The sequence below is a fragment of the Arthrobacter sp. efr-133-R2A-63 genome, assembly GCF_030209795.1.
GTDB classification, from domain to species: Bacteria; Actinomycetota; Actinomycetes; order Actinomycetales; family Micrococcaceae; genus Arthrobacter; species Arthrobacter bambusae_A.
On the sequence record NZ_JARVRG010000027.1, the window covers coordinates 1 to 55,887 of the forward strand.

62 protein-coding genes are annotated in these 55,887 nt (G+C 61.6%); 18 read left to right on the top strand and 44 right to left on the bottom strand.

Annotated features, from left to right (window positions below):
- The 4 genes from QRN45_RS15180 to glmS form a co-directional block, all read right to left on the bottom strand.
- Positions 1 to 946, bottom strand: a 946-nt coding sequence (locus tag QRN45_RS15180; protein ID WP_284763866.1) for an alpha-amylase family glycosyl hydrolase, incomplete at its 3' end; no start/stop codon positions are given.
- A gap of 74 nt (positions 947 to 1,020) precedes the next feature.
- Complete coding sequence (locus tag QRN45_RS15185) at positions 1,021 to 2,565, bottom strand: NAD(P)H-hydrate epimerase (protein ID WP_284763867.1); 1,545 nt, start codon at positions 2,563 to 2,565, stop codon at positions 1,021 to 1,023.
- A gap of 14 nt (positions 2,566 to 2,579) precedes the next feature.
- On the bottom strand, positions 2,580 to 2,927 hold the full coding sequence (locus QRN45_RS15190; RefSeq protein WP_078108118.1) for a holo-ACP synthase: 348 nt from the start codon (positions 2,925 to 2,927) through the stop codon (positions 2,580 to 2,582).
- Between the two features lie 4 nt (positions 2,928 to 2,931).
- Entirely contained in the window at positions 2,932 to 4,824 is a 1,893-nt protein-coding gene (gene glmS / locus QRN45_RS15195) for a glutamine--fructose-6-phosphate transaminase (isomerizing) (protein WP_284763868.1), read from the bottom strand.
- Positions 4,825 to 4,957: 133 nt separating this feature from the next.
- Between glmS and coaA the strand changes: the two genes are divergently transcribed.
- A complete protein-coding gene (coaA, locus tag QRN45_RS15200) occupies positions 4,958 to 5,968 on the top strand; it encodes a type I pantothenate kinase (protein ID WP_241707142.1) in 1,011 nt (336 codons plus the stop codon).
- 5 nt (positions 5,969 to 5,973) lie between these two features.
- A complete protein-coding gene (locus QRN45_RS15205) occupies positions 5,974 to 6,825 on the top strand; it encodes a M15 family metallopeptidase (RefSeq protein WP_284763869.1) in 852 nt (283 codons plus the stop codon).
- A gap of 88 nt (positions 6,826 to 6,913) precedes the next feature.
- Here the strand turns inward: QRN45_RS15205 and glmM are convergent, their stop codons facing one another.
- Positions 6,914 to 8,278, bottom strand: a complete 1,365-nt coding sequence (gene glmM, locus QRN45_RS15210; protein WP_284763870.1) for a phosphoglucosamine mutase — start codon at positions 8,276 to 8,278, stop codon at positions 6,914 to 6,916.
- A 158-nt stretch (positions 8,279 to 8,436) separates the two neighbouring features.
- Between glmM and QRN45_RS15215 the strand changes: the two genes are divergently transcribed.
- Both QRN45_RS15215 and QRN45_RS15220 read left to right on the top strand, forming a co-directional pair.
- Positions 8,437 to 9,666: a glycosyltransferase gene (locus tag QRN45_RS15215; RefSeq protein WP_284763871.1), complete on the top strand. Its 1,230-nt coding sequence runs from the start codon at positions 8,437 to 8,439 to the stop codon at positions 9,664 to 9,666.
- On the top strand, positions 9,663 to 11,591 hold the full coding sequence (locus QRN45_RS15220; RefSeq protein ID WP_284763872.1) for a glycosyltransferase family 39 protein: 1,929 nt from the start codon (positions 9,663 to 9,665) through the stop codon (positions 11,589 to 11,591). The genes QRN45_RS15215 and QRN45_RS15220 overlap by 4 nt, the downstream gene beginning before the upstream one ends.
- A gap of 149 nt (positions 11,592 to 11,740) precedes the next feature.
- On the opposite strand, the gene rpsI is transcribed toward QRN45_RS15220, so the two are convergent.
- Positions 11,741 to 12,250, bottom strand: a complete 510-nt coding sequence (gene rpsI, locus QRN45_RS15225) for a 30S ribosomal protein S9 (RefSeq protein ID WP_078108113.1) — start codon at positions 12,248 to 12,250, stop codon at positions 11,741 to 11,743.
- A 36-nt stretch (positions 12,251 to 12,286) separates the two neighbouring features.
- Positions 12,287 to 12,730, bottom strand: a complete 444-nt coding sequence (gene rplM / locus QRN45_RS15230) for a 50S ribosomal protein L13 (protein ID WP_024817563.1) — start codon at positions 12,728 to 12,730, stop codon at positions 12,287 to 12,289.
- A 296-nt stretch (positions 12,731 to 13,026) separates the two neighbouring features.
- Between rplM and QRN45_RS15235 the strand changes: the two genes are divergently transcribed.
- The 10 genes from QRN45_RS15235 (at position 13,027) to QRN45_RS15280 (ending at position 22,520) form a co-directional block, all read left to right on the top strand.
- Positions 13,027 to 13,680, top strand: a complete 654-nt coding sequence (locus QRN45_RS15235; RefSeq protein WP_241707137.1) for a prepilin peptidase — start codon at positions 13,027 to 13,029, stop codon at positions 13,678 to 13,680.
- Positions 13,681 to 13,938: 258 nt separating this feature from the next.
- Positions 13,939 to 14,130, top strand: a complete 192-nt coding sequence (locus tag QRN45_RS15240) for a Flp family type IVb pilin (protein ID WP_241707136.1) — start codon at positions 13,939 to 13,941, stop codon at positions 14,128 to 14,130.
- A 1,296-nt stretch (positions 14,131 to 15,426) separates the two neighbouring features.
- A complete protein-coding gene (locus QRN45_RS15245) occupies positions 15,427 to 15,618 on the top strand; it encodes a Flp family type IVb pilin (protein WP_241707135.1) in 192 nt (63 codons plus the stop codon).
- A gap of 120 nt (positions 15,619 to 15,738) precedes the next feature.
- Entirely contained in the window at positions 15,739 to 16,152 is a 414-nt protein-coding gene (locus QRN45_RS15250; protein ID WP_264636737.1) for a TadE/TadG family type IV pilus assembly protein, read from the top strand.
- Positions 16,140 to 17,189: a pilus assembly protein TadG-related protein gene (locus tag QRN45_RS15255; protein WP_284763922.1), complete on the top strand. Its 1,050-nt coding sequence runs from the start codon at positions 16,140 to 16,142 to the stop codon at positions 17,187 to 17,189. The genes QRN45_RS15250 and QRN45_RS15255 overlap by 13 nt, the downstream gene beginning before the upstream one ends.
- A 58-nt stretch (positions 17,190 to 17,247) precedes the next feature.
- A complete protein-coding gene (gene cpaB / locus QRN45_RS15260) occupies positions 17,248 to 18,009 on the top strand; it encodes a Flp pilus assembly protein CpaB (protein ID WP_264636739.1) in 762 nt (253 codons plus the stop codon).
- Positions 18,009 to 19,208 carry a CpaE/TadZ family protein gene (locus QRN45_RS15265; protein WP_241707131.1) on the top strand — a complete coding sequence of 400 codons (1,200 nt, stop codon included), beginning with the start codon at positions 18,009 to 18,011 and terminating at the stop codon, positions 19,206 to 19,208. Before cpaB ends, QRN45_RS15265 begins: the two co-directional genes overlap by 1 nt.
- The gene (locus tag QRN45_RS15270) at positions 19,205 to 20,686 is read left to right on the top strand and encodes a TadA family conjugal transfer-associated ATPase (protein WP_241707130.1); all 1,482 of its coding nucleotides are present in this window, start codon (positions 19,205 to 19,207) and stop codon (positions 20,684 to 20,686) included. The genes QRN45_RS15265 and QRN45_RS15270 overlap by 4 nt, the downstream gene beginning before the upstream one ends.
- Positions 20,687 to 20,688: 2 nt before the next feature.
- Complete coding sequence (locus QRN45_RS15275) at positions 20,689 to 21,630, top strand: type II secretion system F family protein (protein ID WP_264636740.1); 942 nt, start codon at positions 20,689 to 20,691, stop codon at positions 21,628 to 21,630.
- A gap of 11 nt (positions 21,631 to 21,641) precedes the next feature.
- Positions 21,642 to 22,520, top strand: a complete 879-nt coding sequence (locus QRN45_RS15280) for a type II secretion system F family protein (protein ID WP_241707128.1) — start codon at positions 21,642 to 21,644, stop codon at positions 22,518 to 22,520.
- A 212-nt stretch (positions 22,521 to 22,732) separates the two neighbouring features.
- Here the strand turns inward: QRN45_RS15280 and QRN45_RS15285 are convergent, their stop codons facing one another.
- The 8 genes from QRN45_RS15285 to QRN45_RS15320 form a co-directional block, all read right to left on the bottom strand.
- Positions 22,733 to 23,623, bottom strand: coding sequence for a tRNA pseudouridine synthase A (locus QRN45_RS15285; protein ID WP_284763874.1), 891 nt, complete (start codon positions 23,621 to 23,623; stop codon positions 22,733 to 22,735).
- A gap of 32 nt (positions 23,624 to 23,655) precedes the next feature.
- On the bottom strand, positions 23,656 to 24,216 hold the full coding sequence (gene rplQ, locus QRN45_RS15290; protein ID WP_241707126.1) for a 50S ribosomal protein L17: 561 nt from the start codon (positions 24,214 to 24,216) through the stop codon (positions 23,656 to 23,658).
- A gap of 66 nt (positions 24,217 to 24,282) precedes the next feature.
- A complete protein-coding gene (locus QRN45_RS15295) occupies positions 24,283 to 25,293 on the bottom strand; it encodes a DNA-directed RNA polymerase subunit alpha (RefSeq protein WP_011692778.1) in 1,011 nt (336 codons plus the stop codon).
- Positions 25,294 to 25,434: 141 nt separating this feature from the next.
- Positions 25,435 to 25,836, bottom strand: a complete 402-nt coding sequence (gene rpsK / locus QRN45_RS15300) for a 30S ribosomal protein S11 (protein ID WP_028265083.1) — start codon at positions 25,834 to 25,836, stop codon at positions 25,435 to 25,437.
- A 102-nt stretch (positions 25,837 to 25,938) separates the two neighbouring features.
- Complete coding sequence (gene rpsM / locus QRN45_RS15305) at positions 25,939 to 26,316, bottom strand: 30S ribosomal protein S13 (protein ID WP_011775569.1); 378 nt, start codon at positions 26,314 to 26,316, stop codon at positions 25,939 to 25,941.
- 193 nt (positions 26,317 to 26,509) lie between these two features.
- The gene (gene rpmJ, locus QRN45_RS15310) at positions 26,510 to 26,623 is read right to left on the bottom strand and encodes a 50S ribosomal protein L36 (RefSeq protein WP_011775570.1); all 114 of its coding nucleotides are present in this window, start codon (positions 26,621 to 26,623) and stop codon (positions 26,510 to 26,512) included.
- Between the two features lie 75 nt (positions 26,624 to 26,698).
- On the bottom strand, positions 26,699 to 26,920 hold the full coding sequence (infA, locus tag QRN45_RS15315; RefSeq protein WP_009358723.1) for a translation initiation factor IF-1: 222 nt from the start codon (positions 26,918 to 26,920) through the stop codon (positions 26,699 to 26,701).
- A 256-nt stretch (positions 26,921 to 27,176) separates the two neighbouring features.
- Entirely contained in the window at positions 27,177 to 28,127 is a 951-nt protein-coding gene (locus tag QRN45_RS15320) for a P1 family peptidase (RefSeq protein WP_284763875.1), read from the bottom strand.
- 303 nt (positions 28,128 to 28,430) lie between these two features.
- Here QRN45_RS15320 and QRN45_RS15325 point away from each other — a divergent pair, with 303 nt between their 5' ends.
- From QRN45_RS15325 to QRN45_RS15335, 3 genes are all read left to right on the top strand, one after another.
- Complete coding sequence (locus QRN45_RS15325; protein WP_284763876.1) at positions 28,431 to 29,381, top strand: carbohydrate ABC transporter permease; 951 nt, start codon at positions 28,431 to 28,433, stop codon at positions 29,379 to 29,381.
- The gene (locus QRN45_RS15330) at positions 29,378 to 30,316 is read left to right on the top strand and encodes a carbohydrate ABC transporter permease (protein ID WP_284763877.1); all 939 of its coding nucleotides are present in this window, start codon (positions 29,378 to 29,380) and stop codon (positions 30,314 to 30,316) included. Before QRN45_RS15325 ends, QRN45_RS15330 begins: the two co-directional genes overlap by 4 nt.
- A gap of 93 nt (positions 30,317 to 30,409) precedes the next feature.
- The gene (locus tag QRN45_RS15335) at positions 30,410 to 31,756 is read left to right on the top strand and encodes an ABC transporter substrate-binding protein (protein WP_284763879.1); all 1,347 of its coding nucleotides are present in this window, start codon (positions 30,410 to 30,412) and stop codon (positions 31,754 to 31,756) included.
- Positions 31,757 to 31,842: 86 nt separating this feature from the next.
- Here the strand turns inward: QRN45_RS15335 and map are convergent, their stop codons facing one another.
- From map to rpsJ, 23 genes are all read right to left on the bottom strand, one after another.
- Positions 31,843 to 32,670 carry a type I methionyl aminopeptidase gene (map, locus tag QRN45_RS15340; protein ID WP_264636746.1) on the bottom strand — a complete coding sequence of 276 codons (828 nt, stop codon included), beginning with the start codon at positions 32,668 to 32,670 and terminating at the stop codon, positions 31,843 to 31,845.
- 222 nt (positions 32,671 to 32,892) lie between these two features.
- A complete protein-coding gene (locus QRN45_RS15345) occupies positions 32,893 to 33,462 on the bottom strand; it encodes an adenylate kinase (protein ID WP_264637975.1) in 570 nt (189 codons plus the stop codon).
- Positions 33,463 to 33,467: 5 nt separating this feature from the next.
- Positions 33,468 to 34,778 (bottom strand): preprotein translocase subunit SecY, encoded by a 1,311-nt coding sequence (gene secY, locus QRN45_RS15350; protein ID WP_241707095.1) that lies wholly within the window; start codon positions 34,776 to 34,778, stop codon positions 33,468 to 33,470.
- 187 nt (positions 34,779 to 34,965) lie between these two features.
- Positions 34,966 to 35,448 carry a 50S ribosomal protein L15 gene (gene rplO, locus QRN45_RS15355; RefSeq protein WP_078108096.1) on the bottom strand — a complete coding sequence of 161 codons (483 nt, stop codon included), beginning with the start codon at positions 35,446 to 35,448 and terminating at the stop codon, positions 34,966 to 34,968.
- Entirely contained in the window at positions 35,448 to 35,654 is a 207-nt protein-coding gene (gene rpmD, locus QRN45_RS15360) for a 50S ribosomal protein L30 (protein ID WP_078108095.1), read from the bottom strand. Before rpmD ends, rplO begins: the two co-directional genes overlap by 1 nt.
- 2 nt (positions 35,655 to 35,656) lie before the next feature.
- Positions 35,657 to 36,328, bottom strand: a complete 672-nt coding sequence (rpsE, locus tag QRN45_RS15365; protein WP_171983517.1) for a 30S ribosomal protein S5 — start codon at positions 36,326 to 36,328, stop codon at positions 35,657 to 35,659.
- A 29-nt stretch (positions 36,329 to 36,357) separates the two neighbouring features.
- On the bottom strand, positions 36,358 to 36,741 hold the full coding sequence (gene rplR / locus QRN45_RS15370) for a 50S ribosomal protein L18 (RefSeq protein ID WP_059387369.1): 384 nt from the start codon (positions 36,739 to 36,741) through the stop codon (positions 36,358 to 36,360).
- A 3-nt stretch (positions 36,742 to 36,744) separates the two neighbouring features.
- Positions 36,745 to 37,281, bottom strand: a complete 537-nt coding sequence (gene rplF, locus QRN45_RS15375) for a 50S ribosomal protein L6 (protein ID WP_059387368.1) — start codon at positions 37,279 to 37,281, stop codon at positions 36,745 to 36,747.
- Positions 37,282 to 37,299: 18 nt separating this feature from the next.
- Positions 37,300 to 37,698: a 30S ribosomal protein S8 gene (gene rpsH, locus QRN45_RS15380; RefSeq protein WP_028265096.1), complete on the bottom strand. Its 399-nt coding sequence runs from the start codon at positions 37,696 to 37,698 to the stop codon at positions 37,300 to 37,302.
- Between the two features lie 77 nt (positions 37,699 to 37,775).
- Positions 37,776 to 38,354, bottom strand: a complete 579-nt coding sequence (rplE, locus tag QRN45_RS15385; RefSeq protein ID WP_059387367.1) for a 50S ribosomal protein L5 — start codon at positions 38,352 to 38,354, stop codon at positions 37,776 to 37,778.
- A complete protein-coding gene (gene rplX, locus QRN45_RS15390) occupies positions 38,354 to 38,713 on the bottom strand; it encodes a 50S ribosomal protein L24 (protein ID WP_078108092.1) in 360 nt (119 codons plus the stop codon). The genes rplE and rplX overlap by 1 nt, the downstream gene beginning before the upstream one ends.
- 3 nt (positions 38,714 to 38,716) lie before the next feature.
- On the bottom strand, positions 38,717 to 39,085 hold the full coding sequence (gene rplN / locus QRN45_RS15395) for a 50S ribosomal protein L14 (protein ID WP_003803789.1): 369 nt from the start codon (positions 39,083 to 39,085) through the stop codon (positions 38,717 to 38,719).
- A gap of 347 nt (positions 39,086 to 39,432) precedes the next feature.
- Positions 39,433 to 39,732: a 30S ribosomal protein S17 gene (gene rpsQ / locus QRN45_RS15400; RefSeq protein ID WP_059387365.1), complete on the bottom strand. Its 300-nt coding sequence runs from the start codon at positions 39,730 to 39,732 to the stop codon at positions 39,433 to 39,435.
- Complete coding sequence (gene rpmC, locus QRN45_RS15405) at positions 39,729 to 40,052, bottom strand: 50S ribosomal protein L29 (protein ID WP_059387364.1); 324 nt, start codon at positions 40,050 to 40,052, stop codon at positions 39,729 to 39,731. The genes rpsQ and rpmC overlap by 4 nt, the downstream gene beginning before the upstream one ends.
- A 2-nt stretch (positions 40,053 to 40,054) precedes the next feature.
- Complete coding sequence (rplP, locus tag QRN45_RS15410) at positions 40,055 to 40,471, bottom strand: 50S ribosomal protein L16 (RefSeq protein WP_028265101.1); 417 nt, start codon at positions 40,469 to 40,471, stop codon at positions 40,055 to 40,057.
- Entirely contained in the window at positions 40,472 to 41,308 is an 837-nt protein-coding gene (rpsC, locus tag QRN45_RS15415) for a 30S ribosomal protein S3 (RefSeq protein ID WP_028265102.1), read from the bottom strand.
- The gene (gene rplV, locus QRN45_RS15420; protein WP_028265103.1) at positions 41,309 to 41,674 is read right to left on the bottom strand and encodes a 50S ribosomal protein L22; all 366 of its coding nucleotides are present in this window, start codon (positions 41,672 to 41,674) and stop codon (positions 41,309 to 41,311) included.
- Positions 41,675 to 41,711: 37 nt separating this feature from the next.
- The gene (gene rpsS, locus QRN45_RS15425) at positions 41,712 to 41,993 is read right to left on the bottom strand and encodes a 30S ribosomal protein S19 (RefSeq protein WP_018773666.1); all 282 of its coding nucleotides are present in this window, start codon (positions 41,991 to 41,993) and stop codon (positions 41,712 to 41,714) included.
- A gap of 12 nt (positions 41,994 to 42,005) precedes the next feature.
- Positions 42,006 to 42,845 (bottom strand): 50S ribosomal protein L2, encoded by an 840-nt coding sequence (rplB, locus tag QRN45_RS15430; protein WP_264636747.1) that lies wholly within the window; start codon positions 42,843 to 42,845, stop codon positions 42,006 to 42,008.
- Positions 42,846 to 42,874: 29 nt separating this feature from the next.
- Positions 42,875 to 43,180, bottom strand: a complete 306-nt coding sequence (gene rplW / locus QRN45_RS15435; protein ID WP_059387362.1) for a 50S ribosomal protein L23 — start codon at positions 43,178 to 43,180, stop codon at positions 42,875 to 42,877.
- Positions 43,177 to 43,794: a 50S ribosomal protein L4 gene (gene rplD / locus QRN45_RS15440; protein ID WP_059387361.1), complete on the bottom strand. Its 618-nt coding sequence runs from the start codon at positions 43,792 to 43,794 to the stop codon at positions 43,177 to 43,179. Before rplD ends, rplW begins: the two co-directional genes overlap by 4 nt.
- A gap of 4 nt (positions 43,795 to 43,798) precedes the next feature.
- Positions 43,799 to 44,449: a 50S ribosomal protein L3 gene (rplC, locus tag QRN45_RS15445; protein WP_078108091.1), complete on the bottom strand. Its 651-nt coding sequence runs from the start codon at positions 44,447 to 44,449 to the stop codon at positions 43,799 to 43,801.
- Between the two features lie 18 nt (positions 44,450 to 44,467).
- Positions 44,468 to 44,776 carry a 30S ribosomal protein S10 gene (rpsJ, locus tag QRN45_RS15450; RefSeq protein WP_003803825.1) on the bottom strand — a complete coding sequence of 103 codons (309 nt, stop codon included), beginning with the start codon at positions 44,774 to 44,776 and terminating at the stop codon, positions 44,468 to 44,470.
- 389 nt (positions 44,777 to 45,165) lie between these two features.
- Here rpsJ and QRN45_RS15455 point away from each other — a divergent pair, with 389 nt between their 5' ends.
- Complete coding sequence (locus QRN45_RS15455; RefSeq protein ID WP_241707092.1) at positions 45,166 to 46,593, top strand: GH1 family beta-glucosidase; 1,428 nt, start codon at positions 45,166 to 45,168, stop codon at positions 46,591 to 46,593.
- 33 nt (positions 46,594 to 46,626) lie between these two features.
- Here QRN45_RS15455 and QRN45_RS15460 read toward each other — a convergent pair whose 3' ends face one another.
- From QRN45_RS15460 to rpsL, 6 genes are all read right to left on the bottom strand, one after another.
- Positions 46,627 to 46,752 (bottom strand): hypothetical protein, encoded by a 126-nt coding sequence (locus QRN45_RS15460; protein WP_264636749.1) that lies wholly within the window; start codon positions 46,750 to 46,752, stop codon positions 46,627 to 46,629.
- A 28-nt stretch (positions 46,753 to 46,780) separates the two neighbouring features.
- A complete protein-coding gene (locus tag QRN45_RS15465) occupies positions 46,781 to 50,899 on the bottom strand; it encodes a hypothetical protein (protein WP_284763883.1) in 4,119 nt (1,372 codons plus the stop codon).
- Positions 50,900 to 51,095: 196 nt separating this feature from the next.
- Entirely contained in the window at positions 51,096 to 52,286 is a 1,191-nt protein-coding gene (gene tuf / locus QRN45_RS15470; RefSeq protein ID WP_028265109.1) for an elongation factor Tu, read from the bottom strand.
- Positions 52,287 to 52,522: 236 nt separating this feature from the next.
- The gene (gene fusA, locus QRN45_RS15475) at positions 52,523 to 54,637 is read right to left on the bottom strand and encodes an elongation factor G (protein WP_078108088.1); all 2,115 of its coding nucleotides are present in this window, start codon (positions 54,635 to 54,637) and stop codon (positions 52,523 to 52,525) included.
- Positions 54,638 to 54,705: 68 nt separating this feature from the next.
- Positions 54,706 to 55,176, bottom strand: a complete 471-nt coding sequence (gene rpsG, locus QRN45_RS15480) for a 30S ribosomal protein S7 (protein WP_059387355.1) — start codon at positions 55,174 to 55,176, stop codon at positions 54,706 to 54,708.
- A 1-nt stretch (position 55,177) separates the two neighbouring features.
- Complete coding sequence (rpsL, locus tag QRN45_RS15485; protein ID WP_009358312.1) at positions 55,178 to 55,552, bottom strand: 30S ribosomal protein S12; 375 nt, start codon at positions 55,550 to 55,552, stop codon at positions 55,178 to 55,180.
- Between the last annotated feature and the right edge of the window lie 335 nt (positions 55,553 to 55,887).

The following is a 55,887-nucleotide window of genomic DNA, read 5'->3' on the forward strand; positions in this document are numbered from 1 at the left end:
GCACGTTCAACGAGTTGCCCGTACCCGTGTAGTCCATGTAATGCTTCTCGTCACCATCCATCAGACGGTAGTACGCGGAGTTGTCGATGCCCTTGAAGGACAGCGTCGGGCCCAAATGGTTGCCCTCGGCCGTGTGGTTGTACACCACGTCAAGAATGACCTCGATGCCGGCCCGGTGAAGGGAACGCACCATGGCCTTGAAGTCCTGGACCTGCTGGCCGGTATCGCCCTTGGAACTGTAGCTGTTGTGCGGGGCGAAGAACCCGATGGTGTTGTAACCCCAGTAATTGTTCAACCCCTTGTCCTGCAGGATGCCGTCGTTCGTGAACTGGTGCACCGGCATCAGCTCGATCGCCGTGACCCCCAGCTTCTGCAGATGGGAAATCACCGCCGGGTGGGCGACACCGGCATAGGTGCCGCGCTGTTCCTCCGGAACCTCCGGATGCAGCTGGGTCAGGCCCTTGACATGCGCCTCGTAAACCACGGACCGGTGATACGGGATCCGCGGAAGGTGGTCACCGTCCCAATCGAAGAACGGATTGATGACCACACCCAACATCATGTGGGGCGCGGAGTCCTTGTCGTTACGGGAGTCCGGATCACCCATGTTGTACGAGAAAAGCGCCGGATCCCAGTCGATCTGCCGGTGGATGGCCTTGGCGTAAGGATCCAGGAGGAGCTTGTTGGGATTAAACCGCTGCCCGGCGGCAGGATCATACGGACCATGCACCCGGTAGCCATACTTCTGTCCGGGCTGGACATGCGGAAGGTAGCAATGCCAAACATAGCCGTCCACCTCGCTGACGGTGTAGGAAACCTCTTCCCCGTCATCGTCGAAGAGACACAACTCCACCTTCTCCGCCTTCTCGCTGAACAACGCGAAGTTCGTTCCCGTGCCATCGAAAGTGGCACCCAACGGGTATGCGGATCCTGGCCAAACGTCCATGTGTTCTCCTTCGTGTGCCGGATAACCTTCTGCCAGCCTAGCCAGACTATGTGACATTCACGGAACTTCCGTGGTCATCCGGCGCGATGTTCCTTGAGAAATCGGAAGACGCCGGGGACCGCCCGGGCGATATCGGAAGCCGCCAATGGCCCGCCCGCCGAGGCCGCACTGCCCGCCATTCCGTGGATGCTCGCGCCGACAGCGGCTACCGCGGCCCAGCGCGCGTCGGGGGCGATCCCCAAGGCGGCGAAAGGCCCGTCGTCGTCCAGTGCGGATTCCGCGTATGCCGCCGCGAGCGCGCCGACGATGCCGCCAAGGACGTCGCCGCTGCCTGCCGTTGACATCCACGGGCATCCATCTGACTGGCTGAAGACTGCTCCGGACGGCGAAGCAATCACCGTTGTGGCACCTTTGAGCAGGACGACCGCACCGGTGTGTCCGGCCGCGAGCCGGGCGAAGTGCACGGTCCGCGACTCGACGTCCTCCCGCGTGACGCGCACTTCGCCCCGGCCGAGAAGGGCAGCGAGTTCCCCGGCGTGCGGGGTGAGAATCCAGTTCGGCGGGCAGCGTTCCGGCAGGAGCTCGAGGGCTCCGGCGTCGACGACGGCGGGCTGGCCGGCGCTTGCGGCCGCAGCCAGTACGTCGCGGGCCCGCTGGAGTTGTTCGGCCCCGTCCAGGCCAGGGCCGAGGAGCCACGCCTGGACCCTGCCTGGCCCGGCCGGCTCCCAGATGGCTTCGGGCGTTCGTGCCAGGACCTGCCGCGCCACGACTTCCGGACCGAGGTAGCGCACCATTCCCGCGCCGGCCGCGGAGGCGGCATCGACACAGAGAGCCGCAGCCCCGGTGTAGCGCTCGGAACCGGCCACGATGCCCAGGACTCCCCGGGTGTACTTCTGGGCCCGGCGTCCCGGGTCCGGCAGTACGCCGGCCAGGTCAGCGGCAGAGAAACGACGCAGGGCGGGTACGGGAAGGCCTTCCTCGATGCCGATGGGCACGAGGATCACGCGGCCGGCACAGCCCTCCCCCGGATCAGCCATCAGACCGGCTTTGACTCCCCCGAACGCCACGGTCAGCCGCGCCGTCAATACCGGCCAATGGACCTCGCCTGTGTCGGCGTCCACTCCGCTGGGAACATCGCAGGCCACCACCAGACCGGGCTTGAGCTCCTCCAAGGCCGCAATCAATTCCGCGGCCGAACCACGGATGCCACCCCTGGCTCCAGTACCCAGGATGGCATCAATGACCACATCGTCGCCGGCAACCAGCACGGCCAGTTCTTCGGCATTGTCTTCGTCCAGGACATGGACGCGTCCGCCGGCTGCGCGGAAGGCCGCGAGGGCGTCAGCATGGGCGGAACCTGCGGTGAGCACCGCCGTCGTGCGCATGCCGCGTCCCGCGAGCATTGCCGCGGCGTAGAGTCCGTCCCCTCCGTTGTTGCCCTTGCCCGCCAGCACGGTGATGCTCGATCCATACAGGCGGCGACCTTCCGCGCGGAGTTCACGCACGACGGCGTTAGCCAGTCCGTAGGCCGCGCGCTGCATGAGAACAGCGCCCTCGCCGGCATCAAGAAGCGGTTGTTCCGCTGCCCTGATCTGAGTTCCGGTGAAGGCGCTGATCATGGTTGTTTGCGCTGCTAGGATTCGGCGATGACCATGGCAGTGGCGATCCCGCCATCGTGGCTCATGGACACGTGCCAGCGCTTCACGCCCATGGACTCGGCGACTGCCAGCACGGTGCCCTTCACTTTGATGGTGGGGCCGTTCTGGTCCAGCCCGATCCAGCAGTCCTGCCAGTTCATGCCCGCGGGAGCTCCCAAGACCTTTGCCACCGCTTCCTTGGCCGCGAAACGCGCGGCCAGGGACCGCGTGTTCAGTTCGCGTTCCGCGGGTACGAACAAACGGTCACGGAGGCCCGGGGTCCGCTCAAGTTGGCGCCCGAAGCGCTCAATGTCTACGACGTCTACGCCTATGCCAACAATCATGCGGCTATTCTACGGTCACACTCTTGGCGAGGTTGCGCGGCTGGTCCACGTCGTACCCCTTGGCCTTTGCCAGCTCTGCCGCAAAAATCTGCAGCGGAACAGTCGTGAGGAGTGGCATCAAGAGCGTTGGCGTCTGCGGGACGTAGAAAACGTGCTCGGCGTATGCACGCACGGCTTCGTCGCCTTCCTCGGCGATCACCAGGGTGCGCGCACCGCGTGCGCGGATCTCCTGGATGTTGCTGACAACCTTCGCGTGCAGGGAATCGCGGCCGCGCGGCGATGGGACCACCACAAAGACGGGCTGCCCTTCGTCGATCAGGGCAATCGGACCGTGCTTGAGCTCGCCGGCGGCGAAGCCCTCGGCGTGGATGTACGCGATTTCCTTGAGCTTCAACGCGCCCTCAAGCGCCACCGGGAAGCCCACGTGGCGGCCGAGGAAGAGCACCGACTTCTCGTCCTTCATGCTGCGGGCGAGTTCGCGGAGCGGACCGGCGTTGTCGAGGATCTTCTGGATGTGGGCGGGAATCTTGCCCAGGTCCGCCAAGACGTCCTTGATCTGGCCGGAGAAGATGTTTCCGCGCAGCTGGGCGAGGTAGAGACCGAGCAAGTACGCGGCCGTGATCTGGGCTAGGAACGCCTTGGTGGAGGCGACGGCGATCTCCGGTCCGGCGTGCGTGTACAGAACGGCGTCGGATTCGCGCGGGATGGTGGATCCGTTGGTGTTGCAGATGGAGATGGTCTTGGCGCCCTGTTCACGGGCGTAACGGACAGCCATCAGCGTGTCCATGGTTTCGCCGGACTGGCTGATGGACACCACCAGGGTGTTGGCGTCAACGATCGGGTCGCGGTAGCGGAATTCATGCGCGAGTTCCACCTCGGTGGGGATACGGCACCAGTTCTCGATGGCGTACTTGGCGACCATCCCGGCGTAGGCAGCCGTGCCACAAGCCAGGACGATGATCTTGTTGACCTGCTTCAGCAGTTCGGGGTCGATCCGGAGCTCACTCAGGGTCAGCTGGCCGTTGATGTCCGAGCGGCCGAGGAGCGTCTGGGTAACGGCGTCGGGCTGGTCGTGGATTTCCTTCTCCATGAAGGAGCTGAAGCCACCCTTTTCGGCGGAAGCCGGGTCCCAGTCAACGTGGTATTCCTTGCCCTGGGCGGGGGCGCCGAAGAAGTCCGTGATCTCAACGGTGTCGGCCGTGATGGTGACGATCTGGTCCTGGCCAAGCTCGACGGCGCGGCGCGTGTGATCGATGAAACCGGAAACGTCCGAGCCAAGGAAGTTCTCGCCTTCTCCCAGCCCCACGACGAGGGGCGAGTTGCGGCGGGCGGCCACGACGACGTCCGGCCGCTCGGCGTGCACGGCGAGGAGCGTGAACGCGCCTTCGAGCCGCTGGCAGGCAAGCTGCATCGCTTTGGTGAGCCGTCCGTTGGACGAGTCCCCGTTGAGCTGGTTACGGAAAATGTCGCCCAGAAGTGCTGCGGCAACTTCGGTGTCCGTCTCAGACTCGAAGGTGATGCCCTTGGCGATGAGTTCCTGCTTGAGTTCGGCGAAGTTTTCAATGATTCCGTTGTGGATCACGGCCAAGCGTCCGCCATCGGCCAGATGCGGGTGGGCGTTCTGGTCGGTGGGTCCGCCGTGGGTGGCCCACCGTGTGTGGCCAATGCCGGTCAGCGAGTCCGGGAGCGGATTTCCGTCGAGCTCGTTCAACAGATTGCTCAGTTTTCCGGACTTCTTGCGGGCTGAGATGGTTCCATCAGCCACCACTGCAACTCCGGCTGAATCATAGCCCCGGTATTCAAGCCGCCGGAGTCCTTCAAGCACGACGTCGAGAGCCGAGTGCCCGGCATCTGCCCGGCGGGATGAATTGCCAACGTAACCTACGATTCCACACATGCCTACAAGACTAGCGGTTGCCCCGCGAAATGGACGTAGGATATCCAGGCCCGGGGGCAGGCCACGCCGCGGAATATGCCGAATCACGTACCTTTTGCGGAGAGCATGCTCACACAAAATCTGCCCGCCGTTCATGCTGTATTTCCGGATCAGCCAGCGGAGGGGCAGAATCTCTAAGGTGACTTTGCAACGCAATGAAGCGAACGGCGACAGCTCCTCTCCGTTCGTGGAGCTGGACAGGCAGACGTGGTCCCGGCTCGGTGCGCAAATGGAGCAGCCGCTTAACGAAGAGGACATCATCCGGCTTCGCGGCCTCGGCGATCCCCTGGACATGAAGGAAATCCGCGAGGTCTACCTTCCGCTCTCCCGCTTGTTGCACCTCTACGTCCAGGCATCACAGCAGCTTCATGCCGCCACGACCACCTTCCTTGGCGAGCAGACCCAGCGCACGCCCTTCGTGATCGGCGTCGCGGGTTCCGTGGCGGTCGGCAAGTCCACCATTGCCCGCGTGCTGCGCGAAATGCTCCGCCGTTGGCCCGGCACTCCGAACGTCGAACTCATCACGACCGACGGGTTCTTGTATCCCCTCGCCGAGTTGAAGCGCAGGCATTTGCTCGAGCGCAAGGGCTTCCCGGAATCCTACGACCGCCGGGCGTTGCTTCGTTTCGTGAGTGCCATCAAGGGGGGCGCCGAAGAGGTCCGCGCTCCTTGGTATTCGCACGTCACCTACGACATCGTCCCGGACAAGGAAGTGGTGGTCCGGCGTCCCGACGTGCTCATCGTCGAGGGCCTCAATGTATTGGCGCCCGCCCGTCCCCGGCAGGACGGCCGGCAGGGCTTGGCGCTGAGCGACTTCTTCGATTTCTCCATTTATGTTGACGCCAAGACGTCGTACATCGAAGACTGGTACGTGGACCGTTTCCGCAAGCTTCGAAACACCGCGTTCGCCCAGCCCGAATCCTACTTCCACCGTTACGCGACGCTCTCGGACGCCGAGGCGGAAGCGACGGCGCGCGGCATTTGGAAGCGCATCAACGAACCCAACCTTGAGGAAAACGTGCTCCCTACCCGCGGCAGGGCTCAACTTGTCCTCACCAAGGATGCCGACCATTCGATCCGCCGCATGCTGCTCCGAAAGGTCTAGCACGGATGTGCTACAACTGCGGCCCCAGCCGAAGGTCCTTCGCGACGCTCCTCGCCGCAGGGGTGGGTATGGCCGCCTTGGCGGCCTGCACCCCGGATAACCGGGTCGCCACTCCCACGTCGACTCCGTCCCCCTCAGGTCCAGCGCCGACGCCGGCCGCGGCGACCACGACGGCGGCCCCCTCCGCAGCGCCCAGCGATCAGCCGCCGTCGGGCGCACCGCCGTCGAAGGCTCCGTCCGCGGCCCTGTCCCAACAGTTTTCCCACAGCGACCCCGCGAGCCAATGGGTCATCGTCAACAAGCACCGGCCGCTGACCCCATTGCGGTTTGTCCCTGCCGACTTGGTGCAGCCCCGCGTGCAACTCGCAGTCAGCGGAGAGGCGTCCCTGCTCAACAGCACCACCGCGGCAGCGGCCGAGAAACTCTTCGCGGCAGCCACCTCGGCCGGCGTGACCCTGACTTTGGCGTCCGGCTACCGTTCCTTTCAGACCCAGACCGCCACGTACAACGGCTATGCAAGCACCCGCGGACAGACCTCGGCGGACACGGCCTCGGCACGTCCCGGCTTCTCGGAGCACCAGACTGGCTGGGCGTTCGATATCGGCGACGGCGGCGGGGCGTGCAGCTTCGAGCCCTGCTTCGCCGATCAACCTGCCGCGGTGTGGGCCAAGGCCAACTCGTACAAGTTCGGATTTGTCGTCAGGTACCCCTGGATGCTCAATGACGTCACCGGCTACTACTACGAGCCGTGGCATTTGCGCTTTATCGGGATTGAAGCTGCTACGGATATGAGCAAGCGGGGCATCGGCACCCTCGAGGAGTACTTCGGGCTTGAAGCGGCGCCGAGCTACCTCTAGCGGTTGATTGAGCGTCAGGCGCGCGAACAGCTGTGGCCCGTCTCCCCACAGAGACGGGCCACAGCTGTCTGGTCTTGCGATGTTCGGGCTAGAGCGCCAATTCGTGCGGAATGGCGAGGCGTTCTTCGACGACGCCGGCGAGTTCCGTGCATATGCGGGTGGCGGTTTCCATGTCCGCTGCCTCCACCATCACGCGCACGAGCGCTTCGGTGCCGGAGGGCCGCAGGAGCACCCGGCCAGTATCACCAAGTTCGAGTTCGGCGGCAGCCACCGCGGCGGCAACGCCTTCGTCGGTGGCGGCGCGCGATTTGTCCACGCCCTTTACGTTGATCATGAGCTGCGGCAGCTTGGTCATGGCACGGGCAAGGTCTTTGAGGGTTCGACCGGTACCGGCCACTTGGGCGGCAATCTGCAGACCGGTCAGGACGCCGTCTCCCGTGGTGGCGTAATCCGAGAAGATCACGTGGCCGGACTGTTCCCCACCAAGGCTGAAGCCGCCGTCGCGCATTGCTTCCAGGACGTACCGGTCCCCCACCGCGGTCTCGCGGAGGGTGATTCCAGCATCCCGCAGAGCGATCTTGAGTCCGAGGTTGCTCATCACGGTGGCAACCAGGACGTCGTCCTTCAGCTTTCCGGACTTCTTGAGTGCGAGGGCCAGGATCGCCATGATCTGGTCACCGTCAACCTCGTTGCCTTCGTGGTCCACGGCGAGGCAGCGGTCGGCGTCGCCATCGTGGGCAATGCCGAAATCGGCACCGTGCTTGACCACCGCTTCCTTGAGCTGGCCAAGGTGGGTGGACCCGACGCCGTCGTTGATGTTCAGGCCGTCGGGTTCCGCGCCGATCACCACAACTTCGGCGCCAGCGCTGGCGAAGACCTGCGGGGAACAGCCGCTTGCCGCCCCGTGGGCGCAGTCCAGCACAACCTTCAGACCCTCGAGGCGGTGCGGCAGGGTGCCGAGCAGGTGGACGATGTAACGGTCCTCGGCGTCTGAGAAACGCTGGATGCGGCCGACGTCCCCGGCCACTGGACGCGCGGGTTCCTTGCCGAGCTGGGCCTCGATCGCGTCCTCCACTTCGTCCGGGAGCTTCTGGCCGCCGCGGGCGAAGAACTTGATGCCGTTGTCCGGTGCCGGGTTGTGCGAGGCCGAGATCATGACACCGAAATCGGCGTCGAGGTCGGCGATGAGGTAGGCCGCCGCGGGCGTGGGCAGTACACCGGCGTCGTACACGTCGATGCCGGAACTCGAAAGCCCGGCTTCCACGGCTGCGGCGATAAACTCCCCGCTGGCGCGCGGATCCCGGGCGACCACGGCACGGGGCCGCTTTCCGTTGGCCGCACGCTCGTGGCCAAGGACCACTGCTGCTGCTTGGGCCAACTGAAGAGCAAGCTCCGCGGTGAGCAATCCATTGGCGAGACCACGCACGCCATCTGTTCCAAATAATCTAGCCATCGCGTCCCAGTCTAGACGACGGCTGTAGGGGCCGAGGGAAGCAGTGACGGAGGACGCTCATACCCCTTAGACTGCGCAATCGCAAGAGTGGAGCTACTCGACTTGCGCTTTTTCCTCCACTCTAGTAAAGGGCCTTAACAAGTATCTACGATTGCCGCATGACACCTAGCTCTGGGGGCTTGGCGCTCGAAATAATCGTCCCCGTCTTCAACGAGTCCGCCATACTCGAAAGAAGCATTTACCGGCTCACCGATTACCTTTCCCGGGAATTGTTGTACAGCTGGAAAATCACGATTGCCGACAACGCGAGCACTGATGCGACCGGCTTAATTGCGCGGAAGCTCGCTGATGAGGTTCCGAATGTCAGTTATCGGCGCCTGGAGACTAAAGGGCGGGGTTTTGCGCTCCGCGACGCGTGGACATCGTCCGAAGCCAAAGTTCTGGCATATGTAGACGTCGACCTCTCAACCGATTTGGCGGCTTTGCCTCCGCTCATCGCTCCCCTGCTTTCCGGTCACTCGGATGTCAGCATCGGCACGCGGCTTGGCAGGACTTCGAGAGTAGTCAGGGGTCCCAAACGGGAATTCATCTCCCGGAGCTACAACCTGATTCTTAAACGGACCATGCAGGTACAGTTTTCCGATGCCCAGTGCGGTTTTAAGGCAGTCAGGGCGGAAGTCGCGCATCGGCTGCTGCCGTATGTGAAGGACAACTGCTGGTTCTTCGATACCGAGCTGTTGATCTTGGCGGAGCGTGCAGGACTTCGAATCCACGAGATTCCAGTCGACTGGATCGACAATCCAGACAGCAGGGTGGATATCCGCCAAACCGCCGTCGACGATATCAGGGGCCTCGTACGCGTCGCCGGTTCCATGATGAAGGGAAATATCCCTTTGCAAGCGATATACGCGGAGCTGGGGCGAGGACCTATCGCCACGCCGACCCGCCCAAGTTTCTTCGGCCAGGTGATACGTTTCGGAATCGTCGGCGCGTTCTCCACTTTCGCTTTTGCTTTGCTGTATCTGCTATTCCAGGGCCCGTTTGGCCCACAGCAGGGAAACTTCCTGGCCTTGTTACTCACTGCCATTGCGAACACGGCAGCCAACCGCCGCTTCACCTTCAGGATCCATGGCCCCGAGCGGCAGTTCACGCAACAGTTTCAAGGCCTTGTGGTTTTCCTAGTCGCCTGGGTGATCACCTCTTCGTCCCTGGTATTGCTACATGCCATTCACCCGGATGCATCGCCCGGCACTGAGTTGTTGGTCCTGACCAGTGCGAATATTTTCGCCACTCTTGTCCGCTTCGTCCTGCTTCGTATCTGGGTCTTCCGGGTACGGCGGACGGAGGAACGGCGTGGCGTGACCACCATTAAGCAGTTGGCAGTGTGAGCAACAAAACCAGCCGACTTCCCGGACAACCAGCCCTGGGCACTGTCATCGGGGGCCCTTCTCAGATCTTCCGGATGTGGCTTCGTGGGGATCCGTTGAATCCGATGTGGCAGCGGCCGGCTCTATTGAGCCTTCTTGCTTTGACATCTGCCCTCTACATGTGGGGACTCGACCGAAACGGCTGGGCAAACTCCTACTACTCCGCTGCCGTCATGGCCGGCTCGGAAGACTGGACGGCGTTCTTCTACGGTTCCTCCGACCCCAGCAATGCAATTACCGTTGACAAGCCGCCGATGTCCTTGTGGATCATGTCGCTTTCGGTGCGCCTTTTCGGACTCAACTCATGGAGCATCCTCTTGCCGCAGGCTCTCATGGGAGTACTCAGCGTCTATTTGCTGTATCGGATGGTCCAGAAGCGGACCGACCCTGCAACTGGCCTCCTTGCAGGGCTTTTCTTCGCGGTAACGCCCGTGGCCACCGTCATGTTCCGGTACAACAACCCGGATGCGCTGCTGACTCTCCTCATGATCGGAGCCGCCTACGCCACACTCGAGGCGATCGACAGAGGGAAGCTGCGCTGGCTGCTCGTCGCGGGGGCCCTGATCGGCGCCGGGTTTCTCACGAAGCAGCTACAGGTTGCACTCATTCTGCCGGCGATCGCGCTTGCGTACGGTGTTTTCGCCCGATTGCCGGTATATCGCAAATTGCTCCACCTCGGGGCCGGACTGCTCGCCGCAGTAGTCGCATCGGGCTGGTGGCTCATCATCGCGCAGAAAGCGGATCCTGCTCAGAGGCCGTTCATCGGCGGCTCCCGATCCAATAGCATCTGGGAACTGACGCTGGGTTACAACGGGCTCGACCGGTTGACCGGCGAGGATGCCAGCCACACGCTGTCGGGTCCTAGTGCGGATCTCTACCAGAAGCTTGGCCCTGGGTTCACACGTTTTCTACAACCACAGTTCTCGGCCCAGTTCGCGTGGTTTCTCCCGCTCGCGATTGCTGGAGTCGGTATCACTATTTGGTTCGCCATTCGACGACATAGCACGTTGCAACAGCGGGCTTTTTTGGCCTTCTGCGCCGCATGGTTTATTTGTTCGGCCACGGTCCTGGCCATGATGACAGGCATCGTCCATCCCTATTACGCGATCTCAACCGTGCCGGCGCTCAGTTGCTTAGCCGCGTTTACGGCCACCCATCTTATGCGCCGCTTGGCAAGCGGGCTAGTCCGTCTAGCGTCTGGTGTCGTGATGGCTAGCTGCCTGATCCTGGGGTTTACTACCGTATCCCGGTCCGTCTCGGAATTCCCTTGGCTGCCCCAGGTGTTGTTGGTCGCGGGTAGCTTGGCAGTCGCCATCGTGATACTTCCACCGGTCAAAAGGCAACCGCAAGCGGTACCAGCCCTATTTATAGGAGCATCAATTTTATTGGGTCCTACTATCTGGTCGGTAAACACGGCCCTTAGTCCGCACGTCGGAGCAGGAGTTGTCGCCGGACCCAGCACCCTGGGCATTCGATCAGATAGTCCAGATCGAACTCAACTGCCGACCGGGACGCCCCTCAGCTTCACCGCGGTCATGTTCGGCGACGTGCCATCCCCGATAGTCCTTGAGAGGATCAAAGCGAGCCCTGCGTCCGTGCGGTGGGCAACCGCGGTTGTCGGCTCGGAAACGGCCGCCAATTATCAGCTGGACAGTTCCAGAGCGATCCTGCCAGTGGGTGGATTCGACGGCACAGATCCTTTCCCGACACTGGAGCAATTCCAGACAATGGTCCACCAGGGTAATGTCGGATCGTTTGTGATCCAGAACCTTCCGCCTTTGACGTCTGACGGGCGAGGGGAATCTGCGCGCATTGTGCAGTGGGTGGAAAGCAACTTCCAGCCCGAGATAATCGATGGAACGTCCTTCTATCGCCTCACCCAGTAAGTTCAAAGTACGAAGAAAGCCCGCCCCGCCAAACGGCGGGACGGGCTTTCGAGCAAGCGGGTTTAGCGCTTGTGGGTCCGAGCGCTAAAAAGCGCTCAGGGCCCCGTGGTGATGTCGCGCCAGCGGCAACACCACGGGTAAGAGCATTTTTAGCGCTTGGAGTACTGCTGCGCCTTGCGTGCCTTCTTGAGACCAGCCTTCTTGCGCTCGATGACGCGTGCGTCACGACGCAGGAAGCCGGCCTTCTTCAGGGTGGCGCGGTTGTTCTCGGTGTCGATCTCGTTCAGTGAACGGGCGATGCCGAGGCGCAGTGCGCCGGCCTGACCGGAAATGCCGCCACCGTGGATACGTGCAAAGACGTCGTAAGCGCCGTCAAGATCAAGGATCTTGAAGGGCTCGTTGACGTCCTGCTGGTGCAGCTTGTTCGGGAAGTAGTTGGCCAGCTCGCGACCGTTGATGATCCACTTGCCGGTTCCGGGCACGATGCGAACCCGTGCAACGGCTTCCTTACGACGGCCAACTGCGGCGCCGGAAACGGTCAGTGCCGGACGCTCTTTCTTCGGCGCTTCTGCTTCTGCAGGACCGCTCTCCGAGGTGTAGCTGGTCAGGTTTTCCTCAGCCACAACGGCCTCGGTGGTCAGTTCTTCGTTCTGAGCCACGATTCTCCTTGATTAAAAGTTGGTTGGTGGCCAGGACTACTGGGCGACCTGGGTGATTTCGAAAGTCTTGGGCTGCTGGGCTGCGTGGGGGTGCTCTGCACCACGGTAAACCTTGAGCTTGCCCAGCTGCTGTGCAGCGAGGGAGTTCTTCGGGAGCATGCCCTTGATGGCCTTCTCCACGGCGCGGACCGGGTTGGATTCCAAGAGCTCCGCGTAGTTGACGGAGGTCAGGCCGCCCGGGTAGCCGGAGTGGCGGTATGCGCGCTTCTGCTCCAGCTTGGCGCCGGTCAGGGCAACCTTTTCAGCGTTGATAATGATGACGAAGTCGCCCATGTCCATGTGGGACGCAAAGGTCGGCTTGTGCTTTCCGCGCAGCAGTGTTGCGGTCTGGCTGGCAAGACGACCAAGGACAACGTCGGTGGCATCGATGACGTGCCACTGGCGGTTGATATCGCCGGGCTTCGGGGTGTACGTACGCACGGTTTTGCCTCGTTCTTGTTCTGGCGTTCATGTTTTAGGCGGCACGCTTGAAGCGTGTGCCTACTAGGTATGCGCTACCGGAGCAGAGGTGAGGGCTCTATGTACCAGTCATCCCGAAGTCTCGATATGCCTGTCGAGTTAACGATCCTGCAACTGGATCCCCAAGCGGGCATGTGTCATCGAGAAAGGACACGCACAACGACTATCAACAATAGCGGCTAGGAGCTTCAGGGTCAAAATAGGCTGGCAACGAGCGTGAACAGCTGAGACCCATTCCGAGCCCCCCAGGAGATGCCATGACAGCAACTGCCGCCCAGCCCTTGCTTGTGGCCGCCCTCGGGCTCCTCGGGCTGCTCACGAGCCCCCTGGCAGAGGTTCTGATAGCCCGATCCCTGCCGCGGCTTGGTGGACTCCCCTCCTACACCGTGAGGATCACGACAGCGGTGGTGACGGCCGCGTTGTTTGCGCTCATGACGGTCCGGTTCGGCTTGTCACCTGCCCTCCCCGCTTACCTGCTCTTAGGAGTACTGGCGGTTCAGCTGTCCCGCTTGGACGTCGCCCACCATTTACTCCCGAACCCCTTGGTCTTGATTCTGCTTTCCGCCGGCCTCGTCCTGCTAACCACGTCCTCTGTGCTGGTTCCGGACTGGCCCGCCCTACTTCGCGCAGCTGTTGGAGGTGGCATTTTGTTCCTCGGATACTTAATTCTTGGATTAATTTCCCCCGGCGGCCTCGGAATGGGCGATGTGAAGCTCGCGGCGCCACTCGGAATGTACTTGGGCTACTTGGGCTGGACTCAGCTGTTCTACGGGGGACTGCTGGGCTTCGTGGTTGGCGGGGTAATGACGGTGCTGTTGTTGCTCCTGAAGCGCGGAGCCAAACCCACAGAAGTGCCTCATGGACCGGCTATGTTCGCTGCCGCAATAGGAGTGGTACTTCTTGGCGGTTAGTCACTCGCCGGCTACCCGCTCCTCCTCATGCGCAACCACAACCTGCGGTTTGGGGTAGTAGTTAGCCAAAAAACCAAGTAGTTCAGCCACGCGAGCGAGTAGTTGCCACGTCCGGGAGTCGGAAAACGAGTAACGCCACGCATTGTTTGTTAACCCACTCACGGGCAATTCTTGTCCTAGCGAGATCCAACCGCCGGACGGGGTATGTGAGCGGCAGGGACTCGTACGAAAATTCACTTATCTGGGGAAGGTTTTACAATGTCCACTTTCATGTTCTCCGTTGTTTCATTCATCGCCGGTGTCAAGGAACGGTTCACTTCCGAGAAGGGGGCGACGATGGTGGAGTACGGCATCATGGTCGCCCTTATCGCGGTGATCGTCCTGGCAGCCGTCGGTCCGTTGGGGCAGGCAATCGCTGGAATATTCACAGGAGTCACTGCCAGCGTATAGGCGGCCACTTCATTGCTTGTCGAGACTTATTGCTTTCGGCAAGAGCGCGCGCTGAAACGATCTTTGGGCACACAGTGGCCACGTCCGAGGACGGGCAGAAATTCGCAAACCCCGCAGATCTGTCTTAATTTTCGGAAGAATTGCGCGACGCACCGAACATGGGCGCTCTGAACTGGGAAAGATTGCGGTCGTTGAACCGTTGCTTCCCCGGCTAAGGAGCGCCCTTTCGGCGTTAACCCCCTAATTCTTTCTGCCTATTCCCGATGCTCCGGCGTGGCAAGTCGCCCATCCCCGTCACAGGCTGACCGCGGCGGCGTTCTTCGTTGAGTATCGTCCCAGCTCCGTGGCCGACGCGGGAACTCCGCTCAATGGGGTTGATCAGCTCGAAAGTGCCGAGCGCCACACGCTCCGGAGTAACCCATTGTTCGTCCGATCGGCCCGGAGCCGCGCTCATACGACATTTCGTCGACCGCCGCTCACGGCATGACCAAACTAGCCAAGCCTGCGGATCGGGATGCATCCCTGGCGATGGCGGAAAGCCAGGTGCCCGCGTTGACCCGGGTAGGCGAGGCCCCCGAATTCACGAGTGAAGGTAAGCGTCTCTCAGGTGGGATCCGTCCTGCTCGTCGGAGACATCGGCGATGGTGACGCGAGCCGGGTAGTCGATCAGCGGGATAAAGGCTCAGAGCGGATAGCGGCGACGTGGTTGCCGATGTTCATCCAGCTTTCTATGCTTCGCGCGGCCGCCGGCGGCGTCATTTTGATCTTTGGGGTCATTTTTCTCCGATCAATTTCTCGGGGCAGCCTCGGAAGGGCTGTGCGAGGCCCCTCAGCACCACTCGAAGATGTACTTGGGCTACTTGGGTTGGACCCAACTGGGCTACAGGGGACCGATCGGCTTTGTGGTGGGTAGGTAATGACGATCCGGCTGTTGCAGTTGCAGCGCGGAACCAAGCCTCGCCGGTGGTTCACGGACCGGCACCCACGTTCTCCGCAGCAATTGGGGTGGCACTCCTCGTATCTGTCATGCTCACAATCTTCGCAGACTTCCCTTGACGCCCACAGGCCACTGCCGCCTCGTAGCTTGAGTAGTACTTAGCCAGAAAAACCGAGTACTCGGGCCCCACTTGCGAGTAGTTCGCGCAAATCGCCCCCGAAAAGTCGAGTACCACTACGCATTGTTTGTTAACCCACCCACACGCAATTCTTGTCCTAACGAAAACCGAAACCGTCAAACGGAATATGTGGACGGTTGGAATTCGTAGAAAAATTCACTTATCTGGGAAGGTTCATCCAATGTCAACTCTCATGCTCTCCGTTGTCTCATTCATCGCCGGCGTCAAGGAGCGGTTCAACTCCGAGAAGGGAGCGACGATGGTGGAGTACGGCATCATGGTCGCCCTTATCGCAGTGATTGTCCTGGCGGCTGTTGGTCCGCTGGGCCTCGCAATCAAGGCTATGTTCGCGGGCGTTACAACTAGCCTTTAGCTCTGATTTCATCGTTTGGCTCCGGTTGCGGTGAGAGCCGAAACCGGAGCCAAACCGCTTAACACAAAAGTCCACCTTGAAGCTGGGCGAACATCCTTATTCGGGAACTAATTCTGGGAGATGTTCTTGAAAGCGAAAAAGAAAGAACGTGGTGCAGTAGCCGTCGAACTGGCGATTGTCCTCCCCCTGCTGCTGCTGATTCTGATCGGAATCATTGAATTTGGTCGGGTGCTGAACGTTCAGGTTTCCCTGACGGAAGCGGCAAGGGAGGGCGCGAGAAATGCCGCCATCCACTATCAGGACTCCAGTCTGGACGTCACCGGCACGGCACAAAGGGCCGCACCGACGCTCAGTGGCCTGGGGATGACAGTCACCAGCAATGTTGGAAGTTGCTCACCGACTTCCGACGTCACGGTTACCACCAAGGTCTCTCTTCCGTCACTGACGGGTTTCCTGAATGGCGGGTTCTTCGGAATGCCGGGAATCTTCCCAATGTCAATGACTGGAGTCGGGGTGATGAAATGCGGCGGCTGAAAGGTACCCACCTCCTTGGGCATCGGAAGGCTAAGACCTCCGATGACAGCGAGAGAGGCGCAGTGACTCTGATAGTGGCTTTCCTCCTTGTGGTCCTTCTCGGCTTCGCGGCTTTGGCCATTGACGTTGGCGCGTTGTACGCCGAAAAGGCCCAACTGCAAAACGGGGCCGATGCCGCGGCGCTCGCGATCGCTGGTGATTGCGCCGCCGGCGACTGCGGGACCCCCACCACGACGGCATCAAGGCTCGCCAACGGAAACGCCAACGACGGTTCAAGCGGCGTTTCCTCCATCACTTTTCCCCAGGCGACCACGGTACGCGTCGAGACAAACAGTCGCGATGCCACCACCGGTTCCAACAGCTTTTCCCTGTTCTTCGCTAGAGTGCTGGGAATCAATTCCGCAGACGTTCGGGCCACAGCCCAAGCGTCCTGGGGGCCACCTTCGACGGGCACGACCCTTCCCTGGACCATGAGCGAGTGTGTCTTCGAGAAGTACCTCACGCCCAGTCAGTTAGCGTCACTGCAATCCACCGGGAATTTCACCGGCGATCCAGTGCCGACCCATATCCTGATGCGTTACGACACGAACGCACCCGCGTATCCGGGATGTGCAGCACAGAACGGCTATGAACCCGGCGGCTTCGGCTGGCTCACTACCAATACAGGTTGCTCTACAAACATCAGCATCTCGGCGCAAGTGAGCGGCCAACCGGGAAATCACTTCCCGAACGACCCCGCCTGCAGTTCCGTTCTTTCCACCATCATGGATAAGCCCGTCCTTGTCCCTCTCTTCAACTCGGCTACGGGGAACGGTAGCAACGCGACCTACACGCTCGTCGGATTTGGTGCATTCCAGGTAACGGGCTATCGGTTCAGCGGATCGGGAGGCGTCAATGACCCTGCCGCACCCAGCTGCACCGGAAACTGCCGCGGTATTCAGGGCTATTTCGCACGTTTTGTTTCCCTTCAAGAGGGAATGTCGATCGGCGGCGGGCTTCCCAATTTTGGGGCCTCCGTGATCACGCTTACGGGGTAGATCCTGGACTCCGCTTAGCCAATTCAATTGATCTGGGATTTTGAAAGGAGCTAGTCAAGTGAAATCACGCCTACTGGGAGGCATCGCAGCGCTGCTGCTGGCCGTCGTCGGAGCTGTACTACTTGTTGTGTACGTGCAAGGTGCCGACGCCAGAGCCGCAAAAGGAATGGACCCCATCAGTGTACTTGTTGTCAAGGATGCAGTCCCTGCCGGAACAAAAGCCGAAGATCTCGGGAGCAAAGTTGAGCTAAAGTCAATTCCACAGTCAGCGGTCGCATCAGGCGCCCTCCACGAGCTGACGGACCAGACTGGAAAAGTTACCTCTGTCAATTTGGCACCCGGGGAGCAGCTTATTGCGTCCAGGTTGGTGGCACCGGCAGAACTGGTTCCGGGAACAGTCCCGGTTCCAGATGGTATGACCGAAGTTACCTTCCTTCTCACACCCGAACGGATGCTGGGCGGTCGGCTTTCGGCCGGCGACAAAGTCACCGTCTACAGCTCGTTTAAGACCGATGAGGCCATGCCCGCGGGCACAAATATACCAGCGGGATCGAAGCAGTCGACAGGGCTCCTTTTCCACGATGTCCTCGTGACTGCTGTGCAACAGGCCCCCGCGCAAACACAAAAAGCGAGCTCTACTTCGACGGACCCTGCAGTGGCCATGCCCAATGGCTCTGCGTTCGTCACGGTGGCTAGGAGCGATGCAGACGCCTCAAAGATGGTCTTCAGTTCCGAATTCGGGACACTGTGGCTCGCCAAACAAACGGACACCACCAAGAAGAGCAATCCTCCAATCACTACATTCGGAGGGCTGTACTAATGAGTCGCTTTGTAGCCATCACTGCTGTTCGCGATTTTGAGGGCCGCGTGCGTCAAGCCATTGCCGGTGCCCTTCATGGCGAACTGCAGACTTTGTCTCCAGACGTCTTGTCCGGCGGACCGGACGATGTTTTTAGGCAGCTCAATGGTGCTCCACCCGAGGTCCTGATTCTCGGCCCAGGGGTCACCCCGGAGAATGCCTTGAAACTGGCGACTGTCTTCGATCTCCAGTATCCGGAGATCAGCCTTTTGCTCATTGCAGAACCGAGTCCCGACCTCATCCTAAGAGCCATGCATTCCGGGATACGTGATGTAGTCACCCCCGAAATAGACGTCAACGAACTCCGGGTGTTGCTTGAGCGCGCATGTCTGGCCTCGGCCAGCCGACGTAGGGGAATGGCTCCGGCCGCGGATCCAAGCCAGGAGCGCGGACGCGTCGTCGCTGTTATGTCTCCCAAAGGCGGGGTAGGAAAGACGACTGTTGCAACCAATCTGGCGATCGGATTGGGGAAGCTGGCGCCCATGGGCGTCGTCATCGTTGACCTTGACCTGCAATTCGGCGACGTTGCCTCGGGGTTGCTACTCGAACCTGAGCACTCGATCACTGAAGCCGTCCGCGGAACGGCCTCCCAGGATTCCATGGTCCTGAAGGCCTTCCTTACTGTGCATCCAGCGGGAATTTACGCCCTCTGCGCACCAAGGACACCGGCGGAATCGGACTACATCACGGCTGATCACGTCTCCCAGCTCATCAACCAGCTGGCCAGCGAGTTCAAGTATGTTGTCGTGGACACGGCTCCAGGGCTCGGCGAGCACTGCCTGGCCACTTTGGAACTGGCCACCGACGGCGTGTGGGTATGCGGCATGGACGTCCCGAGTATCCGGGGTCTTCGAAAATGCTTCAGCGTGCTGAAGGAACTTCAGCTTCTCCCCGCCGGCCGGCACACCGTATTGAACTTCGCTGATCGCAGGAGCGGAATCTCAGTACAGGACGTCGAGGCGACCATCGGGGTGCCGATCGACACAGTGATTCCCCGTTCACGGACGCTGCCTTTCAGCACCAACCGAGGTATCCCGGTGCTACAGGGCACTACACGCGATGCAGCGTCGAAGGGCTTGAAGAAGCTTGTAGACCGCTTCGATCCGAAGTGGGTATCAACTACCCACAACCAACAGCACCGACGGGTGGTTGTGTCATGAAGCTTTCAGCCCGACTCTCCAATTCACAACGTTCTCCCGAAGTGGACGGCGCCAATCCCGATTTGTCCGAAGGCATCAACTCACCGCCAACCGAGGTCCCTGCCGTCGTTGCCGTAGCCCCGTCATTGGCTCCGGTTTCTAGGTCGTCGTCACCGTTGTACCTGTCTGGCGGCCAAGAGACACCAGTTGTCGATGCGCTTGCTGGACTGAAGGAGCGCGCTGCACAGGCTCTTTTTGAACGGATGGGAACACGATTTGGTGATACATCCTCGTCCGAAGAGGAACTTCGTGCCACTGCGATTGATGAACTCTCGGCTGTAATTGACCAGGAACAGGTCCCTCTTTCGCCAGAGGAACGTAGGCGCCTCATCCGAGAGATCGCGGACGAGGTTATGGGTTACGGACCCCTTCAGCGTCTACTTGAGGATCCATCAGTCACTGAAATCATGGTCAATCGATTTGACCAGATCTATATCGAACGCCATGGCCACCTCTCCTTGACGGGTGCGCGGTTCAGTTCAGACGATCATCTTCGAAAAGTCATTGAGCGGATCGTGTCGCGTGTGGGACGTCGCATCGACGAATCTTCGCCCCTCGTTGACGCGAGGCTGGAGGACGGTTCTCGTGTGAACGCGATTATTCCTCCGCTCGCGGTGAACGGGCCCTCCCTCACCATCAGGAAATTCAGCCACGTACCCCTCACTGTGCAGAATCTCGTTGAGTGGGGTTCGCTCACGCCCGAAATCGCGGAGCTGCTTAGCGCGTGCGTTCGGGCGCGTTTGAACATCATTGTCTCCGGCGGAACCGGCACCGGTAAGACGACCCTGCTCAACGTACTGTCCTCATTCATACCTGAGGAAGACCGGATCGTGACCATCGAGGATGCCGTAGAACTTCAGCTACAGCAACAACACGTGGTACGTCTCGAGAGCCGTCCCCCGAACATTGAAGGCAAGGGCGCGATAGGCATACGGGATCTGGTACGCAATTCCCTCCGTATGAGGCCAGACCGAATCATCGTAGGCGAAGTGCGAGGCGGTGAATCCCTGGATATGTTGCAGGCCATGAACACCGGGCACGACGGTTCCCTCTCAACCGTGCATGCAAATTCACCGCGCGATGCCATTGCACGTCTGGAAACGCTAGTCCTCATGGCAGGAATGGATTTGCCGCTCCGCGCCATCCGCGAGCAAGTGTCCTCCGCGGTAGACCTTCTGGTCCAGGTCACACGGTTGCGCGACGGAAGCCGTCGAGTGACCCACGTCACCGAAGTTCAGGGGATGGAGGGGGAAATCGTGACCTTGCAGGACGCCTTCTTGTTCGACTATTCCGCCGGGATCGATCCCTTCGGCCGTTTCCTGGGTAAACCGATTCCGACAGGAATACGTCCACGGTTTCTCGATCGCTTTGCCGAACTCGGCATCGCGGTGTCTCCGGCAGTCTTCGGTGTTGAATCCGTTCCGGCAGGGAGGCGGTAGCGATGGCCTTGCTCACGACGCCCTTGGCCGGCTTTGCACTGTGTCTCGCCGCTCTCTTCGTGGTGTTCTTTGTAGTGCTCAAACCACGCCACGGTTCGGTTCCGCTCAGTCGCCGTCGTTGGGGCCATCAGCCTGAACCATCCGCCATCAGCAAAGTCTCACAGTCCACCGCCGACGCGGTGGCCGGCGTCCTTGGCGAATCTGGAGGGCCATACAACCGCGCACTGCTTTATAACGCCGGCCTGAAGATGGCTCCTGCAGACTTCACAGTTCTCGTCGCAGCATGTGCGCTCGCTGTAGGCGTGTTTGGAACATTGACCGTCAATTGGCCTGTTGGCCTTGTGGGGGCCGCGGTGACCCCTTTCCTCGCAAGGATAGTGCTGGGATTCCTCGCCGAGAAGCGGCGAGGAAAATTTGATCGTCAGCTCACCGATTCCATCCAAATGTTGATCGGCGGCCTGCGCGCCGGCCACAGCGTGATGCGCTCGATCGAAGCCGCCGCACTAGAGGCCGACGTTCCGAGTTCCGAAGAATTTGCCCGCATCGTGAACGAAACGCGTATCGGAAAGGACGCTCGCCAGGCTATCGAGGAATGCGCCGACCGCATGCAGAGCGAGGATTTTCGCTGGATAGGCCAAGCTATCCAGATCAACCGTGAAGTCGGCGGCGATCTGGCGGAGGTTCTTGAGCAAGTAGCGGCAACCATTCGAGAGCGAAGCGAGATAAAGGGCCACGTTCGGTCGCTAAGCGCCGAGGGGAAGATGTCTGCCTACATTCTGATGGCCCTTCCAATTGGCGTCGGATTGTTCATGAAGGCAGTCAACCCCGGCTATCTCGACGTGATGTTCCAGCAGCCCATCGGACTCATCATGCTTGCGGTGAGTTTCCTGCTCTTTGTCGTTGGCGGTTTCTGGATGAGCCGCATCGTCAAGATCAAGTTCTAAGGAGAACGGCAATGACTCCCATGGTTTGGCTCATCATCGCAGCGATTGTGCTGCCCTTGGCCTACTTCGCGTGGGTCCTTATCACGCTGGACAGAAAGGGTGCTTTGGCTGTCCAGACGAATCTAGGAACCGGTTTGTCGCGAGCCGGCAATCCCGAAGTTCAACGCACCTCCCTATTGCTTGGGCTTTCTAAGCGGACTACTCCTCGAAGCTACGAAGCAAAACTGGACCGATGGCTCGCAATGGCGGGCCGGCCGCAGTCCATGCCCTTGGAGAAGCTGATCATCTCGAAACCGATTGCCGCGCTGACTGGCGCCGCGATCGGCTTTCTTCTCTTCAGCAGCACACCGTCATCAACAAACCTCGGCATCGCTATCTTCTTGACGATCTTCCTCTACTTCGCGCCGGATCTTCTGATCTACAACAAGGGAATCAAGCGTCAGGAAGCGATCGAATTGGAGCTCCCTAATACCCTGGACCAGATGTTGATTGCCGTTGAAGCCGGACTTGGATTCGAATCGGCCATGGCACGGGCCGGAACAACTGGAAACGGCCCGCTGGCTCAGGAACTCACGCGGACACTTCAGGACATCCAAGTTGGGCGCCCACGCCAAGAATCCTACGAGGCGCTGGCTGCGAGGAGCACCGTTCCAGATGTCCGGAGCTTCGTCAGGGCAGTCGTCCAGGCCGACAAGTACGGAATTGGAATCGCCAAGGTACTTCGCACACAGGCGAAGCAAGCAAGAGTTAAGCGCAGGCAGCGGGCCGAGGAAAAGGCCATGAAGCTCCCCGTAAAGGTATTGTTCCCGCTGATTTTCTGTATCTTCCCGGTCCTTTTCATCGTCCTGCTTGGCCCCGCAGCCATCAACATCATCGCGGCGTTCACCTAGGACAGCTCTGCTAAACGCACCCTGCTCCAGGGTGCGTGCGGAAACTCATGACCAGCGCATCTGGGGCGCTATTGACCGACCACCCGCGAACCCAGAACCGCGGGCGGTCATCGCAGGCCCCCTCCACGGTACCCAGAGCCGGGAGGGGGCCGTCCAACGTCCAAGCCCCGGCGAACGGCCAGGCCGTCCGGGACAGCTTGGAAGCCCCAAACCTACTCCCGCCGAGCCCGCGTCAGCTCGGCCCGTGCGAACAGTTCGTCGTCGGAGGGATACGCCACTTCCTCCAGAACCAAGGGATGCGGCGCGGCCAACACCGACTTGGCATCCCTCACGCCGGCAAGCAAACGTTCATGCAACCACTCGGGACGCTCCAGGCCCTCCCCCACACGCAGTGCCGATCCCACCAAGGCGCGCACCATGTTGTGGCAAAAGGCATCCGCCTGGACGTTGGCCACCAGCACACCATCGCTGCCGCGGACGAACTCCAGCCGCTGCAGCTCGCGGATAGTGGTGGCTCCCTCGCGGGGCTTGCAGTAGGCACGGAAATCCTGGAGCCCGAGCAGCGCCGCGGCTCCCGCGTTCATCGCGTCCTCGTCCAACTCAGTCTTGTGCCACAGGGTGAGCCTGCGCAGGACAGGATCCCAGCGCTCGGCGCCATCGGCGATCCGGTAGCTGTAGCGGCGCCACAACGCTGAGAAGCGAGCGTCGAAACCATCAGGCGCCAGTCCGACGTCGTGCACTTCAATGGCGCCGGTCTCATCCTGCAGGACCCGGCTCAAAGCTCCGCGAAGCCGCCGCAGCAGCGCTGCAGAGGGGTCGATCTCGTGGCCCCTCGGCAATCCGCCCCACTCGGCCTCGGACAAATCGATGTGCGCCACTTGTCCTCGCGCGTGGACACCGGCGTCGGTCCGCCCCGCCACGGTGACCCGCACAGGACGTCGCACGATCAGCGCCAACGCCTCTTCCAACGAACCCTGCACGGTCCGGAGACCGGGCTGAAGGGCCCACCCGTTGAAAGGGCCCCCGTCGTACGAAAGATCCATCCGGACACGCAAAAACCCGCCGCCCCCCAAAACGGGGGCAGCGGGTTTTCGTTCGTTCATAGACTTAAGTCTACTGTGAAGAATTCAGTGAATTACTTCTTTTCCTCAGCGGCCGGAGCCTCTTCGGTTTCAGCAGCTTCAGCTTCGGGAGCTTCGGCTTCGGTCTCCGGGGCTTCAGCCTCAACGACCTCTTCCTCAGCAACCGGAGCGGCTTCTTCGGCGGCCGGAGCAGCCTTCTCAGCGTCCTTCTTGGCAGCAGCAGTTGCCTCGGCAACTACAGCCTGCTTCGGGGAAACCGGCTCAAGAACCAGCTCGATGACAGCCATGGGAGCGTTGTCGCCCTTGCGGTTGCCGATCTTGGTGATGCGGGTGTAGCCACCATCGCGGTTGGCAACGGCGCCGGCGATGTCGGTGAACAGCTCGTGGACGATGCCCTTGTCGCTGATCAGGCCGAGCACGCGACGGCGGGAGGACAGGTCGCCGCGCTTGGCGAAGGTCACGAGGCGCTCCGCGTACGGCTTCAGGCGCTTGGCCTTGGTGACCGTCGTGGTGATGCGCTTGTGCTCGAACAAGGCTGCTGCCAGGTTCGCGAGCATCAGGCGCTCGTGAGCCGGACCGCCTCCGAGGCGCGGACCCTTAGTGGGGGTAGGCATAGTAATTTCTCCTGTAATGAAGGCCGTCCGGGTCCGAACGTGGACTCGGTGGCCAAGATCTGCTTGTTAGAGCTCGTCGTCGCTGAACGCGGCGTCGTCCTCTTCGATGGCTGCGGCGCGGGCTGCAAGATCGAAACCGGGAGGGGAATCCTTGAGGGACAGACCCAGTTCAACCAGCTTTGCCTTGACCTCATCGATGGACTTCGCACCGAAGTTACGAATGTCCATCAGGTCAGCCTCGGAGCGGGCAACGAGTTCACCCACGGTGTGGATGCCCTCACGCTTGAGGCAGTTGTAGGAACGGACGGTGAGGTCCAGATCCTCGATCGGCAGTGCCATGTCAGCTGCCAGGGCAGCGTCCGTCGGCGACGGGCCAATCTCGATACCTTCAGCTGCGGTGTTCAGCTCACGTGCAAGACCGAACAGTTCCACCAAGGTGGTGCCTGCCGAAGCAACGGCGTCGCGCGGGGCGATAGCCTGCTTGGTCTCGACGTCGACAATCAGCTTGTCGAAGTCAGTGCGCTGCTCAACACGGGTAGCTTCCACGCGGAAGGTCACCTTCAAGACCGGCGAGTAGATCGAGTCGACCGGGATACGGCCGATCTCGGAGTCGCCGGACTTGTTCTGAGCTGCCGAAACGTAGCCGCGGCCGCGTTCGATGGTCAGTTCGAGTTCGAACTTGCCCTTCGAGTTCAGCGTGGCAATGTGCAGATCCGGGTTGTGGAATTCGACGCCGGCCGGCGGAGCGATGTCCGCGGCCGTGACGACTCCGGGGCCCTGCTTGCGCAGGTATGCAACAACCGGCTCATCGTGCTCGGAGGACACCGAGAGGTTCTTGATGTTCAGGATGATCTCAGTGACATCTTCCTTGACACCCGGAACCGTGGTGAACTCGTGCAGCACGCCATCGATCCGGATGCTGGTTACAGCAGCACCGGGGATGGAGGAGAGCAGGGTACGGCGGAGGGAGTTTCCGAGGGTGTAACCAAAGCCCGGTTCCAGCGGTTCAATGATGAAACGCGAGCGGTTCTCGGAGACTACTTCTTCAGACAGAGTGGGGCGCTGTGCAATAAGCACTTAGGTTTCCTTTCGGCGAGCATCCGCTATATGACGCAACACAGGTGGTGGAAATCGGCTTGGTTCCGGCTTTGCCGGCCGGGCGCCACGGAGCAGTCAGGCTGTTCCGTGGCGAACCCGGCCGGCAAGCCAAGAATCCAATTAGACGCGGCGGCGCTTCGGCGGGCGGCAACCGTTGTGGGCGCTGGGGGTGACGTCCTGGATGGAGCCGACCTCAAGGCCAGCGGCCTGCAGCGAACGGATTGCGGTCTCGCGTCCGGATCCCGGTCCCTTGACGAACACGTCAACCTTGCGCAGACCGTGCTCCTGGGCGCGCTTTGCAGCAGCCTCGGCAGCCATCTGGGCGGCGAACGGGGTGGACTTGCGGGAGCCCTTGAATCCAACCTCACCGGCGGAAGCCCAGGAGATTACAGCACCGTTCGGGTCCGTGATGGACACGATGGTGTTGTTAAAGGTGCTCTTGATGTGCGCCTGGCCAAGCGCGATATTCTTCTTGTCCTTCTTACGCGGCTTGCGAACCGCGCCACGAGTCTTCGGGGGCATTATTTCTCCTACAGAAAGTTTATTGGGGGAAAGTCAGCTGCTTGGGCCCACATTTGCCGGGTTCCCTAAAATCGCGCAGCGATTTTAGGGGGCGAATGGGGACTAGCGGCCGGCTTTCTTCTTGCCGGCGACGGTACGCTTCGGGCCCTTGCGGGTACGAGCGTTGGTCTTCGTACGCTGACCGCGTACGGGCAGGCCCTTGCGGTGACGCAGGCCTTCGTAGCTGCCGATTTCAACCTTGCGGCGGATATCTGCTGCTACTTCGCGGCGAAGGTCACCCTCAACCTTGTAGTTGCCTTCAATGTAGTCACGCAGCTGGACCAGCTCGGCGTCAGTCAGGTCCTTGACGCGAACGTCAGCGCTGATGCCGGTGGCAGCCAGGGTTTCGTGTGCACGGGTCTTGCCCACGCCGTAGATGTAAGTAAGCGCAATTTCCAACCGCTTTTCGCGGGGAATGTCTACGCCAGCGAGACGAGCCATAGTGGCAGTACTCCTTGAATAAACCGGAGGTCGTAGGCAGTACACCCGCACTTTCAGTGCGGCCCCAGCCTCCGACCGGGGGTTAGCTGTCCAGGCTCTGATACGTCCCGATTCAGCTTGTGCTGCCTTTATTTACTTGCGTGGGTTAGCAACCCAGGTTTGCCCTCTCGGGCGCTAGTTCCCTTGCGGGGAATTAGCCCTGGCGCTGCTTGTGGCGCGGGTTCTCGCAGATCACCATGACCCGGCCATTACGGCGGATCACTTTGCACTTGTCGCAGATCTGCTTAACGCTCGGCTTGACCTTCATGGCGTTCCTTTGCGTGTTGCAGTTGGTCAGCTGTCGCGGCAACTACCCCGGTTTCCCAAGGCTGCCGCCCAGCAATTACTTGTAACGGTAGACGATGCGACCACGTGTGAGGTCGTAAGGGCTTAGCTCCACCACTACGCGGTCCTCAGGGAGAATCCTGATGTAGTGCTGTCGCATCTTCCCCGAGATATGTGCAAGAACGATGTGCTTGTTGGTGAGCTCAACGCGAAACATCGCATTGGGCAGCGCCTCAGTCACAACGCCCTCGATCTCAATGACCCCGTCCTTCTTGGCCATATCCTCCGCTAACTGTTGTTTGCCGCAATCCTCCGGTTAGGCACCGGAAAATCTGCGGACGTTTTTTGTTTGTTTGGCCGTCCGGCTCCTACCACTCCACGAAGCAGGACTCGCGACCTGTTAAATGGGCGTGGCTGTGCAGACAACCAACAGACAACTCTACGCCAAGACGGCGCGAAAGTTAAATCCGCCCATGCTAGCGCAGACAGCGGCACGGTGTCACCCTTCACCGTGCCGCGGAGCCCCGCGAATCCCGCTAGACCGCGCCGTAGGCGGGGAAGGTGCCTGCCGCCGTCGTGATCGATTCCGCAGCCGCGACACCATCGAGGACAGCAAGGCGGACGGCGTCTGCCGCCGCGCTTTGCAGGGTAATGAGCGAAGCCTGCCTTGCTTGTTCCGAACTGCGGTCAAGCGCGACGGCGCCCGTCGCCAACGCGAACACAGTGTCGCCGTCGGCGAGGGTATGGGAAGGACTCAGCGCCCGGGCGAGGCCGGCGTGCGCGGCACTCGCGGTGCGCTTGCATTCGGCGGGGTCGAGGACCGCGTTCGTGGCGACGACGACGAGTGTGGTGTTCAGTGCCGGGGGTCCAGCCGGTTCGGAGTTGGCGGATTCCCCCCGCCCGGACGATGCGCCGATAGGCATCCCCAGCGCGTTGACCACTGCGAGCGCACCCACCACCACGCCCCCGTCCAGGGTGATGGACGCGGTCCCCACTCCCCCTTTGAACGCGCCCCGCCCGATCACGGCACCGGTACCGGCACCGACGTTTCCGCGCCCGACGTCGGCGTGCTCGCCCGACGCCGCGGCCGCACCGGCCGCTTCGTATCCCATGGCTTCGTCGGGGCGGGCGGCAAAGTCGCCGCCGCGGCCCAGGTCGAAGATTGCCGCGGCCGGAACGATCGGCACCACTCCCCCGGGCACCGCGAATCCGCGTCCTTGTTCTTCGCACCATCGCTGGGCACCGTGGGCCGTGACCAAACCGAAGGCACTCCCGCCGGTGAGCACGACGGCGTCGACCGTGGGCACCAGGGTGGTGGGGTCGAGCGCGTCCGTCTCGTGCGTGCCCGGCCCGCCGCCGCGTACGTCCACCGAACCCACCGTCCCCGGAGGCGGGAGGACAACGGTCACCCCGCTCAGCCAGCCATCGCCGGTCCGTTGGACATGTCCCACCCGGATTCCAGGCACATCAGTGATCTTGGAAGTCATGTGCCCATTCTGCTCCCCCTCACCCAAGTAGCTCGCAGTTGTTGTCGTTATGAGCCGTCTAAACGACAACAACTGCGAGCCAGTTGGGCACAAGCGGTAGTCGTGCCTCGAATGTAAACACCGCCCCACCCGTCACGAAACATCGAGTAAACAAGCGCAAAAGCCTTGTCCAACAATCCCGCGAACTGCCCTTTTTGTGACTTGACAGAGGCTCCCGTGTGGTGAGGTAAATCTAGCCGCCCCCTTGACCCACCAGTCCGAGTCCGGCGCGCCCCGATATCTGCGAACCGTTAGAGACCTCCCATGACAAGACAGCTGACTAGCAGCCCCGCGGCCACCGCGCAGGCTGTCCCGGCCCTTCAGCGCCGGGGACGTTGGTCCGGCCGAACCCGACGCGACTTCTTCGTGTTCCTGGCACTGGCCCTGCCGAACTTGGCGCTGATCGCGGTGTTCACGTATCTGCCCTTGATCAACAACATGTACTACTCGACCCTCGACTGGACCTTGGGCTCCACCTCGGCCACTGTTGTGGGCCTTGACAACTATGTCGCCTTCTTCACCAGCTCCGACGCTCCGCAAGTACTTGGCACCACCCTCGTCTTCACCGTGGTCACCGTCGGCGGTTCCATGGTGCTGGGCCCCTTGGTGGCCCTCGCCTTGAACGCGAAGGTCCGCGGCACCACATTTGCGCGTTCAGCGGTCTTCGCCCCCTACGTCCTCAGCGGCGTGGGTGTCGGCCTCGTGTGGCTGTTCATCTTCGACCCCGGATACGGCGTGCTGTCCTGGCTGCTCCGCGGCATCGGCCAGCAAAGCCCGCAGTGGATCAACGATCCGCAGCTCTCCCTCGTGATGGTCATCATCGTCTACGTGTGGAAGAACCTCGGCTATTGCGCCGTCGTGTACCTTGCCGGGCTCCAGTCACTCCCGAAGGACGTCATGGAGGCAGCGTCCCTGGACGGAGCCAACGGCCTCCGCCGCTTCATGAGCATCTCCGTTCCGCTGCTCTCGCCCACAACGTTCTTCCTCCTGATCACCACGATGATCAGCTCGCTTCAGGCCTTTGACCTCATCCGGATCATGACACCGCTGGGCAACGGCACCAGCACGCTGATCTACGAGGCGTATCTGCAAGCCTTCGGCGCCTACAACCGCGCCGGGTACTCCGCCGCCATCTCGGTGGTGCTCTTCGCCATCCTGCTCATCATCACCGTGCTCCAGTTGCGGTTCGTCGAACGGAAGGTGCACTACTCATGAGCACGCTCTCTCCCGTCAGCCCCAACCCCGCTAGCGGCGTCGGGGCCCTGAAAGCTCCCGACGGCGGTCCGGATCTCCCAGCGCGGCGTGACAAGCCGTTCTCCCGCGCAAACCTGGTCCAGACACTGGCCGGAGGTTATATCCCGCTGATCGTGGCCACGCTCGTGGTTGTCCTCCCGCTGTTGTGGATGGTGTTGAGTTCCTTCAAGCAGCCGGGCGAAATCGTCACCACTGATCTCAAGATCCTGCCGCAGGGCCTGAACCTCGATAACTACCACACGGCCATGACCACGGTGCCGTTCGCGCGGTTCTTCCTGAACAGCCTCATCGTCACCACGGTCGGCTCCACGGTCAAGGTGATCCTGGCGATCCTGACCGCCTACGCCCTGGTTTTTGTCCGCTTCCCGTTCAAGAACGTCATCTTCGTGGTGATCCTCGTGGCCCTGATGGTGCCGCCGCAGGTGTCGATCCTCCCCAACTACATTTTGATCGCGGGAATCGGCGGGAAGAACACCCTGTGGGGGATCATTCTTCCGGGCCTCGGCACGGCCTTTGGGACTTTCCTCCTTCGCCAGCATTTCAAGACGCTTCCGGCTTCCATCCTCGAAGCCGCGGAAATCGACGGCGCCGGCCATTGGCGCAGGCTGTGGCAAGTTGTCGTTCCTGTCTCGCTCCCGTCCATCGCCACCGTTGCCCTCGTCACGGTGGTCAGCGAATGGAACGACTACATCTGGCCCCTGATCATCACGGACCGGCCGGAAACCATGACCCTCCCGGTCGGCCTGACCCTGCTTCAGAACTCTGAAGGAAACGGCGCAGGCTGGGGAATCCTGATGGCCGGAGCCGTACTCGTCATCATCCCCATCCTCCTGGTCTTCGCAGCGTTGCAGCGCTACATCGTTGCCGGGCTCACCCAGGGCAGCGTCACAGGCTAGCTACACCGCACCATCCAGCGCGGCCTTCCCCGAACCCCGGCCGCACCGTCCAGACACAACCTCACCACCTTTGCATCCTTGAGAGGACCAACCATGGCAATGAACCTTGACCGTAGAAACTTCCTGGGGCTCGCCGGCCTCGGAGTCGGCGCCGCCGCCCTGGCAGCATGCGGCGGTCCGTCGACCAGCGGCAGCGCAGCGAGCAGCAGCCCTTCGGACATCGACTTCACCGGCGTCAAGCCGGCCGGTTCGTTCGACTTCTGGACCAGCCACCCCGGGCAGTCCCAGGCCGTCGAGCAATCCATCGTCGACAAGTTCCAGGCTAAGTTCCCGGACATCAAAGTGAACCTCGTGACGGCAGGCGCCAACTACGAGGAAATCGCCCAGAAGTTCCAGACCTCCCAGGCCGCCAAGTCGGCCCTCCCCGGCCTCGTAGTACTCTCGGACGTCTGGTGGTTCCGCTACTACACCAACGGCAACATCATCCCGTTGGACGGACTCATCAAGCAGCTGGACGTCAAGATTGACGACTTCCAGAAGTCCCTCGTTGCGGACTACCAATACGCCAACAAGCAGTGGGCGCTCCCCTATGGCCGTTCCACCCCGCTCTTCTACTACAACAAGGACCATTTCAAGGCCGCCGGCCTTCCGGACCGCGCTCCCAAGACGTGGCAGGAGTTCGCCGACTGGGCCCCGAAGCTCCAGGCCAGCTCGGGCGCGAAGTACGCCTACATCTACCCCGCCCTTGCCGGGTACGCCGGCTGGACCCTGCAGAACAACCTGTGGGGCTGGGGCGGCAGCTGGTCCAACGGCTGGACCTTCAACTGCGATTCCCCGGAGTCCGTCGCGGCGCTGCAGTGGGCCCAGGACTCCATCTACAAGGACAAGTGGGCCGGCGTCTCCTCCAAGAACGCCGCGGACGACTTCGCCGCAGGCATCACGTCCACCACGATCTCCTCCACCGGCGACCTGCTGGGCGTGCTGAAGTCCGCCAAGTTCAACGTCGGCGTCGGCTTCCTGCCCGGCGGACCCAAAGCCGCGACCAACGTCTGCCCCACCGGCGGAGCGGGCCTCGGGATCCCCAGCGGGGTCAGCAAGGAGGTCCAGCTCGCAGCTGCCACCTTCCTGAAATTCATGACCGAACCGGAGAACACCGCGGCGTTCTCCGCCGCGACCGGATACATGCCCACGCGCGTCTCCGCGGACATGACGGCTGTCCTCGCCAAGACCCCGCAGATCAAGACGGCCATGGACCAGCTCGCAGTGACCAAGGTGCAGGACAACGCCCGGGTGTTCCTGCCCGGTGCCGACCAGGAGATGGCCAAGGCTGCCGCGAAGATCCTCACCCAGCAAGGCGATGTCAAGGCCACCATGACGGACCTCAAGGCAACACTCGATGGCATCTACACCAAGGACGTGAAGCCCAAGCTCAAGAGCTAGCTAACTCCCCTGATACGCAAAATCCCTGGCGACACCGGAATTCCGGAGTCGCCAGGGATTTTGCGTATCGGTTTCGGGCCCGGACGTCAGGGAATCGGAACGGGCACGACGCCGAGCGGCACCAGCTGCTCCGCGCCGCCGTCGGGCGCGGAAAGCACCCAGATGCCCTTTTCGTGGACGGCGACCGAGTGCTCCCACTGGCACGAACGCTTGCCGTCGGTGGTCACCACGGTCCAGTCGTCGTCGAGGGTTGCTGTTTCAATGCTGCCGCGGACGAGCATGGGTTCAATCGCGAGGCACAGTCCCGGCCTGATCTTCGGACCGCGGTGCGTGGTGCGGTAGTTCAACACGTCAGGGGCCATGTGCATCTCGGAACCGATGCCGTGGCCTACGTAGTCTTCCAGGATGCCCAGCGGCTTTCCCGGCGCGGAGGAGACGTAGTCATCCACGGCGTTGCCGATATCGCCCACGAACTTGCCCTTCGCCAAAGCAGCGATTCCACGCCACATGGCGGCCTGGGTGACATCCGAGAGCCGCTGGTCTTCAGGATCCGCCGTCCCGACTATCACGGTGCGCGCCGAGTCGGAGTGCCAACCGTCCACGATTGCTCCGCCATCAATCGAGATGATGTCCCCGTCCTGGAGGACGCGGTCACCGGGAATGCCGTGGACTACCTCCTCGTTGACGGACGTGCAGATGGTGGCCGGGAAGCCGTGGTAACCGAGGAAATTCGACTTCGCTCCAGCGTCGATGAGGACCGCCGCAAACACAGCGTCGATCTCGCGCGTGGTCACACCTGGTTTCGCAGCTTCAACGGCCGCGTCGAGCGCTCTGCTGAGGACCAATCCGGTCTCGTGCATCTTGCGCATTTGCTCGTTGGTCTTGTATTCGATGCGGGGCTGGCCGAACGCCATGGTCTCCTCTTGTCGTGTACTGCTTGTAGTGGGCTGCAGAAGCAGATCACCCTCTGATCCCCTATTTTCCCGCATCCGCGCCCGTGCCGGAAACCGGAGCCGCAAACATGCCGGAGGCCTCACGATGCGCGGTCCGGGAGGGGTGCAGAAAAGGGCGTGTCCCGCATCCGGAGTATTTCACTCCGGATGCGGGACACGCCCTTTTCACGAGTCATGCGGCAACTAGACCGCCTTGGCAGCCTCGATGGCCAGCAACACACGGTCCGTGACCTCGTCGATGCCGCCAATGCCATCAACTCGGGTCAGGATGCCGCGTTCGGCATACTTGGCCACGACGGCCTCGGTCTGCTCGTGGTAAAGGTCCAGGCGGTGGCGGATGACACCTTCGTTGTCATCCGAGCGCCCGGTCTCCTTGGCGCGGCCCAGCAAGCGTGAAACAAGTTCCTCGTCGTCGGCCGTCAGCTGAAGCACGACGTCGAGCTTCTCTTCGGTGTCGGCGAGGATCTGGTCCAGGTATTCCACCTGGGCGGTGGTGCGCGGGTACCCGTCGAGCAGGAACCCGTTCTCGACGTCGCTCTCGCTCAGCCGGTCGCGGACCATCTTGTTGGTGACGCTGTCCGGAACGAAATCGCCGGCGTCCATGTACTTCTTGGCTTCGATACCCAGCGGGGTTTCGCCCTTGACGTTTGCACGGAAGATGTCGCCGGTGGAAATGGCGACTACGCCCAAGCGCCCGGAAATCCGCTCGGCTTGGGTTCCCTTGCCCGAACCCGGGGGTCCAATGATCAGCATTCTCGTCATCGCAAAAGCCCTTCGTAGTGACGTTGTTGTAGCTGCGCATCAATCTGCTTGACGGTTTCCAGGCCCACACCAACCATGATCAGAATTGACGTGCCACCGAACGGGAAGTTCTGGTTGGCGCTGATCAGGACAAGTGCGACCAGCGGAATCAACGCCACGAAGCCCAGGTAGAAGGCTCCGGGGAGGGTGATCCTGGAAAGCACGTACTGCAGGTAGTCCGCGGTCGGTTTACCCGCCCGGATGCCCGGAATGAACCCGCCGTACTTCTTCATGTTGTCCGAGACCTCTTCAGGGTTGAAGGTGATCGCGACGTAGAAGTAGGTGAAGAACACAATCATGACGAAGTACAGCGCCATGTAGATGGGGTGGTCGCCCTTGGTGAGGTTGTTGTTGATCCACTCAACCCACGGGGCAATGGTCTCCCCGGCCTTCGGCTGGTTGAACTGCGCAATCAGCCCCGGCAGGTAGAGCATGGAGGAAGCGAAGATGACGGGCACGACGCCGGCCATGTTCACCTTGACGGGGATGTACGTGCTTGTCCCGCCGACAGTGCGCCGGCCGATCATACGCTTCGCGTACTGGACCGGAATGCGCCGCTGTGACTGCTCCACGAAGACCACGAGGGCCACGGTCACGAGACCGATCGCCAACACCGTGAAGAAGGTGCCCGGTCCCTTGGAATTCCAGATGGCCCCAAGGGAGGTCGGGAAACCGGCTGCGATGGACGTGAAGATGAGCAGGGACATACCGTTGCCCACGCCCTTCTCGGTCACAAGTTCGCCCATCCACATGATGAGTCCCGTACCAGCCGTCAAGGTGATGACCACAAGAATCGTGGCAATGATGCTCGTGTCCGGGATGATCGGGAGCTGGCAGTTGGGCAGCAGCTGCCCGGAGCGAGCCAGCGATACCAAAGTGGTGGCGTTCAGCAGGCCCAGCGCAATGGTCAGATAACGCGTGTACTGCGTCAGCTTCGACTGGCCGGAGGCACCTTCGTCATACAGCTGCTGGAACCGCGGAATGACCACGCGGAGCAGCTGCACGATGATGCTGGCCGTGATGTACGGCATGATCCCCAGGGCAAAGATCGAAACCTGCAGCAGTGCACCACCGCTGAACAGGTTGACGAGCTGGTAGAGGCCGCCCTGGTCCTGATTGCTTGACAAACATTGCTGAACATTTTGGTAGCTCACACCAGGCGAGGGGATAAAAGCTCCCAAGCGGAAGATTGTGATGATTCCCAGCGTGAACAACAACTTGCGTCGCAGATCAGGCGTCCGAAATGCCCGGCCGAATGCGCTTAGCAAGCGTCCTCCTGAGTTAAAAGTCCAAGGGTGTCGAAAGGGGTCATTGAAACCCAACACCCGAGTCTAACGGTTTGATGCGCGATGCGAACAATCGAGGGGTGCGCGCCATATGAAAAAACTCCCGGCGCGAGGGGCCGAAGCCCTCCACACCGGGAGTCTTTCACAGCGGGCGATAGCCCCAGAGCCCTTAGAGGGCAGTGGTGGTTCCGCCTGCTGCTGCGATCTTCTCAGCAGCGCTGGAGGAGAAAGCGTGGGCGGTGACGTCAACCTTGACGGTGATGTCGCCGGTGCCCAGCACCTTGACGGGCTGGTTCTTGCGAACGGCACCCTTCTCAACCAGTGCCTCGACGGTGACAGCGCCACCTTCCGGGAACAGCTCGTTGAGCTTGTCCAGGTTCACAACCTGGAACTCAACCCGGAACGGGTTCTTGAAGCCGCGAAGCTTCGGCAGGCGCATGTGCAGCGGCAGCTGGCCGCCGGCAAAGCCAGCCTTGACCTGGTAGCGGGCCTTCGTACCCTTGGTACCGCGACCGGCGGTCTTACCCTTGGAGCCTTCACCACGACCAACACGGGTCTTGGCAGTCTTGGCACCGGGGGCGGGACGCAGGTGGTGGACCTTCAGAGTGTTCTGCTTGTCGGCAGCCTCTGCGGCAGTCTTGTTCTCAGCCATTACTTCGCCTCCTCTACATTCACGAGGTGCGGAACCGTGTTGAGCATTCCGACAGTCACGGCGTCGGCGCTGCGGACAACGGTGTGTCCGATGCGCTTGAGGCCGAGGGACCGCAGGGTTTCACGCTGGTTCTGCTTGGCGCCGATGACGCCCTTGATCTGGGTGATCTCCAACTGAGCGTCGGAGGGAGTCAGGTTCTTAGCCATGACTAGACACCTGCCTTCTGGTTCTGGAGTGCGCGCACCAGAGCAGCAGGAGCAACCTCGTCCAGCGGCAGGCCACGGCGGGCTGCCACGGAAGCGGGCTCTTCCAGTCGCTTCAGGGCGTCAACAGTCGCGTGAACGATGTTGATGGCGTTCGAGGAACCGAGCGACTTGGAGAGAACGTCGTGGATACCGACGCATTCCAGTACCGCGCGGACCGGACCACCGGCGATAACACCGGTACCCGGGGAAGCCGGACGCAGCATGACAACGCCTGCTGCGGCCTCACCCTGCACGCGGTGCGGGATGGTGTTGCCAACGCGGGGAACGCGGAAGAAGGACTTCTTAGCCTCTTCAACGCCCTTCGCGATAGCTGCCGGAACTTCCTTCGCCTTGCCGTAGCCAACGCCAACCAGGCCGTTGCCGTCACCGACGACGACGAGTGCGGTGAAGCTGAAGCGACGACCACCCTTGACGACCTTGGCAACACGGTTGATGGTTACAACGCGCTCTACGAACTGGCTCTTCTCGGCCTCGCGACCGCCGTCGCGGCCACCACGGCCACCACGGTCGCCGCGGCCCTGGCCACGGTCACCACGCTCGCCACGACGGCCGCCGCGGCGGTCGTCGGTGGCAGCAGCAGTCTCAGTTGCCTCAGCAGCTGCAGCTTCAGTCACCTGAATGTCCTTTTCGTTATTCTCAACGGTCACAGTGCCAGCCCACCTTCACGTGCGCCGTCAGCGACGGCGGCGATCCGGCCGTGGTACTTGTTACCACCGCGGTCGAAGACAACAGCTTCGATGCCTGCAGCCTTGGCACGCCCGGCAACGAGCTCGCCGACGCGCTTGGCCTTGGCAGTCTTGTCGCCGTCGAATGCACGAAGGTCAGCTTCCAAAGTGGAAGCGTAAGCCACGGTTACACCCTTGCTGTCATCGACAACCTGGACGAAGATGTGGCGTGCGGAGCGGTTGACGACCAGACGAGGACGAACAGCCGTGCCGGTGATGCGCTTGCGGATACGAAGCTGGCGACGGCTGCGTGCAGCAGACTTGCTCTTGTTCGTACGCTTCTTGTTAATTGCGATGGCCATGGTTTACTTACCAGCCTTTCCGACCTTGCGGCGGATAACTTCGCCGGCGTAACGGACACCCTTGCCCTTGTAGGGGTCGGGCTTGCGCAGCTTGCGAATGTTGGCAGCAACCTCGCCGACCTGCTGCTTTGAGATACCAGCGACGGAGAGCTTGGTCGGCCCCTCCACCGTGAAGGTGATGCCTTCCGGAGCGGAGACATTGACCGGGTGGCTGAAGCCGAGAGCGAACTCAAGGTCAGAACCCTTGGCCTGAACGCGGTAACCGGTACCAACGATTTCAAGCTTCTTTTCGTAGCCCTTGGTGACGCCCTCGATCATGTTGGCGATCAGGGTACGGGTCAGGCCGTGCAGGGAACGCGAAGCGCGCTCGTCGTTCGGGCGGGTGACAGTCAAGGTGCTTTCGTCCAGGGTGACCTCGATCGGGCTGGCTACAGTGTGGCTCAGCTCGCCTTTGGTGCCCTTGACGTTGATGACAGAGCCATCAACCTTAACTTCAACGCCGGCAGGAACGGTGATGGGGAGACGTCCAATACGTGACATTATTCTCTTCCTTTCCCGTTACCAGACGTACGCGAGGACTTCGCCGCCCACGCCCTTCTTGCCGGCCTGCTTGTCAGTCAGGAGGCCGGAAGAGGTGGACAGGATTGCGATACCCAGGCCACCCAGAACGTGAGGCAGGTTGGTGGACTTCGCGTAAACGCGGAGACCAGGCTTGGAAATGCGGCGGACACCAGCAATCGAACGCTCGCGGTTCGGACCGAACTTGAGGTCGATGGTCAGCTTCTTGCCGACTTCGGCTTCCTCTTCCTTCCAAGCAGCGATGTAGCCTTCTGCCTTCAGGATGTCGGCAACGCGTGCCTTGAGCTTGCTGTACGGCATGCTCACGGTGTCGTGGTATGCCGAGTTGGCGTTGCGCAGACGCGTAAGCATGTCTGCGACAGGATCTGTCATAGTCATTGTGGGCTCTTGCCCTTCCTCGTAATGGTTTCCGCGTGGGCTACAAAGCAGCCGCGGCCGGACCTACTACGTAGTTATTAGTCTTCGGATTTGAACGGGAAGCCAAGTGCCTTGAGCAGCGCACGGCCTTCGTCATCGGTCTTTGCAGTGGTGACAACCGTGATGTCCATACCGCGAACGCGGTCGATGGAGTCCTGGTCGATTTCGTGGAACATAACCTGCTCGGTCAGACCGAAGGTGTAGTTGCCGTTGCCGTCGAACTGCTTGCCGTTGAGGCCGCGGAAGTCGCGGATACGGGGCAGTGCGAGGGTGACGAGGCGGTCCACGAACTCCCACATACGGTCCCCACGCAGAGTTGCGTGTGCACCGATGGGCATGCCTTCGCGCAGCTTGAACTGTGCAATCGACTTGCGGGCCTTGGTTACCTGCGGCTTCTGGCCGGTGATCAGGGTGAGGTCGCGGACGGCGCCGTCGATCAGCTTGGAGTCCTTGGCGGCATCTCCAACACCCATGTTCACAACAACCTTCACCAGGCGGGGAACCTGGTTCACGTTCTCGTACTTGAATTCCTCAACCAGGGTCTGCTTGATGGAATCGGCGTACTTCGTCTTCAGACGCGGAACGATCTTCGCTGGAGTCTCGAGAGTCTCAGTCATTAGATGTCCTTCCCGGATGCCTTGGACACGCGGACACGGACGGTCTTGGAGACGCCGTCCTTCTCCACGGTCTCGAGACGGAAACCAACGCGGGTCGGCTTCTTGGTCGAGGGGTCAACAAGAGCAACGTTGGAGACGTGGATCGGGGCCTCAACGACCTCGATGCCACCGGTCTTGGTGCCGCGCTGCGACTGACCGACCTTGGTGTGCTTGGTGACTCGGTTGATGCCTTCTACGAGGAGGCGGTTGGCCTCCGGGTAAACGCGCAAGACCTTGCCCTGCTTGCCGCGGTCGCCGCCGCGCTCCTGCTTGGCTCCGGTGATGACCTGAACGAGGTCACCCTTCTTGATTTTAGCCATGGACTAAAGCACCTCCGGGGCCAGGGAGACGATCTTCATGAACTTCTTGTCACGGAGTTCACGACCAACCGGGCCGAAGATACGGGTACCGCGGGGGTCGCCGTCGTTCTTCAGAATCACAGCTGCGTTCTCGTCAAACTTGATGTAGGAACCATCCGCACGGCGGCGTTCCTTCTTGGTACGAACGATGACAGCCTTGACGACGTCACCCTTCTTTACGTTGCCGCCCGGGATAGCGTCCTTGACGGTTGCGACAATGACGTCGCCAATGCCTGCGTAGCGACGGCCGGATCCACCGAGAACGCGAATGGTAAGGATTTCCTTAGCACCCGTGTTGTCGGCGACCTTCAGTCGCGACTCCTGCTGAATCAATTTTTACTCCTTGCGTCGCGCCGGTTCTCAGACCGAAATGGAGCATACGGAATGAGCCTTGCGGAACGGTTGATCGGGGTGTCTCTTGACCTGCCTGGATTTTGCCAGAGCAGGCCTAAACTCCCGTGCCGCCAGCATCAGCTTCCCTTGCGGAAATAACTGCGCGGGGCAGTATGCCGCGGCACGATTGTTTACGAGGTGGTTGTTGACGCACAACTGGCGCCATACAAACTCAATATCCTAGCACGTTTCATGCTAGGGACCGAAACGCGGAAAGACCCGCATTCCTTCCGGAATACGGGCCTTCCACCAATCCATATCGCTGCCGGACAAAGCCCGGCGCGGGATTACTTAGCCTTTTCGAGGATCTCGACCAGGCGCCACCGCTTTGTAGCGGACAGCGGGCGGGTCTCAGAGATCAGAACGAGGTCGCCGATGCCGGCGGTGTTCTGCTCGTCGTGAGCCTTGATCTTCGAGGTGCGGCGAATGACCTTGCCGTACAGAGCGTGCTTCACGCGGTCTTCGACCTGAACAACGATGGTCTTTTCCATCTTGTCAGAGACAACGTAGCCGCGACGCGTCTTACGGTAACCGCGCTGTTCAGCGCTGGCTGCTGCTTCCGTCACAGTTTCCTTCTGTTCGCTCACTTGGCGTCCTCTCCAGCCTCGGCTTCGGCCTTTTCAGCCTTGGCTTCTGCCTTCTTGGACTTCTTTTCTTCCTTGGCTTCCACAACCGGTGCGGCAACCTCGGCACGAATGCCCAGCTCGCGCTCACGGAGAACGGTGTAGATGCGTGCGATGTCCTTCTTTACCGCGCGCAGACGACCGTGGTTCTCCAGCTGTCCGGTGGCGGACTGGAAACGCAGGTTGAACAGCTCTTCCTTGGACTTGCGGAGTTCTTCAACGAGACGCTCGTTGTCGAAACCGTCCAGCTGTGCGGGTGCGAGATCCTTCGACCCTACTGCCATTTCTATTCACCACCTTCGCGACGCACAATGCGTGCCTTCAACGGCAGCTTGTGGATTGCCAGGCGCAGTGCCTCGCGAGCTACCTCTTCATTGACACCGGCGAGCTCGAAGAGAACGCGGCCCGGCTTGACGTTTGCGACCCACCATTCCGGAGAACCCTTACCGGAACCCATGCGGGTTTCGGCCGGCTTCTTCGTCAGCGGACGGTCCGGATAGATGTTGATCCAGACCTTGCCGCCACGCTTGATGTGGCGGGTCATCGCGATACGGGCAGACTCGATCTGACGGTTCGTGACGTAGGCCGGGCTCAGCGCCTGGATGCCGTACTCACCGAAAGTGACCTTGGTGCCGCCCGTTGCAGCGCCGGAACGACCCGGGTGGTGCTGCTTACGGTGCTTGACTCGACGTGGGATAAGCATTTAAGCCTGTCCTCCTTCTGCTGCGGGAGCAGCAGCTTCAGCTGCCGGAGCCTCTGCAGCAACAGGTGCTGCGTCAGCTGCCGGACGGTCGGTACGACGACGGCGGTCACCACGGTCGGCGCCACCCGGGCGGCCCGGGCGGTCGCTCGGACCACGGCCGCGGGACGGAGCAGCAGCTGCCTGCTGAGCCAGTTCCTTGGCAGTGACGTCGCCCTTGTAGATCCAAACCTTCACGCCGATGCGGCCGAAGGTGGTCTTGGCTTCGTAGAAGCCGTAGTCGATGTTCGCACGCAGGGTGTGCAGCGGCACACGGCCTTCGCGGTAGAACTCCGAGCGGGACATTTCTGCGCCACCCAGTCGACCGGAGCAAGCAATACGGATACCCTTGGCACCCGCACGCTGCGCGGACTGCATGGCCTTCTTCATCGCACGGCGGAAAGCCACGCGGGAAGTCAGCTGCTCAGCAACGCCCTGGGCAACAAGCTGGGCTTCCATCTCGGGGTTCTTGACCTCGAGGATGTTCAGCTGGACCTGCTTGCCGGTGAGCTTTTCGAGCTCGCCGCGAATGCGGTCCGCCTCTGCGCCGCGGCGGCCGATGACGATGCCCGGGCGAGCCGTGTGGATGTCCACGCGGACACGGTCACGGGTGCGCTCGATTTCGACCTTGGCGATGCCAGCGCGCTCCATGCCCGTGGACATGAGCTGGCGGATGCGGATGTCTTCGCGAACGAAGTCCTTGTACCGCTGGCCAGCCTTGGTGCTGTCAGCAAACCAGTGCGATACGTGATCGGTGGTGATGCCGAGTCGGAACCCGTGCGGGTTTACTTTCTGTCCCACTTAGCGAGCCTCCTCTTTCTCCGGGGTAGCGACTACCACGGTGATGTGGCTCGTGCGCTTCTTGATCTGAAATGCGCGACCCTGAGCACGCGGCTGGAACCGCTTCATGGTCGGGCCTTCATCAACAAACGCTTCGCTGATGTAGAGGTCTCCTTCGTCAAAGGCAACGCCGTCGCGGTCCGCGAGGACCCGTGCGTTTGCCATTGCCGACTGAACTACCTTGAATACCGGCTCCGAAGCTGCCTGTTCGGCGAACTTCAGAATTGCCAGAGCCTCATTCGCTTGCTTACCACGAACAAGGTTGACGACGCGCCGGGCCTTCATAGGCGTTACGCGGATGTGACGCGCAATAGCCTTGGCTTCCATTGCTTTCCTTCTCTCGTCTTAGCCGTAGAGCGAGCGCCTAGCGGCGCTTGCCCTTACGGTCGTCCTTGACATGGCCGCGGAATGTCCGCGTGGGAGCGAATTCGCCGAGCTTGTGCCCGACCATCGACTCAGTGACAAACACCGGAATGTGCTTGCGTCCATCGTGAACGGCAATCGTGTGACCCAGCATGTCCGGGACGATCATCGAACGGCGGGACCAGGTCTTGATGACGTTCTTGGTGCCCTTTTCGTTTTCCCTGGCGACCTTCACAAAGAGGTGCTGGTCTACGAAAGGACCTTTTTTCAGGCTGCGTGGCATGTGTCCAGGCTCCTATCGCTTGTTCTTGCCAGTACGGCGGCGACGAACAATAAGCTTGTCGCTCTCTTTGTTGGGGCGGCGGGTGCGGCCTTCACGCTTACCGTTCGGGTTGACCGGGTGACGTCCACCGGAAGTCTTACCTTCACCACCACCGTGCGGGTGATCGACCGGGTTCATGGCGACACCACGGACGGTCGGGCGAACGCCCTTCCAGCGCATACGGCCGGCCTTGCCCCAGTTGATGTTCGACTGCTCGGCGTTGCCGACCTCGCCGACGGTTGCGCGGCAGCGCACGTCAACGTTGCGGATTTCACCGGAGGGCAGACGCAGCTGGGCGAAACGGCCTTCCTTGGCGACGAGCTGAACCGAGGCACCTGCAGAACGGGCCATCTTGGCGCCGCCACCCGGACGCAGTTCAACTGCGTGGATGGTGGTACCAACCGGGATGTTGCGCAGCGGCAGGTTGTTGCCCGGCTTGATGTCAGCGTCGGGGCCAGCCTCGACGAAGTCACCCTGGGACAGCTTGTTCGGGGCGATGATGTAACGCTTGGTGCCATCAACGTAGTGCAGGAGGGCGATGCGAGCCGTGCGGTTCGGATCGTACTCGATTTCGGCAACGCGGGCGTTGATGCCGTCTTTGTCGTGGCGACGGAAGTCGATCAGACGGTACTGGCGCTTGTGGCCACCACCCTTGTGACGGGTAGTGATCTTACCGGTGTTGTTACGGCCGCCAGTCTTGTGCAGCGGACGCAGCAACGACTTTTCCGGAGTCGATCGCGTGATTTCGGAGAAGTCGGCTACGCTCGAGCCGCGACGGCCCGGGGTAGTCGGCTTGTATTTACGGATTCCCATAATTCATTTCCTCGTTAAAGTGGTCTCCGCTACGCGAGCGGACCGCCGAAGATGTCGATTGTGCCTTCTTTGAGGGTGACAATTGCACGCTTGGTGCTCTTGCGCTGTCCCCAGCCGAATTTGGTCCGCTTGCGCTTACCGGCACGGTTGATGGTGTTGATCGATTCGACCTTGACGGAGAAAATCTTCTCCACGGCCAGCTTGATCTCGGTCTTGTTCGAGCGGGGGTCCACCAGGAAGGTGTACTTGCCCTCGTCGATCAGGCCGTAGCTTTTTTCCGAAACGACGGGTGCAATGACGACGTCGCGCGGGTCTTTGATGGTGGCTGCACTCACTTGGCATCCTCCTCGTTCTTTGCCTTGTCAGCGATGAAAGCCTCGAACGCAGCCTTGGTGAAGACAACGTCGTCGGAAACCAGCACGTCGTAGGTGTTCAGCTGGTCTGCGTACAGAACGTGAACATCTGCGAGGTTGCGCACGGACAGTGCGGCAACGTCGTTGGCGCGCTCGATAACAACGAGCAGGTTCCGACGCTCGGAGACTGCACGCAACGCGGCGAGTGCTGCCTTGGAGGACGGCTTGGTGCCGGCGACCAGTTCAGAAACGACGTGGATGCGGCCGTTACGGGCGCGGTCGGACAGGGCGCCACGCAGTGCGGCAGCCTTCATCTTCTTGGGGGTCCGCTGGCTGTAGTCACGCGGCGTCGGGCCGTGGACGATGCCACCACCGGTCATGTGGGGAGCACGGATGGAACCCTGACGGGCGCGGCCGGTGCCCTTCTGCTTGAACGGCTTGCGGCCTGCACCGGAAACTTCGGCGCGGGTCTTGGTCTTGTGGGTACCCTGGCGAGCAGCAGCGAGCTGTGCGACGACGACCTGGTGCAGCAGCGGCACGTTGGTCTGGACGTCGAAGATCTCTGCAGGCAGGTCTACCTTGACAGTGCTAGTCATCTAACTAGGCTCCCTTCACGGCGGTGCGTACGAGGACGACCTGGCCGCGGGCGCCGGGGACGGCACCCTTGATAAGGAGCAGCGACTTCTCGGCGTCAACAGCGTGAACCGTGAGGTTCAGCGTGGTGTGACGTTCTGCGCCCATGCGACCGGCCATTTTCAGACCCTTGAAGACGCGGCTCGGGGTGGATGCGCCACCGATGGAACCGGGCTTGCGGTGGTTCTTGTGCGCACCGTGGGAGGCTCCAACACCGTGGAAGCCGTGACGCTTCATAACACCGGCGAAGCCCTTACCCTTGCTGGTGCCGACGACGTCGATCTTCTGACCGGCTTCGAAGAGCTCAACAGAAAGCTCCTGGCCCAGTTCGTAAGACGCGGCGTCTGCAGTGCGCAGTTCGACGACGTGGCGGCGAGGAGTTACGCCAGCCTTTTCAAAGTGACCAGCCAGCGGCTTGGTGACCTTGCGGGGATCGATCTGGCCGTAGCCGATCTGAACGGCGACATAGCCATCAGTGTCTGCGTTGCGCAGCTGGGTGATGACGTTGGAGTCAGCCTGGACGACAGTTACCGGGATGAGCTTGTTGTTCTCGTCCCAGACCTGGGTCATGCCGAGCTTCGTGCCCAGCAGGCCCTTTACATTACGGGTTGCGGTCATAGTTTTCTCAGCACCTCCCTACAGCTTGATTTCGATGTTCACGTCGGCCGGCAGGTCGAGACGCATAAGCGAGTCAACAGCCTTCGGCGTGGGGTCGATGATGTCGATCAGACGCTTGTGAGTACGCATTTCAAAGTGCTCGCGGCTGTCCTTGTACTTGTGGGGAGAGCGGATAACGCAGTACACGTTCTTCTCCGTCGGCAGCGGCACGGGGCCCACTACCGTTGCGCCTGCGCGCGTGACCGTCTCAACGATCTTCCGCGCTGAAACATCAATGACCTCGTGGTCATATGACTTCAGCCGGATGCGGATTTTTTGTCCCGCCATGTCGCCTGACTCTCTTTCAGTCTGTGCTGCCCTCGAATAAGGGCTGCCCTGTTCACTTACGTGTTGCATGTGGCTGCCGAAGCATTCGAAGCAGTGCTACCACCCGCCGCACAAGCTGAATCCGGAGGGATCCGGGTTCCTCAACTTGCCGGTGTAACCGACCCCCGCGGTCGGGCGTGTCGCGCATTCCACGCAAAATCGTCCGAATTCCTTGGGGGATCTGGGTTATGTTTGGGCTTCAGCTTGGACCCTGACACCCGGCATTATCCGGATCGGGACACGAAGAAGCGCTTGAACAACTCACCTAGTATGCCGGAATTCCCCGGCATAAGCCAATTGGGCCCCCGCGGAGCATTGCCATCGGCTCCCGTGCTCGGGATGATTGGGTCATGACTGTCCAGGATTCTGCCACTGTGGGGGATCTTGCAGGCCGCATCCGGCCGGATTTCGTCTTAGGTGTCGCCGCTGCTGCTTTCCAGATCGAGGGCTCGCTCACAGCGGACGGACGCGGACCGTCAAGTTGGGACGCCTTTGCCGAGAAGCCCGGCGCCATCGTCGACGGTCACTCACCCGCCGTCGCCTGCGACCATTACAACCGGGCGGACGAAGACATTGCCCTCATGCAGGCCCTGGGCGTGGATTCCTACCGCTTCTCCCTCTCCTGGCCACGGATCCAACCCGGCGGCAAGGGACCCATCAACCAACAGGGCCTGGACTTCTACGACCGCCTGATCGACAAGCTCCTGAAGGCCGGGATCTCCCCCATGGTGACGCTGTTCCATTGGGACACTCCCCTGCCGTTGGAGCACGACGGCGGCTGGCTGAACCGGGCGACGGCGGAACGGTTCGCCGAATACTCTGCTGCGGCGGCGCACCGCTTCGGTGACCGCGTGGCGCAATGGGTCACCCTGAACGAACCTGTCTCGGTCGCGTTGCAGGGATATGCGCTCGGTGTCCACGCTCCCGGGAGGCGGCTGCTCTTCGACGCCTTGCCGGCTGCCCACCACCAGTTGCTCGGACACGGCCTCGCCGTCCAGGCCCTGCGCGCCGCCGGCGTGGCGGGATCTGTCGGCGTCGCCAACGTCCACTCTCCGGTCCGGCCAGCAAGCAAACGGCTTGCCGACGGTCTCATGGCCAAGGCCTTCGACCTCATCTTCAACCGGGTGTACGCCGATCCCATCCTCCTGGGGCGCTATCCGAAGCCGCCGCTCCAGGTGAGGCCCTGGTTCAGGGCCTTGGGCAAGGTCCGCGACGAGGATCTCAAGACCATCCACCAGCCCTTGGATTTCTATGGCCTGAACTACTACTACCCCGTCAAGGTAGCCTCGGGCCGCGGCGATGGAAGCCCGCCCGGCAGTAACTCGGACATGATGGCCAAGCTGCCGTTCCATCTGGCGGCGTTTCCCGAATACGAGACGACAGGATTCGGTTGGCCTGTGGCTCCCGAACACCTCGGAATCCTGCTGCGGGAGCTGAAGGACCGCTATGGGGCAGCCTTGCCTCCCCTGTTCATCACGGAGAGCGGCGCGAGCTTCCCGGAACCGGACCACACCCCGGGCCCGGTGCACGACGCCGATCGCATTAGCTACCTTGCTTCGCACCTTGGCCAGGCTTTGAGGGCCACGGCCCCCGGCGGGATCGCCCACGACGTCGAACTTCTGGGCTACTACGTCTGGACACTGCTGGACAACTTCGAATGGGCTGCCGGATATTCGCAACGATTCGGGCTGGTGCACGTGGACTTCGATACCCTCGAAAGAACCCCCAAGGACTCGTACTACTGGTACCAGTCCTTGAGCAAGGCGCGACGGAGCTGATTCACGTCCCTTTTGTGGACCGAACGTGTTAAATCAGTCTTTCCTGTTCGCCCGATTGATGCGCTTGGCGCGATCGATCTCGCGGCGGAAGTATTTCCTTCCCCACAGGACCCCGGCTACCACGACAACCGCCAAGACGAGAAAAATCAACGTTCCCATTCCGCGTTCCTCCTTTGAGGCAACGCTATCAGGGTGCGCTCCTGTTGAGGCGCCAGACGGCGAGGGCAATCAATGCCAAGGCGATCACCGCGAGCATCGCGAAAGCGTAAGAACGAAGGGCCCACATCACGCTCAGGGCAACGCCCGCGGCACCCCACCACACGAACATCCGCTCGGCGAGGAGCAGCCCGGCAAGCAGTATCACCGCATGCCCGATGAGGACCCATAATTGCTGTGGCACAGTGCCCGGAAAGTCGCTGCCCGGGACTATCGAAAGGAAGCCGCCGAGGGACAACAGGCCCGAGGCGAGCCCGAACCTGAGGCGCCCCTCCTTTTCGTTCCCCACGTAATAGCGCACCCCTGCCAAAACGCCACCAAGGACCGCAAACCACTGCACCACCCAAAAGAGCTCGGGCCTGGCGCCATGGACGAAAAGAAGCGCCCGCTGGGCGGCCGCAAGCACCAACACCGCGCCCAGCTCTGCGACGGCGAACCTGATGACCCGGGTTGCCTCAAGGTAAGCCACAGCCAGTGCGGCGCAGAGCAGGCCGGTTCCGGCGAGGGCCGTGTCATCACGCGATAGGCCTGCGGCTGCGGACAAGGCAAGTCCCCCTCCAGCCACGATCGCAAGCGACCACCGGCGCACGGGCCGGGATCCCACGCCCGGGATCCCCGACCAGCGAGCCGCGTAGAGCAGGCCCGCCGCCCCGGCGCAACCCACGAGCCACGGCAGGAAGTCCGCCCATTGAGCCCCGACCAGGCCAGGAGCTCCACCGAGGACCGAATCGGCCAAGACCGTCGCACCGACCAGGCTCGAGGCGGAGGCAAGCGGGTAGAAGCCGGGCATTCCCTCGACGTGGGAGGCCAGGAAGCACACTAGTGCCAATACCAGTCCCGCCATTCCCATGGTGGTGTCCGACACCTCGGCGGACAGCACCCCTCCGGCGCCTGAGAAAGCCAGCGCCGCCGCCAGCCAGAACCAGCGCTCGGGGACGCCGCCTCCCGGGTGGAGCAGCAGCCGTACGCCAGTCACCAGGAGTGACATTGCGAGCAGCACCACGGGCACCACCGACTCTTTGAGCAGCGGCTCGGCAAGCCACGTCCCGGACGGAAAGCGCACCTCTGGTCCGGCTGACACCAGCACCGCAATCGACGCCGGAATGGCCAGATATTGAGCACCGCGGGCAGTGAAGATCAGGTTCGCGACGAAAGCGGAAACCACCAAGACAGCCAGCTCGAGCAGCAGGACCCAGCGGCCGCCGTCGTGGGCTTCCGGCTGAACCACGGACAAGAGGTACGTTGCCGGCAGCACGGCCTGAGCGCCGAGGGTCACCCAGACTGCCGCCTGTTGGAAGGGAATCTGCTGCAAGTGGTTCCGCATGAGCCAGCGGATGACGTGCTGCAGCACGAGGACGCCTGCGAAAGTCAGCGACACAACTGTGACGGAGGCCGAGACGTCGTGCGCCAAGACTGCGGCAACGGCGGCCGTGAGGATCCTGGCGGCGATGAAGTAGATGCCCTTCGCCGTGCGCCCGGGAGCCGTGGCCACCATGACGGCGCTGAACACTGCGAAGATGGCAAGGAACGCCTCGACCTCGTGAACGTGCCCGCCGCGAAGCAGCAACAGGAGCACCAACGTCGAAGGCGCGAAGACCGCGGAGGCGCCCTCTGCGCGCAGCATGAACCCGGCCGCGACCGCGGAGGCCGCCAGGATGATTGAGGCCGCCACCGCCTGCCAGCTTCCGGCCGAGGAGCCGTCGAAGTAGCTCCCGGAAATGCTCACGACGGCGGCCGCGCCTGCCATGAACGGCAGCACCACGGCTGCGTCGAGTGTCGCGAGGCCCCGGTCAGGGCCGCGGACCGCTTCCACAAGCGGCGGGAGCAGTTGGAGTGCCAACGCAACGAAGACGACGGTCCCAAGCTGAAGCTCCTCCCCCGCCAGAACCAGTCCGCCGCCGTCCCGCAGCAACTGCAGATAGCCTGAGCCTGCGAGCAGGGTGGCAAGCACACGGACGGCCCACCAATAGCCGCGGCGGTGCAGGGTACGCGGAAGGCGGAGCGCCTGGATGCCGAAGTACAGCACTGCAACGAGCAACACCGTGTTTCCCAACGCCACGGAGACTGCGCCGAAGGATAACGCCCCTGCCCAGGCAATAGCTGCCGGCGCAATGGACTCAGCCACTCTCCTGCGCCCAACGGGGAGGTCCAAAGCCTGCGGGAACAACGTCCAGCCAAGCAACGCAACACCAAGGACATGAATGACAATGGCCGCTCTCGTCAGGGCTTGGTCAGGCGCTTGCTCCAGCAAAAGCAGCAAAGCAATCGCAGCCATTCCCGCTCCGGCGAAGGCTGCGAGGCAAGCGCTCGGCGCGAACGTCGTGACACCCGAGCGGATCAGCACGGCTTCCAGCAGCAACTGGAACGTCACCGCGACAAGGAAGGCCAGCACGACGGCGCTATGACGGCCGGCACTCTCCGGCACTACCCCGGCGGTCACTGCCGGAACGCAGACAGTGAGCGCAATGCGCCCTGCCAACACAAAGAGCCTGCGCTTGGGCTCCATTGGCCCACTTGCCCGCAGCAGCCAGAACCCGCCGACGATGCCCAGCAGTGCCGCCGTCGGCCAACCGCCCAGCTCATCGACGAACGGGGCAGCGACCACAATCGCGGCGACAGGGAGCCACTCGGCTTGGCCTCCCAGCTTCCACGCCAGGACCAGGCTGCACAGAAGGGTCGCGAACAACGGGGTCCCCACGGGGGTCTCCGAATGCCGCACCAGGATGGCGAACGCCCCCATGAAAGCCGCCGCGAGTTGTAGTCCAAAGCACACCACGGCATCAATCCAACAGCGCCGGATCGCCTGGGCTGTGCCGGGCCACGGGAACCAACCGACGAGCCTACCGCTGTCGAATGCCGACCACAGCGACTGCAGGGCAAGGAGCACGACGGCGGCCAGCAGCACTTCAGGCAACCCAAGCCCGGCGTCTGAAAGGAACACGAGGAAGGCCACGGTGAATGAGAGCCTCGCGGCATAGAACTGTTGAAGCCGGAACGCGCCCCGGGGATGGACCGCCATCACGGCGAAATACAGGCCAGACGCCATCATGATGATCGCGTACTCGCCCTTGCCCAGATGCTGGGGCACGAAAGTGGCTGCGAGTGCAACGAACGGCACGACATAGGGGTGGAGGGACATCAATGGCCGGACATAGACCGGCGGCAGCCAGCGCGGTTTGCGCATGGCGATCAGGGTCAGGAGTACGGCGAATCCGATCAGGCAAGCGAAATACCAGACGAGCGCACCGCCCAGCATGGACACGCCGGACCACGCCGCGGAGACAACGAAGCTCAAGGACAGGAAGGCGAGGACCCTGTTGTCGAGCCGCACCGCGGCGACTACATAGGCCACGGTCCCGACAACGGACGTAACCAGCCAGGCAGCCGCGCCGTTATGCAACGCGAAGTTGTACATCGCCAGACCGGTCACCGGGATCAACGCAAGGCCCGTGCCAGCGAAAGCGATCGCGGCGGGCCGAAGCCTGGGAGCCCTCGCATGGAGGATGAAACCCGCCGCATAGAAGGCAGCCGTGATGGTCCAGACGCCCGCGAATCGGAGGACGGACGGAAGGCTGGTGCCGATGAACAGGGCCGCAGCCGCGACCAGCAGCAGGCTCGCCACGTACAGCGTGACGTTGATGTTCTGCCGATCCCGCTTCTGTTTCCGCGCCGTTTGCTCCGCACGCAGGGCCTCCGGCGAGATCTGTGCACGCTGCGGGATCTGGGCCTCTGGCGGGATCCGGGCATCTGGCGGGATCCGGGCAGCTTGCGGTATCTGCGGCAACTGCCAATGGATGGGGGGCAAGGGCTCAACGGGGACGGGTGCGAACGTTTGGCTGCGCTCCGGATGCGGCGGGCGGAAATCCCGTGGTTCCACAAGAGCAACTGTGCGGCGGGCCTCGGCGTCGCGCCACCCCGCCAGGTGCCCGGCCAGATAGCCGGCGCGATACTGCCCGGCGGAATCGTCAACCACCCGCTGTGCAGCCCTTTCGGAAAGCGAACGCCCCTTCGATTTCCCTACGGAGTAGGACACCAATGAGGTGACGAAGACAGCAAACAGAACGAGGATGGTGCCGAAGAAGCCAGACATTCCTGATCTCCTGTCCAGGGGCGACGAAGCGGCACGGGCTGCGGATCCGCAAAGTTAAGGATCCACAATCCGCCATTAATCCATTCGATGGATGAACGATAGCAAAAAAGAACCCCGCCACGATAGTGACAGGGTTCTTTTTTGCTTTGCTACCGGACGCCAGGCGGCCGGTGCTCCACCGATCTACAAGTAGAAACTACTTGAGGATCTTGGTGACACGTCCCGAACCAACGGTGCGGCCACCTTCACGGATTGCGAAGCCGAGGCCCTCTTCCATAGCGATCGGCTGGATGAGCTCAACGGTCATCTCAGTGTTGTCGCCAGGCATAACCATTTCCGTGCCTTCCGGCAGGGTGATAACGCCGGTTACGTCCGTGGTACGGAAGTAGAACTGCGGGCGGTAGTTCGAGTAGAACGGGTTGTGACGTCCGCCTTCGTCCTTGGAAAGGATGTAGACGTTGGCCTCGAAGTCGGTGTGCGGGGTGATGGAACCCGGCTTGACGACAACCTGGCCACGCTCGACGTCGTCGCGCTTCAGACCGCGGAGCAGGAGGCCACAGTTCTCGCCGGCCCATGCTTCGTCGAGCTGCTTGTGGAACATCTCGATACCGGTAACGGTGGTCTTCTGGACCGGACGGATACCAACGATTTCAACTTCAGAGTTGATCGCGAGGGTACCGCGCTCGGCGCGACCCGTAACAACGGTGCCACGGCCGGTGATCGTGAAGACGTCTTCGATCGGCATCAGGAACGGCTTGTCGCGGTCACGAACGGGGTCCGGAACCGAGTTGTCGACAGCTTCCATCAGGTCCTCGACGGACTTGACCCAAACCGGGTCGCCTTCGAGTGCCTTGAGGCCGGAAACACGCACAACCGGAGCGTCGTCGCCGTCGAAGCCCTGAGCGCTGAGCAGCTCACGAACTTCCATTTCAACGAGGTCGAGAAGCTCTTCGTCGTCAACCATGTCGGACTTGTTCAGCGCGACCAGCAGGTAGGGAACACCAACCTGGCGGGCGAGCAGAACGTGCTCGCGGGTCTGAGCCATCGGGCCGTCAGTGGCGGCAACCACGAGGATCGCACCGTCCATCTGGGCAGCACCGGTGATCATGTTCTTGATGTAGTCAGCGTGACCCGGAGCGTCTACGTGTGCGTAGTGGCGCTTCTCGGTCTGGTACTCAACGTGGGAGATGTTGATGGTAATACCACGCTGGCGCTCTTCCGGAGCAGAGTCAATCGACGCGAAGTCGCGCTGCTCGTTGAGAGTGGGGTACTTGTCGTACAGCACCTTGGAAATGGCGGCAGTCAGCGTCGTCTTACCGTGGTCAACGTGACCAATGGTGCCGATGTTGACGTGCGGCTTAGTCCGCTCGAACTTTGCCTTTGCCACAGGTTCCTCCTAGAACGATTTCAAGTGAGTTGCTTCTCGGCCGCGCTTTTCGCGGCAGAAACTCCAGCAAGTCTACTTGGGGGCTTTGGATTTGGTGAAATTGCAGATTCAGGGACCAATGCCGGTACCTGGAGTCTGTTCGCGCAGGAGCCGGACTGCGGCCTGGGCTACAGCCCGGCGCCTGCACTGAATGCTTTCCCGGGAACGGGCCAGCATCCTGGTTTATCCGTCGGTGATTACTCGCCGCGGGTCTTCTGGATGATCTCGTCGGCAACTGCCTTCGGGACCTCGGCGTAGCTGTTGAACGTCATGGAGTACACAGCGCGGCCCTGGGTCTTCGAACGCAGGTCACCGATGTAGCCGAACATGCCGGACAGCGGAACGTGCGCACGGATCACCTTGACGCCAGCGGCATCTTCCATGGACTGCATCTGGCCACGGCGGGAGTTCAGGTCACCGATAACTTCACCCATGTATTCCTCAGGGGTGCGGACCTCAACATCCATCAGCGGTTCGAGCAGAACCGGGTTCGCCTTGCGTGCGGCTTCCTTGAAAGCCATACGGCCGGCGATCTTGAACGCCATTTCCGAGGAGTCAACATCGTGGTACGCGCCGTCAATCAGCGTGGCCTTGATGCCGACAACCGGGTAGCCGGCCAGAACGCCGTCGTTGAGTGCATCCTGGATGCCCGCGTCAACGGACGGGATGTACTCGCGGGGCACGCGGCCACCGGTGACCTTGTTCTCGAACGCGTAGAGCTCGCCGTCGGCGGTGTCCATCGGCTCGATGGCGATCTGGATCTTTGCGAACTGACCCGAACCACCGGTCTGCTTCTTGTGCGTGTAGTCGTGACGCTCTACAGCGCGCTTGATGGTTTCGCGGTAGGCAACCTGCGGCTTGCCGACGTTTGCCTCGACCTTGAATTCGCGGCGCATGCGGTCCACCAGGATGTCCAGGTGGAGCTCGCCCATGCCGGCGATGATGGTCTGGCCGGTGTCCTCGTTGAGGGAGACCTGGAAGGTCGGGTCCTCAGCGGAGAGCTTCTGGATGGCCGTGGAGAGCTTCTCCTGGTCACCCTTGGTGTTCGGCTCGATGGCAACCGAGATCACGGGCTCCGGGAAGCTCATGGACTCGAGGACGATCTGGTTGTTCGCGTCGCACAGGGTGTCGCCCGTGGTGGTGTCCTTCAGACCGATCGCTGCGTAGATGTGGCCAGCGGTAGCGCCTTCAACAGGCATTTCCTTGTTGGCGTGCATCTGGAACAGCTTGCCGATGCGCTCCTTCTTGCCCTTGGTGGAGTTGACCACCTGGGCGCCTGCTTCCACGTGACCGGAGTACACGCGGATGAAGGTGAGCTGGCCGAAGAAGGGGTGCGCCGCAATCTTGAACGCCAGGGCCGAGAACGGCTCTTCGGCGGAAGGCTTGCGGGTGAGCTCCTTCTCTTCGTCGCGCGGGTCGTGACCGACCATGGGCGGGACGTCGAGCGGGTTCGGCAGGAAGTCGACAACAGCATCCAGCATCGGCTGTACGCCGCGGTTCTTGAACGCAGAACCACAGAGAACCGGGTAGAGCTCGGAGTTGATGGTCATCTTGCGGATGCCGGCCTTGAGCTCCTCGACAGTGAGTTCTTCACCGTCGAGGTACTTCTCCATGAGTTCTTCGGAAGCCTCCGCAACAGTCTCAACGAGCTGTGCACGGTATTCCTCAGCCTTGGCCTGGAGATCGGCGGGGATCTCCTGGACCTCGTACTTGGCACCCATGGTGACGTCACCCTTGGCATCGCCCGGCCACACCAGTGCGCGCATCTCAAGGAGATCCACGACGCCGATGAAGTCGTTCTCTGAACCGATCGGCAGCTGGAGAACCAGCGGCTTGGCGCCGAGGCGGCTGATGATGGTGTCTACGGTGAAGTAGAAGTCAGCGCCGAGCTTGTCCATCTTGTTGACGAAGCAGATACGCGGCACGTTGTACTTGTCGGCCTGGCGCCAAACAGTCTCGGACTGCGGCTCAACGCCTTCCTTGCCATCGAAGACAGCAACGGCGCCGTCGAGGACGCGCAGCGAGCGCTCGACCTCGACCGTGAAGTCCACGTGGCCCGGGGTGTCGATGATGTTGATCTGGTTCTTGTCCCAGAAGCAGGTCACGGCGGCAGACGTGATGGTGATGCCGCGTTCCTTTTCCTGTTCCATCCAGTCGGTCGTCGAAGCGCCGTCGTGCGTTTCGCCGATCTTGTGGTTCACACCCGTGTAGAACAGGATGCGCTCGGTGGTGGTGGTCTTGCCGGCATCGATGTGGGCCATGATGCCGATGTTGCGGACCTTGCTAAGGTCGGTAAGCACGTCCTGTGCCACGGTGTCTCCCTTTCGGATGGACTACACGTTCGCCGCCAGCTCAAGGAGCCGGCGGCGTACGGGAAGTTTTACCAGCGGTAGTGTGCGAAGGCCTTGTTCGACTCGGCCATCTTGTGGGTGTCTTCGCGACGCTTCACAGCGGCACCGAGACCGTTGGACGCATCCAGGATTTCGTTCTGGAGGCGCTCGGTCATCGTCTTCTCGCGGCGGGCCTTGGAGTAGCCGACCAGCCAGCGGAGAGCGAGGGCGGTGGAGCGGCCCGGCTTGACCTCAACGGGAACCTGGTAGGTTGCGCCACCGACACGGCGGGAGCGAACTTCGAGGGAAGGCTTGACGTTGTCCATTGCCTTCTTGAGGGCGGCGACGGGGTCGCCACCGGACTTGGCGCGTGCACCTTCGAGTGCGCCGTAAACGATGCGCTCTGCGGTGGACTTCTTGCCGTCGATCAGAACCTTGTTGATCAGCTGGGTGACCAACGGGGAACCGTAAACGGGATCGGAAACTAGCGGCCGCTTCGGGGCCGGACCCTTGCGAGGCATATTACTTCTTCTCCATCTTTGCGCCGTAGCGGCTGCGGGCCTGCTTGCGGTTCTTGACACCCTGGGTATCGAGGGCACCACGGACGATCTTGTAACGGACACCCGGGAGGTCCTTCACACGACCACCACGGACCAGCACGATGGAGTGCTCCTGGAGGTTGTGGCCAACACCGGGGATGTAGGCGGTAACTTCAACGCCACCGTTGAGGCGCACACGTGCAACCTTACGGAGAGCCGAGTTCGGCTTCTTCGGGGTGGTCGTGTAAACGCGGGTGCAAACACCGCGGCGCATCGGGCTGCCCTTAAGCGCGGGAGCCTTGGTCTTGGAGACCTTCGGCGTGCGGCCCTTGCGGACCAGCTGGTTAATCGTAGGCACTTTCGTGTTCTCCGTTGGTTGATCTCTGCTCCGCGCCCAGGCGTTGGCCTGTGTTTGCGTGAGAGCTTTGGCGTTGTCCATGCGGCCCTGGCCCGAAGACCCGGTGGGCGTGCAAAAGTGCGGCATTCGTTGCGCACGTAGCCCGCAACCCGGAAACAGGCTCCACCCAGCATCATGAGAACAAAACCGAAATGATGCTGCGGCGGCCTTCATCCACTGCCACACAGAACAATTACCAAAATTCTAGCATGGCTTGATCTAGAGCCTTAATCGGGTGTAAAGGAGCGAACCACGACGGCGGGTGCCGCCCGCCGTCGTCGGGCGCCAAACGGGAA

Bases quoted from the DNA above. Each gene is read 5' to 3' on its own strand.
- QRN45_RS15185 (WP_284763867.1), bottom strand. From the start codon at position 2,565: ATGATCAGCGCCTTCACCGGAACTCAGATCAGGGCAGCGGAACAACCG.
- QRN45_RS15190 (WP_078108118.1), bottom strand. From the start codon at position 2,927: ATGATTGTTGGCATAGGCGTAGACGTCGTAGACATTGAGCGCTTCGGG.
- glmS (WP_284763868.1), bottom strand. From the start codon at position 4,824: ATGTGTGGAATCGTAGGTTACGTTGGCAATTCATCCCGCCGGGCAGAT.
- coaA (WP_241707142.1), top strand. From the start codon at position 4,958: ATGCTGTATTTCCGGATCAGCCAGCGGAGGGGCAGAATCTCTAAGGTG.
- QRN45_RS15205 (WP_284763869.1), top strand. From the start codon at position 5,974: ATGTGCTACAACTGCGGCCCCAGCCGAAGGTCCTTCGCGACGCTCCTC.
- glmM (WP_284763870.1), bottom strand. From the start codon at position 8,278: ATGGCTAGATTATTTGGAACAGATGGCGTGCGTGGTCTCGCCAATGGA.
- QRN45_RS15215 (WP_284763871.1), top strand. From the start codon at position 8,437: ATGACACCTAGCTCTGGGGGCTTGGCGCTCGAAATAATCGTCCCCGTC.
- QRN45_RS15235 (WP_241707137.1), top strand. From the start codon at position 13,027: ATGACAGCAACTGCCGCCCAGCCCTTGCTTGTGGCCGCCCTCGGGCTC.
- QRN45_RS15240 (WP_241707136.1), top strand. From the start codon at position 13,939: ATGTCCACTTTCATGTTCTCCGTTGTTTCATTCATCGCCGGTGTCAAG.
- QRN45_RS15245 (WP_241707135.1), top strand. From the start codon at position 15,427: ATGTCAACTCTCATGCTCTCCGTTGTCTCATTCATCGCCGGCGTCAAG.
- QRN45_RS15250 (WP_264636737.1), top strand. From the start codon at position 15,739: ATGTTCTTGAAAGCGAAAAAGAAAGAACGTGGTGCAGTAGCCGTCGAA.
- QRN45_RS15255 (WP_284763922.1), top strand. From the start codon at position 16,140: ATGCGGCGGCTGAAAGGTACCCACCTCCTTGGGCATCGGAAGGCTAAG.
- QRN45_RS15265 (WP_241707131.1), top strand. From the start codon at position 18,009: ATGAGTCGCTTTGTAGCCATCACTGCTGTTCGCGATTTTGAGGGCCGC.
- QRN45_RS15270 (WP_241707130.1), top strand. From the start codon at position 19,205: ATGAAGCTTTCAGCCCGACTCTCCAATTCACAACGTTCTCCCGAAGTG.
- QRN45_RS15275 (WP_264636740.1), top strand. From the start codon at position 20,689: ATGGCCTTGCTCACGACGCCCTTGGCCGGCTTTGCACTGTGTCTCGCC.
- QRN45_RS15280 (WP_241707128.1), top strand. From the start codon at position 21,642: ATGACTCCCATGGTTTGGCTCATCATCGCAGCGATTGTGCTGCCCTTG.
- QRN45_RS15285 (WP_284763874.1), bottom strand. From the start codon at position 23,623: ATGAACGAACGAAAACCCGCTGCCCCCGTTTTGGGGGGCGGCGGGTTT.
- rplQ (WP_241707126.1), bottom strand. From the start codon at position 24,216: ATGCCTACCCCCACTAAGGGTCCGCGCCTCGGAGGCGGTCCGGCTCAC.
- rpsK (WP_028265083.1), bottom strand. From the start codon at position 25,836: ATGCCCCCGAAGACTCGTGGCGCGGTTCGCAAGCCGCGTAAGAAGGAC.
- rpsM (WP_011775569.1), bottom strand. From the start codon at position 26,316: ATGGCTCGTCTCGCTGGCGTAGACATTCCCCGCGAAAAGCGGTTGGAA.
- rpmJ (WP_011775570.1), bottom strand. From the start codon at position 26,623: ATGAAGGTCAAGCCGAGCGTTAAGCAGATCTGCGACAAGTGCAAAGTG.
- infA (WP_009358723.1), bottom strand. From the start codon at position 26,920: ATGGCCAAGAAGGACGGGGTCATTGAGATCGAGGGCGTTGTGACTGAG.
- QRN45_RS15320 (WP_284763875.1), bottom strand. From the start codon at position 28,127: ATGACTTCCAAGATCACTGATGTGCCTGGAATCCGGGTGGGACATGTC.
- QRN45_RS15325 (WP_284763876.1), top strand. From the start codon at position 28,431: ATGACAAGACAGCTGACTAGCAGCCCCGCGGCCACCGCGCAGGCTGTC.
- QRN45_RS15330 (WP_284763877.1), top strand. From the start codon at position 29,378: ATGAGCACGCTCTCTCCCGTCAGCCCCAACCCCGCTAGCGGCGTCGGG.
- QRN45_RS15335 (WP_284763879.1), top strand. From the start codon at position 30,410: ATGGCAATGAACCTTGACCGTAGAAACTTCCTGGGGCTCGCCGGCCTC.
- map (WP_264636746.1), bottom strand. From the start codon at position 32,670: ATGGCGTTCGGCCAGCCCCGCATCGAATACAAGACCAACGAGCAAATG.
- QRN45_RS15345 (WP_264637975.1), bottom strand. From the start codon at position 33,462: ATGCTGATCATTGGACCCCCGGGTTCGGGCAAGGGAACCCAAGCCGAG.
- rplO (WP_078108096.1), bottom strand. From the start codon at position 35,448: ATGGCTGAGAACAAGACTGCCGCAGAGGCTGCCGACAAGCAGAACACT.
- rpmD (WP_078108095.1), bottom strand. From the start codon at position 35,654: ATGGCTAAGAACCTGACTCCCTCCGACGCTCAGTTGGAGATCACCCAG.
- rplR (WP_059387369.1), bottom strand. From the start codon at position 36,741: ATGGCCATCGCAATTAACAAGAAGCGTACGAACAAGAGCAAGTCTGCT.
- rplF (WP_059387368.1), bottom strand. From the start codon at position 37,281: ATGTCACGTATTGGACGTCTCCCCATCACCGTTCCTGCCGGCGTTGAA.
- rpsH (WP_028265096.1), bottom strand. From the start codon at position 37,698: ATGACTATGACAGATCCTGTCGCAGACATGCTTACGCGTCTGCGCAAC.
- rplE (WP_059387367.1), bottom strand. From the start codon at position 38,354: ATGACTGAGACTCTCGAGACTCCAGCGAAGATCGTTCCGCGTCTGAAG.
- rplX (WP_078108092.1), bottom strand. From the start codon at position 38,713: ATGGCTAAAATCAAGAAGGGTGACCTCGTTCAGGTCATCACCGGAGCC.
- rpmC (WP_059387364.1), bottom strand. From the start codon at position 40,052: ATGGCAGTAGGGTCGAAGGATCTCGCACCCGCACAGCTGGACGGTTTC.
- rplP (WP_028265101.1), bottom strand. From the start codon at position 40,471: ATGCTTATCCCACGTCGAGTCAAGCACCGTAAGCAGCACCACCCGGGT.
- rplV (WP_028265103.1), bottom strand. From the start codon at position 41,674: ATGGAAGCCAAGGCTATTGCGCGTCACATCCGCGTAACGCCTATGAAG.
- rpsS (WP_018773666.1), bottom strand. From the start codon at position 41,993: ATGCCACGCAGCCTGAAAAAAGGTCCTTTCGTAGACCAGCACCTCTTT.
- rplB (WP_264636747.1), bottom strand. From the start codon at position 42,845: ATGGGAATCCGTAAATACAAGCCGACTACCCCGGGCCGTCGCGGCTCG.
- rplD (WP_059387361.1), bottom strand. From the start codon at position 43,794: ATGACTAGCACTGTCAAGGTAGACCTGCCTGCAGAGATCTTCGACGTC.
- rplC (WP_078108091.1), bottom strand. From the start codon at position 44,449: ATGACCGCAACCCGTAATGTAAAGGGCCTGCTGGGCACGAAGCTCGGC.
- rpsJ (WP_003803825.1), bottom strand. From the start codon at position 44,776: ATGGCGGGACAAAAAATCCGCATCCGGCTGAAGTCATATGACCACGAG.
- QRN45_RS15455 (WP_241707092.1), top strand. From the start codon at position 45,166: ATGACTGTCCAGGATTCTGCCACTGTGGGGGATCTTGCAGGCCGCATC.
- QRN45_RS15460 (WP_264636749.1), bottom strand. From the start codon at position 46,752: ATGGGAACGTTGATTTTTCTCGTCTTGGCGGTTGTCGTGGTAGCCGGG.
- QRN45_RS15465 (WP_284763883.1), bottom strand. From the start codon at position 50,899: ATGTCTGGCTTCTTCGGCACCATCCTCGTTCTGTTTGCTGTCTTCGTC.
- rpsG (WP_059387355.1), bottom strand. From the start codon at position 55,176: ATGCCTCGCAAGGGTCCGGCCCCGAAGCGGCCGCTAGTTTCCGATCCC.